Origin of the sequence: Nocardia sp. NPDC049707, assembly GCF_040674855.1 — a bacterium.
Classification (GTDB): domain Bacteria; phylum Actinomycetota; class Actinomycetes; order Mycobacteriales; family Mycobacteriaceae; genus Nocardia.
The window spans coordinates 1-56,055 of the sequence record NZ_JBFANN010000032.1 but is presented as its reverse complement, the minus strand read 5'-3'; the positions used below and the strand labels follow the sequence as shown (position 1 = coordinate 56,055).

Annotated in this window: 59 protein-coding genes (1 of these 59 only partly in view); 24 read left to right on the top strand and 35 right to left on the bottom strand. The window is 65.8% G+C overall.

Features of this window, described 5'->3' with window-relative positions:
- The 9 genes from AB0J29_RS25545 to AB0J29_RS25505 all read right to left on the bottom strand — a co-directional run.
- Positions 1-765: the 5' portion of a lysophospholipid acyltransferase family protein gene (locus AB0J29_RS25545; protein ID WP_364791135.1), read on the bottom strand. The gene continues 267 nt to the left of window position 1, outside the view; 765 of the gene's 1,032 nt are visible here — the first part of the coding sequence; the start codon lies at positions 763-765; its stop codon lies off the left edge, out of view.
- Positions 758-1,792 carry an NAD-dependent epimerase/dehydratase family protein gene (locus AB0J29_RS25540; RefSeq protein WP_364791249.1) on the bottom strand — a complete coding sequence of 345 codons (1,035 nt, stop codon included), beginning with the start codon at positions 1,790-1,792 and terminating at the stop codon, positions 758-760. Before AB0J29_RS25540 ends, AB0J29_RS25545 begins: the two co-directional genes overlap by 8 nt.
- A 286-nt stretch (positions 1,793-2,078) precedes the next feature.
- A complete protein-coding gene (locus AB0J29_RS25535) occupies positions 2,079-2,180 on the bottom strand; it encodes an AURKAIP1/COX24 domain-containing protein (protein ID WP_003402602.1) in 102 nt (33 codons plus the stop codon).
- Between the two features lie 168 nt (positions 2,181-2,348).
- Positions 2,349-2,537: a helix-turn-helix domain-containing protein gene (locus tag AB0J29_RS25530; RefSeq protein ID WP_040696222.1), complete on the bottom strand. Its 189-nt coding sequence runs from the start codon at positions 2,535-2,537 to the stop codon at positions 2,349-2,351.
- A gap of 309 nt (positions 2,538-2,846) precedes the next feature.
- Positions 2,847-3,683: a pyrroline-5-carboxylate reductase gene (gene proC / locus AB0J29_RS25525; protein WP_364791132.1), complete on the bottom strand. Its 837-nt coding sequence runs from the start codon at positions 3,681-3,683 to the stop codon at positions 2,847-2,849.
- A 54-nt stretch (positions 3,684-3,737) separates the two neighbouring features.
- Positions 3,738-4,622 (bottom strand): thioesterase family protein, encoded by an 885-nt coding sequence (locus tag AB0J29_RS25520; protein ID WP_364791129.1) that lies wholly within the window; start codon positions 4,620-4,622, stop codon positions 3,738-3,740.
- A gap of 110 nt (positions 4,623-4,732) precedes the next feature.
- Positions 4,733-5,596, bottom strand: a complete 864-nt coding sequence (locus AB0J29_RS25515; RefSeq protein WP_364791246.1) for a sugar phosphate isomerase/epimerase — start codon at positions 5,594-5,596, stop codon at positions 4,733-4,735.
- A gap of 142 nt (positions 5,597-5,738) precedes the next feature.
- Complete coding sequence (locus AB0J29_RS25510; RefSeq protein WP_364791126.1) at positions 5,739-7,436, bottom strand: hypothetical protein; 1,698 nt, start codon at positions 7,434-7,436, stop codon at positions 5,739-5,741.
- Positions 7,433-8,464 (bottom strand): Ppx/GppA phosphatase family protein, encoded by a 1,032-nt coding sequence (locus tag AB0J29_RS25505; RefSeq protein WP_364791123.1) that lies wholly within the window; start codon positions 8,462-8,464, stop codon positions 7,433-7,435. Before AB0J29_RS25505 ends, AB0J29_RS25510 begins: the two co-directional genes overlap by 4 nt.
- 160 nt (positions 8,465-8,624) lie before the next feature.
- Between AB0J29_RS25505 and AB0J29_RS25500 the strand changes: the two genes are divergently transcribed.
- Positions 8,625-9,488: a hypothetical protein gene (locus AB0J29_RS25500; protein WP_364791120.1), complete on the top strand. Its 864-nt coding sequence runs from the start codon at positions 8,625-8,627 to the stop codon at positions 9,486-9,488.
- Positions 9,489-9,555: 67 nt separating this feature from the next.
- Complete coding sequence (locus AB0J29_RS25495) at positions 9,556-9,888, top strand: hypothetical protein (protein ID WP_364791117.1); 333 nt, start codon at positions 9,556-9,558, stop codon at positions 9,886-9,888.
- Positions 9,889-10,056: 168 nt separating this feature from the next.
- Here the strand turns inward: AB0J29_RS25495 and AB0J29_RS25490 are convergent, their stop codons facing one another.
- From AB0J29_RS25490 to AB0J29_RS25460, 7 genes are all read right to left on the bottom strand, one after another.
- On the bottom strand, positions 10,057-10,746 hold the full coding sequence (locus AB0J29_RS25490; RefSeq protein WP_364791114.1) for a response regulator transcription factor: 690 nt from the start codon (positions 10,744-10,746) through the stop codon (positions 10,057-10,059).
- Positions 10,743-11,978: an ATP-binding protein gene (locus tag AB0J29_RS25485; RefSeq protein WP_364791111.1), complete on the bottom strand. Its 1,236-nt coding sequence runs from the start codon at positions 11,976-11,978 to the stop codon at positions 10,743-10,745. The genes AB0J29_RS25490 and AB0J29_RS25485 overlap by 4 nt, the downstream gene beginning before the upstream one ends.
- 243 nt (positions 11,979-12,221) lie before the next feature.
- A complete protein-coding gene (locus AB0J29_RS25480; RefSeq protein ID WP_364791108.1) occupies positions 12,222-12,959 on the bottom strand; it encodes a phosphoglyceromutase in 738 nt (245 codons plus the stop codon).
- Between the two features lie 51 nt (positions 12,960-13,010).
- Complete coding sequence (locus tag AB0J29_RS25475) at positions 13,011-13,916, bottom strand: ROK family protein (RefSeq protein WP_364791105.1); 906 nt, start codon at positions 13,914-13,916, stop codon at positions 13,011-13,013.
- 77 nt (positions 13,917-13,993) lie between these two features.
- Positions 13,994-14,497 (bottom strand): YbjN domain-containing protein, encoded by a 504-nt coding sequence (locus AB0J29_RS25470; RefSeq protein ID WP_364791102.1) that lies wholly within the window; start codon positions 14,495-14,497, stop codon positions 13,994-13,996.
- Complete coding sequence (mshA, locus tag AB0J29_RS25465; RefSeq protein WP_364791099.1) at positions 14,494-15,930, bottom strand: D-inositol-3-phosphate glycosyltransferase; 1,437 nt, start codon at positions 15,928-15,930, stop codon at positions 14,494-14,496. Before mshA ends, AB0J29_RS25470 begins: the two co-directional genes overlap by 4 nt.
- A 175-nt stretch (positions 15,931-16,105) precedes the next feature.
- A complete protein-coding gene (locus AB0J29_RS25460; RefSeq protein WP_364791096.1) occupies positions 16,106-16,927 on the bottom strand; it encodes an alpha/beta hydrolase in 822 nt (273 codons plus the stop codon).
- A 246-nt stretch (positions 16,928-17,173) separates the two neighbouring features.
- On the opposite strand from AB0J29_RS25460, the gene AB0J29_RS25455 reads away from it, so the two are divergent.
- Both AB0J29_RS25455 and mscL read left to right on the top strand, forming a co-directional pair.
- Positions 17,174-17,908, top strand: coding sequence for an SDR family NAD(P)-dependent oxidoreductase (locus AB0J29_RS25455; RefSeq protein ID WP_364791092.1), 735 nt, complete (start codon positions 17,174-17,176; stop codon positions 17,906-17,908).
- Between the two features lie 177 nt (positions 17,909-18,085).
- Positions 18,086-18,535: a large conductance mechanosensitive channel protein MscL gene (gene mscL, locus AB0J29_RS25450; RefSeq protein ID WP_364791089.1), complete on the top strand. Its 450-nt coding sequence runs from the start codon at positions 18,086-18,088 to the stop codon at positions 18,533-18,535.
- Between the two features lie 60 nt (positions 18,536-18,595).
- Here mscL and AB0J29_RS25445 read toward each other — a convergent pair whose 3' ends face one another.
- The 5 genes from AB0J29_RS25445 to AB0J29_RS25425 form a co-directional block, all read right to left on the bottom strand.
- Positions 18,596-21,037, bottom strand: a complete 2,442-nt coding sequence (locus tag AB0J29_RS25445; RefSeq protein WP_364791243.1) for an excinuclease ABC subunit UvrA — start codon at positions 21,035-21,037, stop codon at positions 18,596-18,598.
- Positions 21,038-21,216: 179 nt separating this feature from the next.
- On the bottom strand, positions 21,217-21,627 hold the full coding sequence (locus tag AB0J29_RS25440; protein WP_364791086.1) for a VOC family protein: 411 nt from the start codon (positions 21,625-21,627) through the stop codon (positions 21,217-21,219).
- A gap of 5 nt (positions 21,628-21,632) precedes the next feature.
- The gene (locus tag AB0J29_RS25435; RefSeq protein WP_364791083.1) at positions 21,633-22,082 is read right to left on the bottom strand and encodes a helix-turn-helix transcriptional regulator; all 450 of its coding nucleotides are present in this window, start codon (positions 22,080-22,082) and stop codon (positions 21,633-21,635) included.
- 38 nt (positions 22,083-22,120) lie between these two features.
- The gene (locus tag AB0J29_RS25430; protein ID WP_364791080.1) at positions 22,121-23,365 is read right to left on the bottom strand and encodes an Ig-like domain-containing protein; all 1,245 of its coding nucleotides are present in this window, start codon (positions 23,363-23,365) and stop codon (positions 22,121-22,123) included.
- Between the two features lie 67 nt (positions 23,366-23,432).
- Positions 23,433-24,524 carry a UDP-N-acetylmuramate dehydrogenase gene (locus tag AB0J29_RS25425; protein WP_364791240.1) on the bottom strand — a complete coding sequence of 364 codons (1,092 nt, stop codon included), beginning with the start codon at positions 24,522-24,524 and terminating at the stop codon, positions 23,433-23,435.
- 40 nt (positions 24,525-24,564) lie between these two features.
- Between AB0J29_RS25425 and AB0J29_RS25420 the strand changes: the two genes are divergently transcribed.
- Positions 24,565-25,050, top strand: coding sequence for a DUF2505 domain-containing protein (locus AB0J29_RS25420; RefSeq protein ID WP_364791077.1), 486 nt, complete (start codon positions 24,565-24,567; stop codon positions 25,048-25,050).
- A gap of 14 nt (positions 25,051-25,064) precedes the next feature.
- On the opposite strand, the gene AB0J29_RS25415 is transcribed toward AB0J29_RS25420, so the two are convergent.
- Positions 25,065-25,589 (bottom strand): VanZ family protein, encoded by a 525-nt coding sequence (locus AB0J29_RS25415; protein WP_364791074.1) that lies wholly within the window; start codon positions 25,587-25,589, stop codon positions 25,065-25,067.
- A 92-nt stretch (positions 25,590-25,681) separates the two neighbouring features.
- Between AB0J29_RS25415 and AB0J29_RS25410 the strand changes: the two genes are divergently transcribed.
- On the top strand, positions 25,682-26,203 hold the full coding sequence (locus AB0J29_RS25410; protein ID WP_364791071.1) for a DUF2505 domain-containing protein: 522 nt from the start codon (positions 25,682-25,684) through the stop codon (positions 26,201-26,203).
- Positions 26,173-26,976: a class I SAM-dependent methyltransferase gene (locus tag AB0J29_RS25405; RefSeq protein ID WP_364791068.1), complete on the top strand. Its 804-nt coding sequence runs from the start codon at positions 26,173-26,175 to the stop codon at positions 26,974-26,976. The genes AB0J29_RS25410 and AB0J29_RS25405 overlap by 31 nt, the downstream gene beginning before the upstream one ends.
- 47 nt (positions 26,977-27,023) lie before the next feature.
- On the opposite strand, the gene AB0J29_RS25400 is transcribed toward AB0J29_RS25405, so the two are convergent.
- The gene (locus AB0J29_RS25400) at positions 27,024-27,632 is read right to left on the bottom strand and encodes a hypothetical protein (RefSeq protein WP_364791065.1); all 609 of its coding nucleotides are present in this window, start codon (positions 27,630-27,632) and stop codon (positions 27,024-27,026) included.
- 99 nt (positions 27,633-27,731) lie between these two features.
- On the opposite strand from AB0J29_RS25400, the gene AB0J29_RS25395 reads away from it, so the two are divergent.
- Complete coding sequence (locus AB0J29_RS25395) at positions 27,732-28,460, top strand: DUF2993 domain-containing protein (RefSeq protein WP_364791062.1); 729 nt, start codon at positions 27,732-27,734, stop codon at positions 28,458-28,460.
- Positions 28,461-28,496: 36 nt separating this feature from the next.
- On the opposite strand, the gene deoC is transcribed toward AB0J29_RS25395, so the two are convergent.
- A complete protein-coding gene (deoC, locus tag AB0J29_RS25390) occupies positions 28,497-29,123 on the bottom strand; it encodes a deoxyribose-phosphate aldolase (protein ID WP_364791237.1) in 627 nt (208 codons plus the stop codon).
- Positions 29,124-29,317: 194 nt separating this feature from the next.
- On the opposite strand from deoC, the gene AB0J29_RS25385 reads away from it, so the two are divergent.
- Complete coding sequence (locus AB0J29_RS25385; protein ID WP_364791059.1) at positions 29,318-29,878, top strand: N-acetyltransferase; 561 nt, start codon at positions 29,318-29,320, stop codon at positions 29,876-29,878.
- A 75-nt stretch (positions 29,879-29,953) separates the two neighbouring features.
- Here AB0J29_RS25385 and AB0J29_RS25380 read toward each other — a convergent pair whose 3' ends face one another.
- Positions 29,954-30,229 carry a hypothetical protein gene (locus tag AB0J29_RS25380; RefSeq protein WP_364791056.1) on the bottom strand — a complete coding sequence of 92 codons (276 nt, stop codon included), beginning with the start codon at positions 30,227-30,229 and terminating at the stop codon, positions 29,954-29,956.
- A gap of 191 nt (positions 30,230-30,420) precedes the next feature.
- On the opposite strand from AB0J29_RS25380, the gene purU reads away from it, so the two are divergent.
- Both purU and AB0J29_RS25370 read left to right on the top strand, forming a co-directional pair.
- The gene (gene purU, locus AB0J29_RS25375; protein ID WP_364791053.1) at positions 30,421-31,311 is read left to right on the top strand and encodes a formyltetrahydrofolate deformylase; all 891 of its coding nucleotides are present in this window, start codon (positions 30,421-30,423) and stop codon (positions 31,309-31,311) included.
- 193 nt (positions 31,312-31,504) lie between these two features.
- On the top strand, positions 31,505-33,142 hold the full coding sequence (locus AB0J29_RS25370; protein ID WP_364791050.1) for a GMC oxidoreductase: 1,638 nt from the start codon (positions 31,505-31,507) through the stop codon (positions 33,140-33,142).
- Positions 33,143-33,153: 11 nt separating this feature from the next.
- Here the strand turns inward: AB0J29_RS25370 and AB0J29_RS25365 are convergent, their stop codons facing one another.
- The 4 genes from AB0J29_RS25365 to AB0J29_RS25350 form a co-directional block, all read right to left on the bottom strand.
- On the bottom strand, positions 33,154-33,450 hold the full coding sequence (locus AB0J29_RS25365; RefSeq protein WP_364791047.1) for a DUF2516 family protein: 297 nt from the start codon (positions 33,448-33,450) through the stop codon (positions 33,154-33,156).
- A 72-nt stretch (positions 33,451-33,522) separates the two neighbouring features.
- Entirely contained in the window at positions 33,523-34,176 is a 654-nt protein-coding gene (locus AB0J29_RS25360; RefSeq protein ID WP_364791044.1) for a heparin-binding hemagglutinin, read from the bottom strand.
- Entirely contained in the window at positions 34,173-34,673 is a 501-nt protein-coding gene (locus tag AB0J29_RS25355; protein WP_364499980.1) for a helix-turn-helix transcriptional regulator, read from the bottom strand. Before AB0J29_RS25355 ends, AB0J29_RS25360 begins: the two co-directional genes overlap by 4 nt.
- A 177-nt stretch (positions 34,674-34,850) precedes the next feature.
- Entirely contained in the window at positions 34,851-36,152 is a 1,302-nt protein-coding gene (locus AB0J29_RS25350; protein ID WP_364791041.1) for a DUF445 family protein, read from the bottom strand.
- A gap of 498 nt (positions 36,153-36,650) precedes the next feature.
- Here AB0J29_RS25350 and AB0J29_RS25345 point away from each other — a divergent pair, with 498 nt between their 5' ends.
- From AB0J29_RS25345 to AB0J29_RS25300, 10 genes are all read left to right on the top strand, one after another.
- Positions 36,651-37,331, top strand: a complete 681-nt coding sequence (locus AB0J29_RS25345) for a TetR/AcrR family transcriptional regulator (protein ID WP_364791234.1) — start codon at positions 36,651-36,653, stop codon at positions 37,329-37,331.
- 256 nt (positions 37,332-37,587) lie between these two features.
- Positions 37,588-39,027, top strand: a complete 1,440-nt coding sequence (locus AB0J29_RS25340) for an AarF/ABC1/UbiB kinase family protein (protein WP_364791038.1) — start codon at positions 37,588-37,590, stop codon at positions 39,025-39,027.
- 31 nt (positions 39,028-39,058) lie between these two features.
- Positions 39,059-40,309, top strand: coding sequence for a saccharopine dehydrogenase NADP-binding domain-containing protein (locus AB0J29_RS25335; protein WP_364791035.1), 1,251 nt, complete (start codon positions 39,059-39,061; stop codon positions 40,307-40,309).
- 18 nt (positions 40,310-40,327) lie between these two features.
- Entirely contained in the window at positions 40,328-40,960 is a 633-nt protein-coding gene (locus AB0J29_RS25330; RefSeq protein WP_364791032.1) for a methyltransferase domain-containing protein, read from the top strand.
- Between the two features lie 134 nt (positions 40,961-41,094).
- Complete coding sequence (locus AB0J29_RS25325; RefSeq protein WP_364791029.1) at positions 41,095-41,514, top strand: hypothetical protein; 420 nt, start codon at positions 41,095-41,097, stop codon at positions 41,512-41,514.
- Between the two features lie 3 nt (positions 41,515-41,517).
- Positions 41,518-42,183: a hypothetical protein gene (locus AB0J29_RS25320; protein ID WP_364791026.1), complete on the top strand. Its 666-nt coding sequence runs from the start codon at positions 41,518-41,520 to the stop codon at positions 42,181-42,183.
- Positions 42,180-42,875, top strand: coding sequence for an ESX secretion-associated protein EspG (locus tag AB0J29_RS25315; RefSeq protein ID WP_364791023.1), 696 nt, complete (start codon positions 42,180-42,182; stop codon positions 42,873-42,875). The genes AB0J29_RS25320 and AB0J29_RS25315 overlap by 4 nt, the downstream gene beginning before the upstream one ends.
- A 245-nt stretch (positions 42,876-43,120) precedes the next feature.
- Positions 43,121-43,966: a polyphosphate kinase 2 family protein gene (locus tag AB0J29_RS25310; RefSeq protein ID WP_364791020.1), complete on the top strand. Its 846-nt coding sequence runs from the start codon at positions 43,121-43,123 to the stop codon at positions 43,964-43,966.
- Positions 43,967-44,092: 126 nt separating this feature from the next.
- The gene (locus AB0J29_RS25305) at positions 44,093-44,881 is read left to right on the top strand and encodes a thioredoxin domain-containing protein (protein WP_364791017.1); all 789 of its coding nucleotides are present in this window, start codon (positions 44,093-44,095) and stop codon (positions 44,879-44,881) included.
- Positions 44,878-45,444 (top strand): vitamin K epoxide reductase family protein, encoded by a 567-nt coding sequence (locus AB0J29_RS25300; RefSeq protein WP_364791014.1) that lies wholly within the window; start codon positions 44,878-44,880, stop codon positions 45,442-45,444. Before AB0J29_RS25305 ends, AB0J29_RS25300 begins: the two co-directional genes overlap by 4 nt.
- Here AB0J29_RS25300 and AB0J29_RS25295 read toward each other — a convergent pair.
- On the bottom strand, positions 45,441-46,556 hold the full coding sequence (locus AB0J29_RS25295) for a trypsin-like peptidase domain-containing protein (protein ID WP_364791011.1): 1,116 nt from the start codon (positions 46,554-46,556) through the stop codon (positions 45,441-45,443). The two genes, AB0J29_RS25300 and AB0J29_RS25295, sit on opposite strands and share 4 nt — an antisense overlap.
- Before the next feature lie 138 nt (positions 46,557-46,694).
- Between AB0J29_RS25295 and AB0J29_RS25290 the strand changes: the two genes are divergently transcribed.
- Both AB0J29_RS25290 and AB0J29_RS25285 read left to right on the top strand, forming a co-directional pair.
- Positions 46,695-47,747, top strand: coding sequence for an NAD(P)-dependent alcohol dehydrogenase (locus tag AB0J29_RS25290; RefSeq protein ID WP_364791008.1), 1,053 nt, complete (start codon positions 46,695-46,697; stop codon positions 47,745-47,747).
- A 51-nt stretch (positions 47,748-47,798) separates the two neighbouring features.
- A complete protein-coding gene (locus tag AB0J29_RS25285) occupies positions 47,799-49,001 on the top strand; it encodes an AI-2E family transporter (RefSeq protein WP_364791005.1) in 1,203 nt (400 codons plus the stop codon).
- On the opposite strand, the gene AB0J29_RS25280 is transcribed toward AB0J29_RS25285, so the two are convergent.
- Positions 49,002-50,303: a condensation domain-containing protein gene (locus AB0J29_RS25280; RefSeq protein ID WP_364791002.1), complete on the bottom strand. Its 1,302-nt coding sequence runs from the start codon at positions 50,301-50,303 to the stop codon at positions 49,002-49,004.
- A 124-nt stretch (positions 50,304-50,427) separates the two neighbouring features.
- Here AB0J29_RS25280 and AB0J29_RS25275 point away from each other — a divergent pair, with 124 nt between their 5' ends.
- Positions 50,428-51,000: a TetR/AcrR family transcriptional regulator gene (locus tag AB0J29_RS25275; protein ID WP_364790999.1), complete on the top strand. Its 573-nt coding sequence runs from the start codon at positions 50,428-50,430 to the stop codon at positions 50,998-51,000.
- Positions 51,001-51,092: 92 nt separating this feature from the next.
- On the opposite strand, the gene AB0J29_RS25270 is transcribed toward AB0J29_RS25275, so the two are convergent.
- From AB0J29_RS25270 to AB0J29_RS25255, 4 genes are all read right to left on the bottom strand, one after another.
- Positions 51,093-51,659: a TetR/AcrR family transcriptional regulator gene (locus tag AB0J29_RS25270; RefSeq protein WP_364790996.1), complete on the bottom strand. Its 567-nt coding sequence runs from the start codon at positions 51,657-51,659 to the stop codon at positions 51,093-51,095.
- A complete protein-coding gene (locus AB0J29_RS25265; RefSeq protein ID WP_364790993.1) occupies positions 51,659-52,078 on the bottom strand; it encodes a VOC family protein in 420 nt (139 codons plus the stop codon). The genes AB0J29_RS25270 and AB0J29_RS25265 overlap by 1 nt, the downstream gene beginning before the upstream one ends.
- 108 nt (positions 52,079-52,186) lie before the next feature.
- Positions 52,187-54,493: a 5-methyltetrahydropteroyltriglutamate--homocysteine S-methyltransferase gene (gene metE, locus AB0J29_RS25260; RefSeq protein ID WP_364790989.1), complete on the bottom strand. Its 2,307-nt coding sequence runs from the start codon at positions 54,491-54,493 to the stop codon at positions 52,187-52,189.
- Between the two features lie 447 nt (positions 54,494-54,940).
- Positions 54,941-55,813 (bottom strand): 3-hydroxybutyryl-CoA dehydrogenase, encoded by an 873-nt coding sequence (locus AB0J29_RS25255; protein ID WP_364790986.1) that lies wholly within the window; start codon positions 55,811-55,813, stop codon positions 54,941-54,943.
- Positions 55,814-56,055 lie beyond the last annotated feature (242 nt).

The window sequence follows — 56,055 nt, the reverse complement described above, 5'->3', positions numbered from 1 at the left end:
CAGCTTCGGATAGATCTCCTCCGAGCCGACGATCGAGCACGGGATGATCGGCGTGCCCGTGCGCACCGCAGCCGCGACGAATCCGCCGCGACCGAAGCGCTGCAGTTTGTAGCGATCGGTGAATTGCTTACCGACGCCCTTGAAGCCCTCCGGGAATACACCGGTCAATTCGCCTGCGCGCAAAAGCCTTTCGGCATCCGGATGGCAGGCCAGGGTGTGTCCGGCCTTGCGGGCGAGACCGCCGAGCACCGGCATCTCGAAGACGAGATCGGCGGCCAGCAGACGCAGCGCGCGTTCCTTCGGATGCCGGTCGTGGATCGCCAACTGCAACATCAGCCCGTCGAGCGGAATGGTGCCAGCATGGTTGGCGACGATCAGCGCACCGCCGGACTCAGGAATATTCTCGATTCCATTGACCTGCACGCGAAACCAATAATCCGAGAGCGGCCGCAGCGCGGGCAGGATCAACGATTCGAGCAGATGTTCATCGAAGCCGAATTCGTCGACCTGATAGTCGCCGGTGAGCCGACGGCGCGCGAAATCCGCGGTGGTGCGGATCTGCTTACCGATGGTGCCGCGCAGCACATCCGACACCGACCGCGGTGTCGGCGGCTCGGCGGCCGTGAGACGTTCGGTCAGCGATGTCACCACCTGGCTCGGCGTGACCTCGCCGGTAACCCGCTCCGGCCAGCGCCGCGGCGTGGTGCGCTGGCGCGTTTCGATATTCAGATCGTGGAGTTGGATGACTTTCGCCACATCATTCATATGTGTGCTCCCGTACCGGCCCCAGCAGGCCGAGCAGTTTATGTTCTGCGGCATCGATCCACGCTGGATCAATGACGGGCCGCGACGCTGCGCCCCCGATGAAGTCATCGAATGCCTGCACCGTCGTCCAGCGCGGGACGAACCCGAGTTCGGTGCGCATCCTGGTGGTATCGAGGCCACAGCCGAAATGGAAATAGTCGATCTGCTCACTAGTGAAATCACGCATGATCGGGCCCATGAGCGCCCGGCCCGCGGTGCGGAAGACCAGCCACGGGATCGGCAGCTCGATCCGGCCCGCACGCCGGATGGCCTGTGACAACACTATCGCGCCGTCCCCGGCGATGTTGTAGGTGCCACCGGGTGCTTGCCGGGCCGCGTGCGCCATCGCGGCAATGGCGTCCTCCTCGTGCAGCAACTGCAGTCTGGCATCGCGCCCCAGTACCGTTGGCGCGACCGGTGAACGCAGATACTGCACACCGCGCCCGGCCAATCGCGGGCCGACAATGGGCGCCAAACGCAAAATCGACGCGGCGATATCGGGACGCCGCCGCGCCAGCCCGCGGACAAATCCTTCGATTTCGATCATGTCGCGGGCAAACCAACCGCTCGGTGGGGTACGCGCGCTCATTTCTTCGGTGAATTTCGCGGGATCCTTCGCGCTACATCCGTAGACCGCGGAGGTCGAGCGCACCACAACGCGCCGCACCGAAGGCGATTTCTGACAGACCGCGAACAGTTGCATGGCGCCGAGGACATTGAGGTCCTTCATCACTGCCCGGCCGCCACCGGCCGGTGGATGCGTGACCATCGCGGCGTGTACCACCGTATCGACCTCATTGCCGCCGATCACCTTGCGAATCAAGGGATTTCGAATATCGGCGCGAACGAATTCGGCGCGACCCATGCGCCGTTGCAGCTCACGACTCGGGGTCATGGTGTCGACGGCCAGGATGCGTTCGATGTTCTGATCCTGGGCCAAACGCGCGATCACGTTGCCACCGAAAAATCGGCTGGCACCGGTCACCATCACCACCTTGGGTGTATGTCCGTACCGTATCTCAGAACCCACCGCACCGGATCCCAACTGTGACAGCCCCCCAAATTCCATTTGCTGCGGTACCAGAGTAACCGGTCGACTCCGACGCGCAGCCAGTATTAACCAGCTTCTAACGATGACTTCAGTCACCCGAAACACGAGCGGCTTTCAAAATTCGCTGTTTCAAAAAGAAAAGCCCGCCACCAATCGGTGACGGGCCCTCCAGCTAACGCACTGATCGTTTCGAGCGACCTGCGAGCTGTTGCTACGGCGGGACTTACTTGCCGAGTTTGCGCCGCTGAACACGCGTGCGGCGAAGCAGCTTGCGGTGCTTCTTCTTCGACATGCGCTTGCGGCGCTTCTTGATCACAGAACCCATAGGGTTGTCCTCGCGTTCTCTCTACTCGGCGCGCACGCCAATCACGTACGCCTATTTCAGCGTCCGCGCCGCTAGCTGGCACCGGACACCACAAAGCGGTGCCGCCGGCAGGCGCACACGAACCGAGGGTTCATCCTACCGGGACACCGATAAGCTGATGAAATCGCCTCACCCAGCGTCGAAGTAGGACGTCTCCAAGTAGTCGTGCACCGCCTTGGCATGCACCCGGAACGAGCGACCGACCCGTACTGCGGGCAGCTCACCCGAGTGCACCAGCCGATACACCGTCATCTTGGACACCCGCATGAGATTCGCAACCTCGGCGACGGTGAGGAACTGGGTACCTCCGCCGAGCACCGATTGCGACGGAGCCGCCGAACCGCCTTGGGTCCGGGAACCAGCCCGGCCACCCGATGGTCCGGAACTTCCTGGCGACGTTCCTGAGCTATTCGCAGACATCTTGTTAGACATCATCGCACCACTGACCTCCGGCACGTCCGCGCCGCCGGCTTCCCCACCGGCGGAACAGACACGCACGTGCTCCTTGAAGCTTAGCGGGACCAGTGAGATTACTGCGACGGGTGTGAGAAATCAGGTTTACATGCAGGGAACCGACCGGTCATCCCATCGACGCACAGCGTTCGGTCACCGCACACCCGGGACGCCTCAGGTAGCGCTGGCGCCCACACCGTCGTTGGCACCCTGCTCGGCAGATCGTTGCTGTGCCGCGTGCAGAGCCTCGAGGAAGGCCGAGCGCACCCCACCGCGCTCCAATTCGCGCACCGCGGCGGCGGTCGTGCCCGCCGGCGAGGTCACGGCGGCACGCAGCTCGACGGCGGTCTGTCCGGAGCTCTCGAGCAGGGCGGCCGAGCCGATCATGGTCTGCACCACGAGTTGAGTGGCGACGTCGCGGGTCAGGCCGAGCCCGACACCGGCATCGATCATGGCCTCGACCACCAGGAAGAAGTACGCGGGTCCGGAACCCGAGACCGCGGTCACCGCATCCATCTGCGCCTCGGTCACCGTCGCCACCTTGCCCACCGCGGCGAGCAGCTCGGTCACCTGGGCCAGCTGTTCCGACCGCGCGTAACGGCCCGGCGCGAGCACACTCATGCCCTGGCCGACCAGCATCGGGGTATTCGGCATCACCCGCACCACCGGGAAGCCGGCTGGCAGCCTGTTCTCCAGGCGCGCCGTCGGAACACCCGCCGCCAGCGACACCAGGATCTGATCACGATCGACGTCGAGTTCGGCCTTGCCGAGCTGGGTCATGACGGCATCCACATCACCCGGCTTGACGGCGATGACCAGGATATCCGCACCGATGATCGCGTCCGCGATCGAATCGGTGACCCGCACGCCCAAACGGTCGCCGATGAGTTCGGCCCGATCGGCATGGGTCTCGACGACGACCAGATCCTTCACCGCCCGCCCGGAATCGAGCAATCCGGCAATCAACGCCTCCCCGATGCGACCGCCACCGATCACCGCAACTCTCGTCATGGGCCTAAGGCTAGTCGCGCGGCAGTATCGGCTCGGCGCAGGGCAAGACCAGCCCTATCGCCGTTGCGGCACCAGCGCGAGCTGACGGCTCTGTGCGACCACCGCACCGGTCGAGTCGAGAACGAGCTGGTCCTCGTCGAACATGCGCTCACCGACCTCATGGCTGGTCGCGATGATCCGCAGCCAGCCGGGGGCCGGCCGGCGGCGCAGATAGGTCGTCATCTGCACCGTCGGGGCCCAACCGAAGTGGCCGAGATTCACCGGGACCGGCGGGCTCATATCGGCGGACATGATCGCGAAGTACATGGCGACATCCGGATCCCGCTGATCGCCCTCGAATGGCCGCATCCAAAGACGCAGGCGCGGTTCACCTTTCGCGCCGTCGAGGAATCGGGCCCAGTCCCGGTCGATGAACAGTTCGGCGCCCTGCGCCACATGGACAACCTTGCCCATCGGCGAATCCCGGTATCCGACCGCATCGGCGGGCGGTTCGACCGCCATATCACCGTGCTGCGGCGCGTAGATCGGATCGGCATCGTCGAGATGACCGAAGGTGAACGCGGTGCGCGCCAGCGTGCGCCCACTCTGGATCAGGTTCACATCGACCAGGCAGATCTGGCGGCCCACCTTGCGGATGTGCACCTCGTACTCGACCTCGCCCGGTTCGGGTGCGCCGAGGAAGTCCGAACTCGCCGCGATGGGGGCCATGGCAACCAGAGCCGGATCGGAGGCGCGCAGCCAGCGGGTGGCCGCGGCGGCGCTGGCCGCAACCATAGTGCCGCCGTGCACCTTCGGCCCGATGGTCCAGATTTTGTCGATGATGCCCAGGTAGCGGCCGGTATCCGGATTGGCCGAGAGCAGTTCGGTCAGTGTGCACACCCGGCTGAAGGGTGCGGCCGTCGGGATGGCTTGCTCGAGGTCGGCGGTCAGCTCCGGCATCGTCACTCCTGTCGTCGGTCGGCCGCGTCGACGGGACACAGCATTCGTACAGCGTAGAACGAAGGATTAGCGAGTCGGAACTCCCCTCCGCCGACAGATCGGTGCGGCGGTCACACCCGGTTGGCGTGCGTCGGTGCCGGAGCGGGTGCGTTGAAGTGTGTTCTGGCGAAGTCCACCGTGCGGTTCAGCATGCCCGCGCGGTCCTGGGTGGTCCGCGCGTTCTGGGTATTGATCTCGGCGATCACATGGCCGGCGAAACCGGAGCGCAGCAGTGCCGCGCACAGCTCGATACAGGGCTGAGTGCCCTCGCCCGGCACCAGATGCTCGTCGTGCGCCGCGCCGCGGCCGTCGGCGAGATGTAGGTGCGCGAGGCCGGTGCCCATCCGCGCGGCCAGGGCCAGCGGATCGGCACCGGCGGTCGCGGTATGCGAGAGATCGAGAGTGTAATGCCGGAATCCGGTATCGGTCGGATCGTAGGACGGACTGAATGCGGTCACGCCGGGACCGGGGCCGCCGCGACGCTCCAGCCGCTTCACCGCCCCGGTCTTGCGACCGAAGAGGGAGTCCGCGCGCATGGGGAACATATTCTCCACCGCGACGATGACGTGACCGTGCTCCTCCAACTCGGCAACCTGATCGGCGAAGCCCTGCGCATACCTGCGCTGCCAGCGGAACGGCGGATGCACCACCACGGTGCCCGCACCGAGCGCCTCGGCGGTGCGCACACTGCGCTCGAGTTTGGCCACCGGATCCGAACCCCACACCCGCTGCGAGATCAGCAGGCACGGTGCGTGGATCGCCAGGACCGGCACACCGTATTTGCGGGAATATGCCTGCACCGCGGCGATGCTCTGGCTGGCCGGTTCGGCCCAGACCATCAATTCGATACCGTCGTAACCGATTTCGGCCGCGTATCGAAAGGCCGCCTCGGTGTTCTGCGGATATACCGAGGCCGTCGAGAGGCCGACGCGGATCTGCTGGCCGTGGGATCCACCGGCCGCTTCGACGGGCGAACCGGATTCGGTGCGCACCTCGGGATCGAGAGCGCGTCCCCCGGTCGCGCTCGCCGATCTGGTGTCGTCCGCCTGCCCGATGTTCCCCACAGCCGCTCCCTGCTCAGTTTGTACTGAGTAGAAAGGCTAGCGGTCCGAGCGTGACGAAGATGCCGACGACGACGGCTATCACCGTGCTGGTGATGTCATCGGTGCGCCGCAGTATTCGCACCAGCGCCACCAGCCCCAGGATCACGACCATCGCCAGGCACAGCGCCACCCAGGGCAGCATTTCCCACATGCGCTCGAAACCCTTGAAAAGCAACATTCCGGCGACCGCGGCGCCGGTGCTCTGACCGCCCAGAATCATCCATTGCCGGCGATTTGGGTCGTACTCCGACCTGCGTGCGATCCGCGAGCGAGCGCGTCTCGGAGACAGGCGGGAAGCGAACGAATGGTCCGAATCGACATCGTCGTCGTCGAAATCCTCGTCGTCATCGAGGGCATCATCGGTCGGGAACGGTTCGTACACATCGGTTAGACCGTCGTACCCCTCATCCGGCTCGGCGGGACCGGTGTCGCGCTTGGATCGGCCGCGTCGTCCTCGCCCGTTGCGTTCGGCGGCGCGTCCGTTCGCCCGCTCCGCCTCGGCGCGTTCGACTTCGTCGCGCAGCAGATCGCCGGCCACGGTCTGGCCCGAGACGAGCTGTTGATCCTGACTGGCCAGCGACCACGCGGCGGTGGGGATGCCCTCGGATTCGGGCGCGTTGTTCTTGGGCGGTACATGTCTTCGCACCGACCAGGCGGGCAGAGCCCCGTCGGCCGGGCGGTCCCGTCGTGCGGGTCTGCGCTGATCCGGCGGCTCGGGATAGGCGTCGCGGTCGAGCCCCGATCGCGACAGACCATCCGGCGGCGGGGACATCGGCAGCGGGGCGGATTCCGGGGCGAAGCCATTGGTGGACGGCGACCATCCCACAGTCGCGGGTCCTTCGGCCGCCTCCGCCGCCTCGGCCGCCTCCGCCGCCCGTCGCCGGGCAGCCCGACCTCCGAGTCTCGCGCCGTTCTGCTGCGGGTCGGGCGGGGCGTCCGCGCCGCGGCGGCCGATGCCGTGACCGAGTTCAGGCATCGGCTGTACGTCAGTGGTCTCATCGTCTGGTTCGGCATGCCGACGGCGGCGGCCGGGGCGGCCGGAGTCGAGCGCAGGGGCGGCATCGGCCAGTGGATCACGCGCGAACGGATCGGACGCCGGGGCGTACAGATCCGATATCGGCGCGGACAGCGGATCCGCGGGTGCGGCACGTCGCGACACATCCGGACCCGGCATTTCCCGCCCCGGCATGGCCCGGCTCGACCATCCCGGCGCGGGCAGCGGATCGGCGGGCGCCTCCGGCGCGACGTAGCCCGAGAGCGGGTCGTAGCGGGTGATCGGGCCCGACATCGGCGAGTAGTTGGGTAATTCGGGTGCGGCGTACGGTGCCGGATCCGCCGCGGCGTACGAAGTCGGTTCCGGGGCGGGCGTTTCGAAACCGGACGCGTACCCGCCGGACTGGAAACCGGAGGGTTGGTAATCCGACCCGTCGTATCCGGCGGATTCGTACGAGGGTGGTTCGTAGGCCGGTTCCTCGTCCTCGGGTGCGGCGTGCGCCGAATGGCCACCGCCGCCGCCGGCCGGAATGGCGGGCAGATCACCGGTCAGCTCGGCCACCGAGATGCCGCGGCCACTGCGCCGCCGCCGTCCGCCGCCACCGGGCGATGCCGCGCCCTGCTGACCGTTGCGTGCCAGCAGCTCGGCAACCGATAGTTGCTTGGAATCCTCACTCATGACGACACCGTTTCGATCGGGCCCGATAGACCGCCGCCGGGCACCGGCTTACCGCTCGTTTCCACAACGGCACCCGGCACTGCCGTCGCGCTCGGTCCGCCGTTCATATCGGTATCCAGTTTGCGCAAGATGAGTCCCTCGCGCAGTGCCCACGGACAAATCTCGAGGGTATCCAGCGATAGTGCCCGCATACTCGCCTCCGCGACCAGTGCACCAGCCACCAATTGCTGTGACCGATCGGAACTTACGCCTTCCAATTCTGCACGGTCCGCCGCCGTCATTCTCGAGATGAAGGCAATCAGTTGGCGCAGACCTGAGCTGGTGAGTGTACGGCGCACCCGCAGCCCGGCCGAAGAAGGAGCCGCTCCGGTCAACCGGGCCAGCGACCGAAAGGTTTTCGATGTCCCCACCGCGAGATCTGGTTTCCCGGCATCGAGCAGCTGTTTCGCCGGTGCGACGAGTTCCGCGTCGAGCCAATCGCGCAGCACCGCGACGCGGCGCTTACCCGGCGGATCCTCGCGCAGCCACTCCCTGGTCAACCGTCCCGCACCGAGTTGCAACGAGAGCGCGACATCGGGCTCCTCGTCGCCGCCGTTGGTCATTTCCAGCGAGCCGCCGCCGATATCGAGATTGAGGATCCGACCCGGGCTCCAGCCGTACCACCGACGCACCGCGAGGAAGGTCAGCCGGGCCTCGTCGACACCGGAGAGCACCTGCAGTTCGACGCCCGCTTCGGCGCGAACCCTGGCGAGTACCTCATCGGAATTCGCGGCGTCACGCAGCGCGGAAGTTGCGAACGGCATCAGTTCGACGCACCTGGAAGTCTCGGCGATGCTGGCGAATTCCGCGACCGTCGCGATCAACCGCTCGGCCCCCTGAACGGTGATGCGACCGTCGGAATCCATATTCTCCGACAGCCGGAGGGTGGCCTTTGTGGAGCTCATCGGCATCGGGTGACCACCACGATGGGCGTCCACCACAAGCAGGTGGACAGTATTGCTTCCAACATCGAGTACCCCAAGCCGCACATGAATACGGTACTGGGTGAACCGGCCCTTTAGCCCAGGCGACTGAACTGTTAGCGTCCTGAAGTGTGACGGTAGGCGCAAAAGCGAGGGAGCGAAGCGAGCAAACCATGTTACAGCGCGCATCGCGCACGACGGAGCCGAGCGTCAGCGAGGCGGAGTCGTGAGTGGCTCCAAGAGGCTCCGACCAGCGGGGAAGATCGATCCGGCGCCGGAGGTCGATCTCGACTTTCCCCGTGAATGGATCGAATTCGTGGATCCAGCAAACGACGAGCATGTGATCGTCGCGGATTTGACCTGGCTGCTGTCGCGCTGGACGTGTGTCTTCGGAACTCCGGCCTGCCAGGGAATTCTGAGCGATCGCCCCGATGACGGCTGTTGCTCGCACGGCGCGTTCCTCTCCGACACCGACGATCGCAAGCGCCTGACCAAAGCTGTGAAAATGCTCACACCGAGCGACTGGCAGCTGATGGACGAGGCCACCGACGCCGACGGCAAGATCACCAAGAAGGGCTATCTGGAACTCGACGAGCTGGAGGACGAGCCCGCCCTGCGCACCCGCCGCTTCGACGGTGCGTGCATTTTCCTGAACCGCCCCGGCTTCGCCGGCGGCGTCGGCTGCGCGCTGCACACCATGGCGCTGCGCAAGGGCATCGAGCCGCTCGAGGTGAAGCCCGATGTGTGCTGGCAGCTGCCGATCCGGCGCACCCAGGACTGGGTGGATCGTCCCGACGGCGTACAGATCCTGAAGACCACCATTACCGAATACGACCGGCGCGGCTGGGGTCCCGGTGGCGAGGATCTCGATTGGTACTGCTCCGGCTCACCCGACGCCCATGTCGGCGCCCGTCCGGTGTGGCAGTCCTACGCCCCCGAACTGAAGGAACTGCTCGGCGCACCCGCCTACGAAGAGCTGGCCAGACACTGCAAGCGGCGCGAGGGACTCGGCCTGATCGCGATCCATCCGGCGACCGTCCATGCCGACCGGATGAAACCCGACCAACCCATCGCCGACCAGTCGGCGTGAGGTTTGCAATGCGGGTGATTCACCTCCCCGCTATGCGGGCTTCACTCGAATGGGGTTGGATGCGGTCATGGTGAAGAAAGCCCTGACCCTGACCGCTATCGCGCTCGGCGCCACTGCCGCGCTGACCGGCGCCGCGCACGCCGAACCCAACGGTGACCCGGCCAAGTACGCCGATTTCACCGCCGACTTCCTGCCCGCCAACGCCCCCGAGGCGATCAATGCCCAGGCCAATGGCAAGAACCTGATCATGAGCCCGTACGGCGTCTCTCGCACCATCGCCTGCCGCGGCACCAGCGCGGCCGATGTCTACGACTGCATGCAGGAAGACGATCTCGGCTGGATCACCCTGCGCAAGAACGACGTCCCCGGTCTCGGCCCCACCTGGGTCTACCTGCCCTGATACTCCCCCGCGTCCCCGAGCCTCTTGCCGATCGGTAAGTGCAGGCAAGTTGCGTCGCGGACTTGCGGTTCAGCCCACCGTCCGTTTCGGGCGTGCCCGACAAGTAACCCATGTTCTTACGAAATCAGTTGCTACGTTTCGTAAGAACATGGGTTCTTCGGCTTCGGATCAAGCCTCGAGCTTGTAGCCGAGGCCGCGGACGGTGACCAGGTGCTCCGGCTTGGCCGGATCGCCCTCGATCTTCGAGCGCAACCGCTTGACGTGCACATCGAGAGTCTTGGTATCGCCGACGTAATCGGCGCCCCAGACACGGTCGATCAGCTGGCCGCGGGTCAGCACGCGACCGGAATTGCGCAGCAGATATTCGAGCAGATCGAATTCCTTCAACGGCAGGGTGACCTGCTTGCCGTTGACGTGCACGGTGTGGCGGTCGACATCCATCCGGACCGGTCCGGCCTCGAGCACACCACTCTCATTGCCGCCGTCGAGTTCATCGCCCGCGCCGCGGCGCAGCACGGCCCGGATGCGGGCGATCAGCTCGCGCGCCGAGTACGGCTTGGTGACGTAGTCGTCGGCGCCGAGTTCCAGGCCGACCACCTTGTCGATCTCGCTGTCCCGCGCGGTGACCATGATCACCGGGACACCGCTGCGGGTGCGCAGTTGTTTGCACACATCGGTGCCGCTCATGCCGGGCAGCATGAGGTCGAGCAGCACGATATCGGCGCCGGAGCGGTCGAATTCGGCGAGCGCCGATGGTCCGTCACCGACGACGGTGACATCGAAGCCCTCCTTGCGCAGCAGGAACGCGAGCGGATCGGCCAGCGACTCCTCATCTTCGACGATCAGAACAGTCGTCATCTGCGTGCCTCCACACCATTCGGTCTGCCCGGCCCCGTGGGGCGCGGGTGTATTTCTCTCATGCTCACCTCGGTCCCGTCGACCTCTTCTTCGCCGTCGGATTCATGGTGGGCAGGTATTCGCAGGGTGAACGTCGATCCAGTGCCGAGCTTGCTCCACAGGGTGATCTCACCGTTGTGGTTGGCCGCCACGTGCTTGACGATAGCCAGGCCGAGCCCGGTGCCACCAGTGGCGCGTGAGCGCGCCTTATCGGATCGGAAGAAACGTTCGAACACCCGCTCCTGATCTTCCTTGGCGATGCCGATGCCGCGATCGGTCACGGCCATCGCGACGTGATCGCCGCGCAGTGAGCGGCTCACCGAAACGTGGGAGCCGGTCGGTGAGTACGCGATGGCGTTCTCCACCAGGTTGGACAGCGCGGTGACGAGCAGGGTTTCGTCGCCGAGTACCTCGAGTCCGCTCGGGTGATCGGTGCTGACGGTGATGCCCGCGGCCTCGGCGGTGGTGCGGGAGCGATCGACCGCCTGCATGACCACGGTGTCGACGTCGACCACCTCGAGCTCGGGTAGCTTTTCCGCGCCCTGAAGTCGCGAGAGCGCGATCAACTCGGTCACCATCTTGCCCAGGCGCCGGGATTCACCGAGTACACGCTGACCGAAGTGCCGGACCGCCGCGGGGTCGTCGGCCGATTCCAGCATGGCCTCGGCCAGCAGGCTCATCGCGCCGACGGGGGTCTTGAGTTCGTGGCTGACATTGGCGACGAAGTCCCGGCGGGTGGCCTCCATGCGGGCCTGCTCGGAATCGTCGTCGGCGAAGAGCACAGTGAAACTGGTCTCTTCGCGCGATAGCTGCCTGGCCACGCCGCGCACCGCGATCCGGCTGCGGCCGGGCATCGGGTTCTTCGCGGTGAGGTCGAATTCAGCGGATTCACCGGTGGCGAGCACCTTCTCCACCGCGGCCCAGGCGCGTTCGTCGAGTAGCCGGTTGCGGACCAGGCCGAGTTCTTCGGCGCGCGGATTGACCAGCACCACATCGCGGTACTCGTCGACGACCGCGATTCCGCTCTCGGAGGCGAGCACGATCAGGTCGAGCACCTGCGACATGGTCAGACCGGAATCTTCCTGTCTGCGGGCGGCCTGCCTGGCGTTCATGAACGGGATCAGTAGCCCGCCGACTGCCAGGCCGACGACAGCCGCGAGGACTGCCAGCAGAACGGCCTGGGAAACACTCACACTTGAATCGTACGGTCGCCGACCGACAACCCAACTCGGGGTACGCGAAGTTTCACGCAGGTCATGGGCACTTCCAGGACCGTTAGCCGCTTGTTTACGCGTTGTTCTCCCCCGCCTCCCCGAGCCTTTTCCCGAGCAGATCGCGTCCGGCTTCGGTCGGTTCGCATTCGACGGGGGGTGGGGCAAGGAACAGCAACGCGCCGCGACCGACGCCGGTCGCGGCGCGTTGAGGTGGGTAAGTGCCTATTTGCCGCCCTGGCTGGCGACGGCCGCGGCACCCGCGGCGGCGGCCTCGGGGTCCAGGTATTCGCGCGGGCGAACCGGGCGCAAGTTCTCGTCCAGCTCGTAGCGCAGCGGAATGCCGGTGGGGATGTTCAGGCCCGCGATCTCGTCATCGGAAATCCCGTCCAGGTGCTTGACCAGCGCGCGCAACGAATTGCCGTGCGCCGCGACGAGAACGGTCTTGCCCGCGACCAGATCCTTGGAGATGGTCGACTCCCAGTACGGGACCATCCGGTTCACCACGTCGAGCAGGCATTCGGTCTTGGGGACGTCGATGCCGTCGTAGCGCGGATCGTCCTGCTGGCTGTACTCGTTGGCCGGGTCGATGGGCGGCGGCGGGGTGTCGTAGCTGCGCCGCCACAGCATGAACTGGTCGTCGCCGTACTGGTCGCGGACCTGCGCCTTGTTCTTGCCCTGCAGATCGCCGTAGTGGCGCTCGTTGAGGCGCCAGTCGCGCACGACCGGGATCCAATGCCGGTCGGCGGCGTCCAGCGCGATGTTCGCGGTACTGATCGCGCGACGCAGCAGCGAGGTGTAGACGATATCGGGCAGGATGCCGTGTTCGGCCAGCAGCGCCCCGGCGCGCTTCCCCTCGGCGATGCCCTTATCGGTCAGGTGCACATCCACCCAGCCGGTGAAAAGGTTCAGGGCATTCCATTCGCTCTCGCCGTGGCGCAGCAACACGAGGGTGTACGTCATGCAGGCCATTCTGGCATGTGCGCGAACCGGGCTCGCATCCGTTCCCACTGCTCAGGAGATGGCATCGGCCGTATCGTGGCCCGCGGCGAGCACACCCGCGCCAACGAGGGTGGCGCCATTGGTGATTTGCGAAGGCACCACCCGCAGCTCGCGCAGGAAGTCCAAGCCCGCGTGCCGGCCCAGCGCCGCGCGCAGCGGTTCCCAGAGCGGTTCACCCGATTGCGCGAAGCCGCCGCCGATCACCACCCGATCGATATCCAGCGTCGCGGCCGCGGAGGCGATGGCGGTACCCAGTGCGGTTCCGGCCCGATGTAGCGCGGCCAGCGCGATCTCATTGCCGGCGTGCGCGGCCTTCGCCAGTCCGGCGCCGGTCTCGCCGCGCCAACCCTGTTCACGTGCCCAGCGCACCGACGACATGCCGCTGGCGATCGCCTCGACGCAGCCGACGCCGCCGCATTCACACGGCACATCCCAACCCGGCACCACGATATGGCCGACATGTCCGGCATTGCCGGTGCGCCCGAGCACCACCCGGCCGTCGGCGATGATGCCGCCGCCGATGCCCGAGGAGACGGTCATGGCCAGGCCGTTCGGAATGCCGCGCAGCGCGCCGATGTGATGTTCGGCCAGGGCCAGACAGGCCCCGTCGATGGCGAATCGCACTGCGGCGGAGGGGAACAGCCGCTGGACCTCGGCGACGATCGGGAAGCCCGACTTCCATTCCGGAATATTCAGCGGACTGGTGACCCCGGTCCGCACATCGACCGGGCCGGCCGAACCGATCCCGATCGCCGAAACCGGAGTGTCACCGGCCACTTTCAGCAGTAGGTCGCGGCACGCCGGCCACACCGCTGCCCGAGGCACATCGACCCGCCGCACATCGCGTACCTCCCGGCCCACAGAGACCACACCGGCGGCGAATTTCGTCGCGCCGATATCCAGAGCAAGAACCATCATCGCCGGGCAGCCTCCTGTGCCTCGCAACCCATTCCCGCAATGCGATTGTCGCCGATACCGGATCCGCCCGCGCGCGATCAGGGCTGGTCGGCGGCCTCGACCAGATGTTCGAAGGCGCGCAGGTTCTGCAGCGATTCACCGCGCGCTACGCGCCACTTCCATTCCCGGCGAATGGATTCGGCGAAGCCGAGTTCCAACAGGACATTGAAGTCGGCGTCGACGGCCTCGAGGATCTGGCCGAAGATCCGGTCCAGTTCATCGGGGGTGACGGCGTGGGTGGCCATGCGGCCGACGAGGTAGATATCGCCGACGCGGTCCAGGGTGTAGGCCACACCGTAGAGGCGGCGGTTGCGGCGCAGCAGGAATTTGTAGACGCCCTCGAAGTTCTCGTCGGGCTTGCGGCAGACGAACGATTCGATGCGTAGTCCGTGCTTTCCGACGGTGAGCATCACGGTGGTCTTCAGTTTGCGCTCACCGGGCAGGATGACGACGAATGTCTCCTGGCTGGGATGGGTGTACTCGATGTCGCGGTCGCGCAGCGTTTCGTCGATCAGCTGTGCGGTCGCGGCTGCCGTGCTCATCGGTGCGCTCCCGTCCGGCGCCGCCACAGCGCCCGCGATCTGGCCTGACTGCTCTCGCCGAGGAGAACAGCGCTGCGTTCACCCGCGAGGCTGGTGCGTTCCCCGGGCAGCTCGGCCAGCGCGGCCTCGAAGACCTCGCGCCGGCCCGCACCGAGACCGGCGCGCAGCGCACGGAAATCGGTCAGCGCGGCCGAATAACTGGCGAGCAGTCCGTCTGCGGTGTGCTCCCAGGAGAAGCGCGCGGCGTGCTCGACCGCGCGCAGCCCCATCCGGTGCAGCCGCTCGCCATCGTCGAGCAGGTGGCCGAGGGCATCGGCCCAGTCCGGCGTCCGGTGTCCGGGGACGAGTAGGCCGGTCTCGCCGTGCCGCACGGCGGTACCGAGTCCACCGACATCGGCCGCGAGTACCGGGGTGCCGCTGGCCTGCGCCTCGATGGCGACCAGACCGAAGGATTCGTTGTAGCTGGGCACCGCGACCAGGTCGGCAGCCTGATACACCTGCACCAGGCGGTCCGGTGGTTGCGGCGGCAGGAAGGTGACGTGCTCGGCGATGCCGAGCACGGCGGCGAGTTCGATCAGCGCGTCGGGGCGCTCCAGTCCGGTGCCGGACGGGCCGCCGACGATGAGCACCCGCAGCTTGCGCGCCGGGTCGCGGTGCAGCAGTTCGGCGGCCGCGCGGACCAATACATCCGGGGCCTTGAGCGGCTGGATGCGGCCGATGAACGCGACGATCCGCTCATCGTTCGCCAAGCCCAATTCGGCTCGGGCCGCGGCCTTTTCACCGGGACGGTAGCGCGTCAGATCCGCGCCGGGCGGCACCACATCGATGCGCTCGGGATCGGCGCCGTACAGCTCGACGAGCTGACGCGCCTCCTCTGCGGTGTTCGCGACCATCCGATCGGCCTCGGCGATCACCTGCTTCTCGCCGATCTCGCGGGTCGCGGGTTCGGGGCAGTCGCCTTCGGCCAGCGCCGCGTTCTTCACCGCCGCCAACGTGTGCGCGGTGTGCACCAGCGGCACCCGCCAGCGATCGCGCGCGAGCCAGCCGACCTGACCGGAGAGCCAGTAATGCGAATGGACGAGATCGTAGTGACCGGGCAGGTGTCCGGCCTCCTGGCGCAACACCTCGGCCGTGAACGGGCACAGCTGGGTCGGCAGGTCGCGCTTGTCCAGCCCCTCGAACGGGCCGGCCACCACATTGCGCACCAGGACCCCCGGGGCCGCCTCCTGGACCGGCGGCACGTTCGAGGAGGTGGCCCGGGTGAAAATCTCGACCTCGGTGCCGCGTCGGGCCAGCTGAATGGCGGTTTGCAGCACGTAGACGTTCATGCCGCCCGCGTCGCCGGTACCCGGCTGAGCAAGTGGTGAGGTGTGCACCGATAACACGGCAATCCGATTCGGCCGTAGGTCCGGGCGTTGACTCACACCATCCATAGTGCACGTTGGATTGCCCAACTCAGACACCGCAACCGGGCCAAGTGACAGCCGTCACAGCAGCCTCATGAGGGCTCTGATGGACGGTGCACGAAATCCACCGGCACTGATCTCGGTGCCGGGACACGATCAGTCTGTTCGAGCCGTACGCATGCCGCCAGCGAATTTCGGACGGCTAAGTCAAACCGTCGATGAACGCACTCACCTCGGCGACGAAGCGGGCGCGATCCTCGATGAACAGCCCGTGCTGCGCGTCCTCCCAGAACGAGGCGCGACCATCGGGCACCGCGTCGAGGATGTAGCGACCGTTCTCGATCGGCACGACCGGATCCTTGGTTCCGTGCAGGACGAATACCGGAATATCCAGGGCGCGTAGCGTTTCGGTGTTGTCGGCGGTCCGGTAGAACAGCGCCTTGCGCACCCGGGGCAGCGTGCCGAGGCTCGCGCCGAAGATGCGCTGCGCGTCGACGCCCTTATCCGGATCGGGTCCGGTATTGGCATTGCCGAAGGCACCGAACGCACGCAACGCGCGCGCCGCGCTCTCCTCGAAGACGCCGGGAACGGCCTGCTGCATGGCCGGGCCGGTCGCCGCACCGGGTGCGCGGCCGATATTGGCCATCGAACCCGAGTAGATGACGCCCGCGACCGCGCGGGTGCCGCAGGCAGTCAGATAGTCGCTGATCACAATGCCGCCGTAGGACCAGCCGAGCAGCACCGCACCGGATTCGATGCCCTCGGCGGCGAGCACCGCGGCGATATCGGCGGCCCAGTTCTTCGGATCGTCGTAGCCAGTCTCCGGGGCCCCGGAATAGCCGTGACCGCGCAGGTCGACGGCGAGCACCCGAAAGCGCTCGGCCAACTCGTCCGCGGCCGCGCCCCAGCACTGCAGATTGGCCGACCAACCATGTACCAGCACCAGCGGCCTGCCGCCGGCCGGACCGCCGACCCGATAGACAATGCTCGTTCCGTCCGCACTGACCGCTTCTCGAATAGCCATATCCCGAAGGCTAGGCTAGACCGCCTCCCCGAGCCTCTTGCCGGTCGTCGGGTGCCACGCGAGTTCACATCCGGACCGGCGGTTTTGTGTCAGGTTGGTTTTGGGCGTACCCGGCGAGTTACCCATGTCCTCACGAAATCAGGACTTGCGTTTTCATCCTGCCGCGCAGCGTTCGGCAAATCCGGGGGATCGCAGACCAGCGAAGCTGGCTGGGGTGGGTGAATTCTGCGCATTTACGATCGCAGTATGAGCATTCGCACCGCCATCGTCACCGGAGCCAGCTCGGGAATCGGTGAAGCCACCGCCCGGGAACTCGCCCAACAGGGCTATCACGTGTATGTCGGCGCGCGCAGGCTCGATCGGTTGCGGCGCATCGCCGACGAAATCGGCGGCACCGCACTCGAACTCGATGTGACCTCGGAAGATTCCGTGCGCGCCTTTGCCGATGCGATCGACAACGCCGATGTGCTCGTCAACAATGCCGGCGGCGCGAAAGGTCTGGCCCCGGTGATCGAGGCGGATCTGGACGACTGGCGCTGGATGTGGGAGACCAATGTGCTCGGCACACTGCGGGTGACCAAGGCGTTGCTGCCGAAGCTGATCGCCTCGGGCGACGGGCTCATTGTCACCATTACCTCGGTCGCCGCTTTCGAGACCTACGACAACGGCTCCGGCTACACTTCGGCCAAACATGCGCAGGCCGTACTGCATCGCACCTTGCGCGGCGAATTGCTCGGCCAGCCGGTGCGGTTCACCGAAATCGCGCCCGGCGCCGTGGAAACCGAATTCTCGCTGGTTCGATTCGCCGGGGACGCCGAGCGTGCGGCCAAGGTGTACGAGGGCATTGATCCGCTGGTCGCGCAGGATATCGCGGAGATCATCGGTTTCGTGGCGTCGCGACCGTCCCATGTGAATCTGGACCAGATCATCATCAAGCCCCGTGACCAGGCCGGTCCGGGCCGCTTCGCTCGCCGCGGCTGACCGGATCGGCGATACTCCATCTGAATTCGAGCGTTTCTCGGAATTCGATCGCACGGCGTTTGCCGACAACGGCGCGATCAGCCGCCGATCCGATTGCTGCAAATTCGCTCCGACAGGGCGCGGACGTTAGCATCGGGTCTTTGAAACGCTATAAACCAGATTGGAGTTGCTCGGCTCATGCTCAAGGGTTTCAAAGATTTCCTGATGCGCGGGAACGTCATCGATCTTGCCGTCGCGGTGGTCATGGGTACCGCGTTCACCGCGGTGGTGACGGCGGTGACAAAGGGGATCATCAACCCGCTGCTCGCGGTATTGGGTAAGACCAATGAGCTGGGCCTCGGCTTTCAGCTGGTCGCCGATAAGCCGGCCACCTTCATCGCGATCGGGCCGATCATCACCGCGCTCATCGACTTCGTGCTGGTCGCCGGGGTGCTGTACTTCGTGCTGATGGTGCCGATGAAGACGCTGACCAACCGCTTCGGCACCGCCAAGGTGGCCGAGCCGACCCAGATCGAATTGCTCATCGAAATCCGCGATCTGCTCGCCGAGCAGCGGCGGGATTCGGCCGTCGACACCGAATCGCTCGATAAGGACGGTCTACTCGTCGAGGCGAGCGCCACGCGGTAATCACCACGCGCCGAATATGTTTCGCCCCCGCACGGATCGTCCGAGCGGGGGCGGTTTTCATCAGGCGCCGACGTATGCCGCGAGGTGCTCGCCGGTGAGAGTGGCGCGCTCGGCGACCAGGTCCGCGGGCGTGCCCTCGAAGACGATCTTGCCGCCGTCGTGGCCCGCGCCGGGGCCGAGGTCGATGATCCAGTCGGCATGCGCCATGACGGCCTGGTGATGCTCGATGACGATGACCGACTTGCCGGAGTCGACCAGCCGGTCGAGCAGGCCGAGCAGCTGTTCGACATCGGCGAGGTGCAGGCCCGTCGTCGGCTCGTCGAGGACGTATACGCCGCCCTTCTCGGCCATATGCGTGGCCAGCTTGAGCCGCTGCCGCTCGCCACCGGACAGCGTGGTGAGCGGCTGGCCGAGGGTGAGATAGCCGAGCCCGACATCGGCGAGCCGGTCCAGGATCTTCTCCGCGGCCGGTATGCGCGCCACGCCCGCGCTGAAGAACTCCTGTGCCTCGCTCACCGACATCGCGAGCACCTCGCTGATATCGCGGCCGCCGAGGTGGTACTCGAGCACCGCGGCCTGGAACCGCTTGCCCGCACACTCCTCACAGGTGGTCGCGACACCGGCCATGACCGCCAGGTCCGTGTAGATGACACCCGCGCCATTGCAGCTGGGGCACGCGCCCTCGGAGTTGGCGCTGAAGAGCGCCGGTTTGACGCCGTTTTCCTTCGCGAATGCCTTGCGGATCGGGTCGAGCAGTCCGGTGTAGGTGGCGGGGTTGCTCCGGCGGGAGCCGCGGATCGGGCTCTGATCGACGGACACCACGTCCGTGGAGTTTGCGCGGCGACCCTTGAATTGAGCCGCGCCCGCGGGTATCGACCCGTGTACGAGCGAGCTCTTACCCGAGCCCGCAACGCCTGTGATGACCGCGAGTACCCCGAGCGGAATGTCGACATCGACGTCGCGCAGGTTGTTCGTTGACGCACCGCGAATCTCCAACGCGCCGTTGGGCTTTCGCACCGTCTCCTTCAGCGCGGCCCGGTCGTCGAAGTGGCGACCGGTAATGGTGCCGCTGCCGCGCAGCCCATCGACGGTGCCCTCGAAGCAGACGGTGCCGCCGGCCGCACCGGCACCGGGGCCCAGGTCGACGATGTGGTCGGCGATGACGATCGTCTCCGGCTTGTGCTCGACGACGAGCACCGTATTGCCCTTGTCCCGCAACCGCAGCAGCAGTTCGTTCATCCGCTGGATGTCATGCGGGTGCAGGCCCGCGGTCGGCTCGTCGAACACATAGGTGACGTCGGTGAGCGAGGAGCCGAGGTGCCGGATCATCTTGACGCGCTGCGCCTCACCGCCCGACAGCGTGCCCGCGGGCCGTTCGAGCGAAAGGTAGCCGAGCCCGATCTCCACGAACGAGTCGAGGGTGTGCCGCAGCGAGGTCAGCAGCGGCGCCACCGACGGTTCCCGCAGCCCGCTGACCCATTCGGCCAGATCGCTGATCTGCATGGCGCAGGCGTCGGCGATGCTGATGCCCCCGATCTTCGACGAACGCGCCAATTCGCTGAGCCGAGTGCCACCGCATTCGGGGCAGGTCTGGAAGGTGACCGCTCGCTCCACGAAGGCGCGGATATGCGGCTGCAGCGCGTCGACGTCCTTGGACAGCATCGACTTGCGAATCCTCGGGATCAGGCCCTCATAGGTGAGGTTGATGCCGTCGACCTTGATCTTGATCGGCTCCTTGTAGAGCAGATCGTTGAGTTCGCGCTTGTTGAACTTCTTGATCGGCTTATCCGGATCGAAGAAGCCGCAGCCGGTGAAGATGCGGCCGAACCAGCCGTCCATGCTGTAGCCGGGGATGGTCAGCGCGCCCTCGTTCAGCGATTTGGTGTCGTCGTACAGCTGGGTCAGGTCGATGTCATTGACCGAACCCCGGCCCTCACAGCGCGGACACATGCCGCCGGTGATGCTGAAGCTGCGGCGCTCCTTCACCGTCTTCCCGGCGCGCTCGATCGCGACCGCACCCGCGCCGCTGATCGACGCGACATTGAAGGAGAACGCCTGCGGCGAGCCGATATGCGGCTGCCCGAGTCGGCTGAACAGGATGCGCAACATGGCGTTCGCGTCGGTGGCGGTGCCGACTGTGGAGCGCGGGTCGGCACCCATTCGCTGCTGATCGACGATGATCGCGGTGGTCAGCCCGTCGAGCACATCGACCTCGGGCCGCGCCAGGGTGGGCATGAAGCCCTGCACGAAGGTGCTGTAGGTCTCATTGATCAGCCGCTGCGACTCCGCGGCGATGGTGTCGAATACCAGCGAACTCTTGCCCGAGCCGGAAACACCGGTGAACACCGTCAACCGGCGCTTGGGGATCTCGATGCTGATGTCCTCGAGGTTGTTCACGCGCGCGCCGACCACGCGGATCAGATCGTGGCCGTCGGCAGCGTGCAGGGCTTGCGTATCCGTCTTCTTGACCGGTCCACCCCTCACCCGGCCGCCACCCCTCATGGAATCGCTTCGCGATGCTGTGCTCATCGTGTCTCCATCTGTTGCGCGGGCCGCACTCGAGCTCATCGGCTTCGAGCAGTGCGTTCTTACTTCTCGGGCAATGGTCGTGGCAATTGTTCGCCATAGGTTCGACGCCGGCGGCCGCCGGCGTCGAACGCGGTGGTGCGCTGGCCGAAGGCTCAGCTCAATTGCTGGATACGGACCATATTTCCGGCGGGATCGCGGAAGGCGCAGTCGCGAACCCCGTACGGCTGATCCGTCGGCTCCTGGACGACCTCGGCATTGGTGGCCTGCACCCGGTCGAAGGTGGCGTCGACATCCTTGGTTGCCAGCAGAATGCTGGCGTAGGTGCCCTTGGCCATCATCTCGGCGATGGTGCGGCGCTCGTCATCGGTGATGCCGGGGTCGGCGGCCGGCGGGTGCAACACGATGGATGTGCCGGGCTGGTCGACCGGGCCGACGGTGAGCCAGCGCATCCCATTGAATCCGACGTCTTTGCGGAGTTCGAAGCCGAGGGCGTCGCGGTAGAAGGCCAGGGCGGCCTCCGGGTCATCTTGGGGAAGGAAGCTTGCTTGAATGGTGATGTCCATGGCATTCACGCTAGTTGCGCCTTGGTGACCTGCGCTTCTCGATTCCTGATCGGTCGTGTCACCCGCTTCACGACGAGCGTCGGCAGATCCACGGGTGCATGCTCCGCCTGCTCCCGGTAGGTGCTGGGTGGTATGCCGACCAGCTCGGTGAACCGAGTGCTGAAGGTGCCGAGCGACTGGCAGCCGACCGCGAAACAAACCTCGGTAACGCTGAGATCGCCACGCCGCAACAGCGACATCGCGCGCTCGATGCGCCGCGTCATCAGGTAGGAGTACGGCGACTCTCCGTAGGCGGCCTTGAACTGACGGCTGAGATGCCCCGCCGACATGTGCGCGTCGCGGGCCAGCGCCTCGACGTCCAGCGGCTGCGCGTGCTCCCGGTCGATCCGGTCCCGGACCTGGCGCAGGCGCGCGAGGTCACGCAGGTTGTCCTCGGAGGCGGGTCTGCGGCTCACGCGTCCGATCGTCGCATGTCGCGCCGGGTTTGCCTAGCTCAGCGCCCACCGGCCGGCAACGGTGGCACGGGTGTGGCGGACACCGGATTCTTGGGCTCGCCCGGCAATGCCGACAGCCCGGTCCAGGTGTTCCAATCGATGGTCCAGTCGTAGAGATCACCATCGGCGGCCGACAGCGCGATCGATGTGCCGGTCACCTCGACCGGATCGCCGTAGAGCGCGGTCGGGAAGTATGCCTGCGCGTCGGTCGGCGACAGATTGATGCAGCCGTTGGTGACATTCGAAGAGCCTTGCGCCGAAAGGGATTCCGGGTTGGCGTGGATGAATTCGCCGTTATTGGAAATGCGTACGGCCCAGCGTTCGCGAACGTTGGTGTAGAACGGCGGATTCGACATCATGAAGTCTTCGTGCTTCTCGGTGACGACGTGCACGCCGGATCGGGTGACATTGCGCGCCTCATTGCCCTCGCCGTAGCTGACCGGGAAATCGAAGACGACCTGTCCGTCGCGCACGACCTGGATGCGATGGCTCGGCGCGTTGGCCTCGACGATCTGGCTGCGGCCGATGCGGAAATCCGAAGTGAGATCGGAATATCCGTAATTTCCGCCGCCGAGATCCAGACCGTAGAGCTTGGCCGCGACGTGCACGGTGGTGCCGGGTACCCAGTAGTCCTTCGGCCGCCAATGCACGCGCGAGCCGCCGTTTTCATCCGGGAACCAGGCCCAGGCGCCCTCGGTCGGCGGATTGGTGGTGACGGTGAGCGCCCGCTCCACCGCAGCCTTGTTCTGCACAGATCCCTTGAACTGCAAGATGATCGGCGCGGCGATGCCGACCTCCTGGTTATCGGCGATATTGAGCGTCGCGGGGAAGGTGTTCTTCGGGGCCAGGGTGGTGAAGCTGTCGTCGATCGGGACCGGCTTCTGGTCGGTGCCGACCGCGGTGCCGGACCAGGTGTATTTGGCGTTGTAGCCGAGCGGTTCGGTGGTCTGGTAGCTGCGCCGGTCCGCGGCGAGTTCGCCGGTGACCTGCTTGCCGTTGGCATTGGTCAGCGCGATCTGATCGATGGTGCCGTCGGTGACGGTGACCGAGATCGGTGCGGTCGGATTGACGTTCTCGGCGTCGGCGCCCGGGGTCAGCGTGACCTTCGCGACGGGGGTGTTGTCTCTGGCGGAGTCACTCTTACCGCTGTTGTCGGTCGAGCATCCGGCCACCAGCGCGACCACCACGAGCAGCACGGCGGAGATGGCGGCGGCTGGTCTGTGGCGGACTGGACGATGGCTCACTTCGTCGAATTTACGCGGCGAAATCCGCTCGCCTCGCCAGCGAAGAATGTGGTGTCGGTTTCATTGTTCAGAGAGCCACCCCGATGGGAACTGGCTCCGGTTCCAGCCGGATCCCGAATCGATCGGCGACACCGTCGCGGACTGTGCGAGCCAGTGCGACCAGATCGGCGGCGGTCGCGCCGCCGCGGTTGGTCAAGGCCAGCGTATGTTTCGTGGACAGTCGAGCCGGGGCATCCTGGCCCGGAAAACCCTTGGCGAACCCCGCCCGCTCGATGAGCCAGCCCGCGGAGAATTTGACGCCGTCGGGCGCCGGATAGGTGGGGATCGTGACGTCGCCCACATGGGCGATGATCGCAGCCTGCACATCCGCGACGCGGTGATCCGGAACCACCGGATTGGTAAAGAACGAGCCCGCGCTCCAGGTGTCGTTATCGGCCGGATCGAGCACCATGCCCTTGCCCGCGCGCAGCTTCAGCACCGCCGCCCGGACCTGATCGGCGGGACGGGAGTCACCGTTGTCCGCACCGAGTGCGTTCGCGAGTTCGCCGTAGCGCAGCGGGGCGCTCGAACCGTCCGGGTCGAGCGCGAAGTCCACCGCGAGCACCACGGCGGTATCGCGATGCTTGAGTGCGCTGGTGCGGTAGCCGAAGCCGAGTTCGGCCGGTTCGACCCAGCGGATCTCGCCGCTCGCGCGATCGAGCAGGCGCACCCGGCGCAGCAGGCTCTCGACCTCGACGCCGTACGCGCCGACATTCTGTACCGGTGTCGCACCGGCCGATCCTGGAATGCCCGACAGGCATTCCAGCCCGCCGAGACCGGCCTCGATCGTGGCCGCGACCACCGTGTCCCAGTTCGCCCCCGCCTCGGCGACCACGCCGTCCGCACCGATCTGCACCGCCTCATTGCACACCCGGACCACCACACCGTCGAAGCCGTCGTCAGCGATGAGCAGGTTGGATCCGCCCGCCAACAGCAGTAGCGGAATGCCCGCGGTGTCCAGCGCGCGAACCGTCGCGACCAGCGCTTCGGTCGTCGCACACTCCGCGACCGTGGCCGGACCGCCGACCCGTAGCGTGGTCAACTCGGCCAGCCGCACCGATTCGCGCAGCCGCGCACCGCTATCGACCAGCAGCTCGCGCAGCTGGTCCGCCGACACCACCCGTGAAGTTCGCACGCCCCAGACGGTAGCCTGTTCGACCATGGCTACACCCCTGGCGTACACGGCTCGCCACTCGTATCCGGTTGCCGCCGTACGCGCGGCCTTCGCCGATGTGCAGTACTGGAAGGATCGCATCGCCGAGGTGGGTGGCGATAATGCCCGGCTGGATTCGATCACCGTCGACGGCGACCAGGTCGAGGTCGAGATGGTGCAGGTCATCGCAGCCGAGCTGCTGCCCGCCGCGATCACCGCGGTGCGGCCGGGCGATCTGATCATCCCGCGCACCGAGACCTGGACCGGTGATTCGGCCACCTTCACCGCGCGGGTCGAGGGTGCGCCGGCCGAGGTCCGCGGGACCATTGCGCTCACCGCCGACGGCTCGGGTTCGGTGGTGCAGGCCAAGGGCACCATCGAGGTGAAGATTCCGCTGTTCGGCGGGAAGATCGAGACCGCGATCGCCGAGCGGTTGACCGAATTGCTGGCCAACGAGGAAGAGTTCACGAACAACTGGCTCGCCGAGCACTGAGGCTCCCGCGGTGATCACGCCGAGCGCGTGACGTCTGCTGCCGCACCTCCGGATGACCACCAGCGCTTCGACGCGAGCCCGGCGAGCCCGGTCCCGACCGCGTTGACCAGAACATCGTCGATGGACGAGTGACGGCCGATGGCCAGTGCGAACTGTGCTACCTCCACCGCACCCGAGAGCACCGCGCCGGCCAGGAGCAGCCGCCACGGATCGGCGAACCACCCCCAGCGCATCGGCAGCAGAAAGCCGAGTGCGGCGAATACCAATAGATTTCCGCCGAGTTGCTCGACGACTCGATCGCCGGGCAGCTGATCGATCAGATCGCGCAGCGGCACCACCTGCACCGAACGACCGGTGCCCGCCGGGGTGAGGATCATCCACACCCACGGCACGGTGCCGACGACCATGCCGACCTCGCACAGGGCATTGCGCCATACACCCCGCCGCCGCGCCAGCCACCATGCGACGCAACCGGCGAGCGGAAGTGCCGCGATCGTCGCCGTGATCACCCCGCCCCATGCCTCCCACGTGCCGTTCATACCGTGATTCTGTCCGGACGATATGCGGGTTCCGCGTGGGGTGCGTATGGAGGTTGTGGCGAATCCGCAACGTTTCGGTAACGTAACCCCCCATGGCCCGCCGACTGGACTATTCAGCCCGCTTCCCGCTGCACACCACCAAGGAGCTGTACGCGGCGTTGTCGACCCGGGAGTACTGGGAAGACCGGTGCATGGAAATGTCGAAACACGCGCCGGGCAATGAGGTCACCAACCTGGATGTCGGCGACTCCGGTATCAACATCGTGCTCAACCACACCCTGCCGCGCGACATGCTGCCGGAGATCGCGCAGGCGGTCATGCGCAAGGACATGATCATCACCCGCAAGGAGAGCTGGGGACCGTTCGACGAGAACGAGTCCGTCGGCAAGTTCTCGGCCTCCATTCCGGCCGGGCCGGGCAGCCTCGGCGGCACTATTCGGCTGTTCCCTACCGATACCGGCTGCACCATGCGGTTCTCCTCGGAGGCCAAGGTGTTCATCCCGATGGTCGGGCCCCGACTCGAACAGCTGATGCTGGTGAATCTGGTCGACCTGTTCCGCGCCGAGGCCGAGCAGACCGTGAAGTGGCTGGAAGAGCAACACCCGACCCGCTGAGACCGGTCGGCACCATCACCAGGGGCACCACCGGTGTCAACCGATTACGACGCAGCGACCGCTGGCTGATCCACCACGAGCTGGTCGCCGGCCGACTGCGCGATGCGGCCGATCCGCTGGTCGTCGACCTCGGCTATGGAGCGAGTCCGTGGACCACATTGGAGTTGGCGACCCGACTGCGCACGGTCCGGGCGGATGTGCGGGTGGTCGGGCTGGAGATCGATCCGGAACGGGTGGTGCCGGGCCGCGACGGCGTCACTTTCGCCCGCGGCGGTTTCGAATTGGCCGGACTGCGCCCGGTGTTGGTGCGCGCGTTCAATGTGCTGCGTCAATATCCGGAGTCGGCCGTTGCCGATGCGTGGGCCACCATTCTGTCCGGGATGGATTCGGACGGTTTACTCGTCGACGGCACCTGTGACGAGCTGGGCAGGCGCTGCGCATGGGTGCTTTTGGACCGGTCCGGACCGCGCTCACTCACGCTGGCCTGGGATCCGTTCACGGTCGAGCGGCCTTCGGATATCGCCGAGCGCCTGCCGAAGGTGTTGATCCACCGCAATACTCCCGGTGAGCCGATCCACGCGCTGTTGACGGCCGCCGATCGCGCGTGGGCCCGCGCCGCTCCCCTCGCCCCCTTCGGTCCCCGCGTGCGCTGGCGCACGGCGGCAGAGCATATGCGCCAGGAGGGTTTTCCGGTGCGCATATATCGCCGCCGCATGCGCGACTGCGTGCTTTCGGTGCCTTGGGCCACCGTGGCGCCCAACGGAACCGGCTGAGTCGCGGCATCATCGCCTGCGAATCATTCACGACTTCACCGCGCTGATCACACGGCGCCGAGGGCGCGGTACACCCGAACCGCCGCACGCGGGGGTAGTCGCACACTCGCGGAACGGATTTCATTGATGGCACAGCGATGGATGGCGACCGCGTCACCGACCACCTCATCCAATGCCGACTGCCCGATATCGCTCTCGGCCAGATCGAGCACTGTGCGCAGGGGTGTAGTCACCAGGAAGGCGCCCGCGGATTCGAGATCGGCTGGAACCATCGGGCGGCGCAGCACCACCAGTCGCGGGGTAACCGGCGGGCGTCCCGCACCGACCGACATATGCAGGAATCGCGGCCGCAGTCGACCGAATCCGTGCAACTCCGCGGCACTGTGATGCGATACCGCGGCGGCCCCATCGAACCAGGCCGCCCACATGGCGTATTCGTCGAGCGGACCGGTGGGCCAATCGGCCAATCGCAAGAGCCCGACCCCGGCTCGCGTCACCGAACCGTCACCGAGTCCTGCACGAACACGCGCCTCACAGCCAGCGCGCAGCACCTGTCTGGTGGTGAAGAACCCGGCGTGTCGCCCGGCCAATCGCCGCAGCACACGCCACCCGTGCTCGGCGGAATCGAGTGCGCGGCGCGCCGCATCGCCAGCCATGTCGACCAGGCTACGCTCGAACATTGTGTCGCATGTCACAATCGAACCCTTCATAGCGCCCACAGAACGAGCACAGAAATGTGCGGAAGAATCGAGCGCATGAGTACGAGGAGCTCATCCACACTGAAGGTCAACCGGCGTGCCCTGGTGATCGCCCTCGTCGTGGTCACGATTCTGCTCGCTACCGTGCTGGTCGGCGGGGAACTGTATGCACGGCATCAGGTTTCGCGATGCATCAGCACGCAATTCGAGAAGGATATGGGATCGAAGATCGATGTCGGCTTCGGAGCAAAGCCGATGCTGATCACCTGGATCGATGGGAAAGTCGATCAGGTCAAGGTGGACAGCGCCGATTCCAAGTTCGGTCCGGCCGTCGGCATGGTGGTGCATGCCAGATTCAACGACGTGTCGGTCAGCAATAACGGCAGTGGCGGCACCATCGGCAGCTCGTCGGCCGATGTCACCTGGGGCAACGACGGCATCCGGCAGACGCTCGGCGGTCTGGTCAGCGGCGTGACATCCTCCTCGTCGAGCGGGTTGCTGACCCTGGATGTGCTCGGTGGGCTCGCCCAGCTGCAGGTCAAGCCGGAGGTGAAGGACGGCACCGTGCAGATCGAGACGATGTCGGCGGCGCTGCTCGGCATAGGGATACCGAAGGATCTGGTGTCGGGCATCGTCGATGTTTTCACGCAGAGTCTGCAGAGCTACCCGCTCGGCATGAAGGCCACCGAGGTCAAGGTCACCGATAACGGCGTCGCGGTGAAGCTGGCGGGTGGGCGGACCGAACTGCCCGCCGCGCAGAACAACAACAACAACATCAGCTGCTGATTCGGCGGAGGGTGAACTGTCCGCTGGTCTTTCGGATCAGACCGGGAATCCCGCAAGCACCGCACGGGATTTCGAGAGCCCGAGACGGGTCGCACCCGCGGCGATCAGTTCGGCGGCGGTCTCGGCGGTCCGGATACCGCCGCTGGCCTTCACGCCGAGACGTCCGCCGACGGTCTCGGCCATCAGCTGGACCGCGTGCACGGTGGCACCACCGGATGGATGAAATCCCGTGGAGGTCTTCACGAAATCGGCACCGGCGCGTTGGGCGACGCGGCAGACCTCGACGATCGCGGCATCCGATAGCGCCGCCGATTCGATGATCACCTTGAGTACCGCGTGATCCCCTATCGCCTCACGCACCGTCACGATATCGGACAGCACCGCGCTGTAATCGCCTGCGCGCGCGGCTCCGACGTCGATCACCATGTCGACCTCGGCCGCACCCTGCTCGACCGCGAGGCGGGCCTCGGCGCCCTTGACGAGCGAATGGTGTTTCCCAGAAGGGAATCCGGCGACCGTCGCGATCACCACTCCGGACGCCCGAATCGGCAACATGGACGGCGATACGCAGATCGCGTACACGCCCAGTTCGCGCGCCTCCGCGACCAAAGCGTCCACCTCCGCGGCCGTGGCCTCCGGCGCCAGCAGTGTGTGATCGATCATGGCGGCCACTTCGGCCCTGGTCAGCGACGCGGAATTTGCCACAAGGTGAGAGTGTGGCATACCGGCGGCGAATTCCATTGCGCGCCTCGGACGCATCGCGCACACTCGATACTGTCGGTGGAGCTACGGACAGCGCTGTGCGACTGCCCGACCGATTGCGGATGGCCCATTCGTTCAGGAGGGGAGACGACACCGTGCTGATCCGTCGCGAACGCGCCGACGATGCCGCCGCGATCGCGGCCGTCCTTCGCAGCGCCTTCGGACCGCAGTACGCGAACGCCGATAGCGACCGGGAGACAGCCGAACTCATCGGCGACAGCGCCGCCGAACCACCCGAGGTCGACCTCGTCACCCGGTTGCGCAGCGACTCCGGGTGGATCCCCACCCTCTCGATGGTCGCGGTGGAATACGACACCGTCATCGGCCACGTCTGCCTCACCCGCGCGGGCGTCGGCCCGTTCCCGGTGCTCGCCCTCGGCCCGATCGGCGTCCTGGCCGAACATCAGGGCAACGGCATCGGCGCGGCTATGATGCACGCCGCACTCGGTGCGGCCGACGCCCTCGACGAACCCCTCATCGGCCTGCTCGGCAGCTTCGACTACTACCCGCAATTCGGTTTCATCCCCGCTGCCCGCCTCGGCATCACACCGGATGAACCGGCCTGGGTTTCGCACTTCCAGGTGCGCCCATTGTCGGCGTACGACGCACAGATCACCGGCGAATTCCGTTACGCGGAGCCATTTTACGATCTGTAGCGGCATTCCGAGATCAGCAGGTATCGCGGCGGTCACGCCGAAAGCGGCACTCCAGGAATGCATTCTCGGCGGCGGTCAGGCGTGGTGGATCATGTCGTAGACGTAGGAACGTTGGTGTTTGCGGGAGACCCATGCGCCTTCGGGGGGTAGGTCGCCCTGGCCGGGGTCGTCGAAGGGGCGGCTGAGTACTTCGCCGGAATCGGTGCAGATCGACCAACCGAAGTCCGGCAAGCGCCGACACCAGAGGTCGTGGTCGACCCGTTTGTACGACGGGTAGCCGTATGCCCAACCATCGCGGACGAATTCATACGTCAGCCCGTCGAGCTGTCGGACAAACCGCACACGCGTCACATTCCCCATTGTCGGCTTTCCCGCAACATTCGCTCAACACCATCGCGACATCCGCTGCTGGTCGACGGCCGGATGCACAGGCCGCCGTCGAGCAGGGCTGGGTGCAGCTACCGAGTCCCGGTCGTTCGCTGTGCGAGCCAGGGCGCGGTGGTGGTGCGAATCGCACACGGTCGGCCTGGGAGGATGAACATATGAGTTCCGCTTCACCTGCCACGGACGACCGACGCTTCGTGCTCACCCTCGGGTGCCCGGACCGTCCCGGCATCATTGCCAGGATCACCTCCTTCATCGCCGAATTCGGGGGGTCCATCGTGGAGGCGGGCTACCACTCCGACCCGGATATCGGCTGGTTCTTCACCCGCCAGGCGATCAAGGCGTCGACGGTGCCGTTCGGTATCGCGGAACTACGCGACCGGTTCGCGGGCATGGCAGCGGACTTCGGCCCGGAGACGGAATGGCAGCTGCTGGACTCCGGTGAGCGGCGTCGGGCCGTACTACTGGTCAGCAAGGACGGCCACTGCCTGCACGATCTGCTCGGCCGTGCCGCGAGCGGTGAACTGCCCGCCACCATCGAAGCGGTGATCGGAAATCACCCAGATCTCGCCGGTATGACCGAGGCGCACGGCGTCAAATTCCACCATGTGCCCTTCCCTAAGGATCCGGCCGAGCGCGGCCCGGCCTTCGACGAGGTCCGCGCGCTGGTCGACGCGCACGACCCGCACGCCGTCGTCCTGGCCCGCTTCATGCAGGTGCTGCCCGCCGAGCTCTGCGAACACTGGGCGGGCAAGGCGATCAATATCCACCACAGTTTCCTGCCATCGTTCGTGGGCGCCCGCCCGTACCACCAGGCCTTCGCGCGCGGCGTCAAGCTGATCGGCGCGACCTGCCACTACGTCACGGCCGAACTCGACGCGGGTCCGATCATCGAGCAGGACGTCATCCGCATCGACCACGCTGACGAAGTCCGCGATATGGTCCGCCAGGGCCGCGATATCGAACGCGTCGTCCTGGCCCGCGGCCTGCGCTGGCACCTGGAAGGCCGAGTCCTGGTCCACGGTCGCCGCACCGTCGTCTTCTCTTGACTCCAGCCCCGACGCGCCGACCACAGGAGGCAGAACCGTGGCACACCATGCAGCATCAGCCACCGAATCCACCTGCGCGGCAACCATTTCGTCACCTCCCACTCCATCCTTTTCCATATGATAGATAGCCGCTATGGAAACAGCGCCGCTGTCGGCGCGGATGGAGCGACCTTCAGATCAGGTGAGAGGCACCATGGACAGGCGCGGTTTCATCAAGGGCGCTGGTCTGGCCGCGACGATGCTGGGTTTCGCGGGTAGCACGTTTGCGGCGGCCGCCGCCGCGGCGGCGCGGCCCGAAGATTACGGCCCGAGCCCGCGATCGCCGGTGTACCGCACGCTGGTGCCGGAGATCTTCGCGCCGCTGCCGGATCCGCCCGATCACGTGCCTGCGATCGTTATCGGCTCCGGATTCGGGGCGGCGATCACCGCGCTGCGCTTGGCGCAGTCCGGGACCCAGGTCGCGGTGCTCGAACGCGGGTCGCGCTGGCCGAATGATCCGGGGCGCAATATCTTCGCCACCGACACTATTCCGGATGGCCGCGGCTTCTGGTATCGCACCACCTTTACCGGCGTGAACAGGATCCCGGTGCAGATCGATCCGTTCGGCGGGGTGCTCGACGTTTCCAGTTACCAGGGGGGCATCGAGGTGTGGCGCGGTGCGTGTGTGGGCGGTGGCTCGGTGGTGTTCACCGGAGTGATGACCGAGCCGGAACAGCGGTTCTTCGACCACGTGTTCGGCGGCGTCGTCGACTATCGCGAGATGCATGACGTCTACTACCCCAGGGTCCGACAGATGTTGCGGCTGAGCCCGATACCGAACGACATCTACAACTCTTTCGCGTTCACCCACGCGCGGGTCTGGGACGAGCAGGTCCGCGCGGCGGGCTATTCGCCGCAGCGCATCGACAGCTCATGGAATTGGGACGTCATCCGCGCCGAGCTGACCGGACGATCGCTGCCGTCGGCGACGGCCGGCTGTTCGAACCTCGGCAATTCCAACGGCGCGAAATTCGATCTGAACCAGAACTACCTGCGTTATGCCGAGGACACCGGCTGTACCCACATCTATCCCGGCCATCGCGTGGACGCCATCGCCAAAGACGCGGATCGCTATACCGTCGCCGTCACCAAACTCGCACCGACCGGCGAGGTACTCGGCATCCGGACGCTGACCTGCGACAAGCTATTCCTCGCCGCGGGCTCCGTCGGCACCTCCGAGCTGCTGGTGCGCGCGCGGGCGACCGGCGCGCTGCCGAACCTGAACGAGCACATCGGCGAAGGCTGGGGCAGCAACGGCGACGTCGCCTTGGCACGGCCTGCCACCGCACTCGCCATCGGTACGCAGGGCACGCCGTCCGCGAGCCGGATTCTGGACGAGGCGGGCACACCCGTATCGCTGGAGAACTGGTACATCCCCGGCACCACACCCTTCGACATCGGCATTGTCGCGTCACTGGGCATCGTGCTCGACGACACCCGCGGCCGGTTCGTCTACAACCCGACCGACGGCAGCGTGGACCTGCAGTGGCCACCTGACGGCGCTGCCGGCTACCTCGCCCGAGCCCAGGAAGTCAACAACAAGCTGAGCTGCGATTGCCCGTCCCCCAACCGAGCGATCTTGGAGCCGGACGCCTCATTCACCCCACATCCGTTGGGCGGCGCGGTGATCGGACGTGCGACGGACGCGTACGGTCGGGTGCGCGGTTATCGCGGCCTGTACGTGATGGATGGGGCGGCGGTACCCGGCAGCTCCGGAACGGTGAACCCGTCGTTGACGATCAGTGCGCTGGCCGAGCGCAATATCGAAGCGATCATCCGTTCCGGGGAGTAGCCGGCGTACCACTACCAGCGCGGCCCGCGCTGAATCTCATCCACCTTCGGCCGCACATCGGCCAGATACACGCCGGTCGCGATAATCGACGCCAGCGCGAGCAAACTCGTGACGCTCAGCGAGAGCAACAGGAACAGCAGGGCCGCGCAGAGGATTGCGATCCAGATCGGTTTGGTCAGCTTGTCCACCGCGGTGAAGGCGTCCGGGCGCTGGCGGATGGCGTGGATGAGCGCGAAAATCGTCGCGCCGAGCGCCAAGAGCCGCAGCCCGTCCAAGATCCAGCCGGCCAATCCGTGCGCTATGTCCACCAACCCATCATAGAAGCAACGACCCCGCACCCGTCGGGTGTGCAGGGTCGTCAGCGTGCAGAAGGGATGACGTCAGGCCTGCTTGGGGGCCGTCTTCTTGGCCGCGGCCTTCTTGGCGGGCGCCTTCTTGGCCGGAGCCTTCTCGGGCGCGGCGTCGTCGGTAGCGGGCTCGGTCTCGGGCTCGGTGGTCACCTCGATGACCTCGGCCTCGACGACCGGCTCGACCTCTGCCGCTTCCTCTTCCTCGGCTGGGCGGCCGATCAGCTCATTGACCTTGGCGAACGCATCCTCGGCGCGGTTGGCCGCATCCTTGTACAACGTCTCGACTCGCTCGATCTGATCCTCGACGAGGTGGTTGGCGCGCATCCGCTCCACGGTCTCCTCGCCGCGTACGGCCAGATCCGAATACAGGTCCCGGACCTGGGTGTAGTACTTCTCGGCGAGCCCCCGCAGCTCCTCCGAAGTGAACTTCTCCCGCAGTTCGGCGAGGTCCTCCGGCAGCTCCGACGGCAGTCCGGACAACCGCTCGCGCAGCGACTCGAACTGGGCCCGGACATCGGCGGGCACATGGGCGAAGCGCTCGCGGGCCTCTTCCACGCGACCGCTGACATCGGCTGAGACGGCGCGCTCACGCAACTGGGTGACGGCGTCGACAACCGCGGCGTACACGGCGTCACCGGCGCCGACGGTCGCGAACAGTGGCTTGCTGGTTACGTTTTCGGTCATTCTTCGTTCTCCTGGCGTGGCGAAGTGTGTGATGTGCTCGGAACGACGCTGTCCCACTCATTCCCCCCTGGTTCGCTTCCTGCGTTTTCCCGGCGAAACGATTCATAGATGTCCAGCAGCACCTGCTTCTGCCGTTCGCTGATCGACGTATCGGCAAGCAGGGCATCCCGGACCGGACTGTGCGGCCGCTGCTCGAGATAGCCAGCCCGTACGTACAACACCTCCGAAGAAACCCGCAGTGCCTTGGCGATCTGCGCGAGTACTTCGGCGGACGGATTACGCAATCCGCGCTCGATCTGGCTGAGGTATGGATTGCTCACTCCCGCCAGCGTGGCGAGCTGGCGCAACGAGACTTGCGCAGCTTCTCGCTGTGCTCTGATGAAACCTCCGATGTCGTGCGCCGCGTTGGCCACACGAGCCGCCTTTTCGCCGACACCGCTGGATCTCTCCTGCGAATCGTCGGTGTACTCGGCGGAACCTTCGGACTGGTCTGCCATGACTCACCTTCTGGCGATTGTACGTTTCCAATTCTAAAGCAGGGTGCTAGCTATTGCAAGCATGCTGTTAGCACCTCCGCGCCAAACATTCAGCGCGCTCTGCCCGATTCGCGGCGTTCACGGCCCTCCATGGTTACGCAGGCTGCCGCCTCCGGGCCTGAGCTCACGCCGCGGCGGTCAGCCGCCGAACATCACATGCGAAATCGTGTAGATCACCAGCCCCGCAAGCGATCCGACGACCGTGCCGTTGATGCGAATGAATTGCAGATCACGCCCAACCTGCAATTCGATCTTCTTGCTGGCCTCCTCGGCATCCCACCTGGCAACCGTATCGGTGACCAGAGTGGTGATCTCCCCGGCATAGTTTTCCACCAGATACCGTGCCCCACGGTCGATCCAACCGTCGACTTTGGCACGCATCTCGGCATCGTCACGCAGCCGCTCCCCCAGCTGCTCGACATTCTCGGCCACCTTGCGCCGCAGCGTGGAGTTCGGATCGTCGGCCGATTCCAGGATCAACCGCTTGGCCGCGCGCCAGGTCGCCTCGGCCATGCCGGTGATCTCCTCGCGACCCATGATCTGCGCCTTGATCCGCTCGGCCTTTTTGATCATGGCGTCGTCGTGCTGGAGGTCGTCGGCGAATTCCTCGAGGAACCGATTCGCCGCGAGCCGCACCTCGTGTTCCGGATTCGACCGCACCTTCCAGGTGAACTCGACCAGCTCCCGATAGATCCTTTCCGAAAGCAGAATATTGACAAATTTCGGAGCCCACTGCGGTGCATCCCGCAAAACGATCCGGTCGATCGTCTCCTGCGAACCGAGCGCCCACTGGTGCGCCCGCTCGGCCAACAAGTCGAGCAGCGGCAACTGCCGATTGTCGGCGAGCAGTTCGGCAAGCACCCGGCCGATCGGCGGACCCCACAGCGGTTCGGCGATCCGCTTGACGATGGTGTTGTCGATGATCTGCTCGACATCCTCATCCCGCAGCACTCCGACCACCGCACGCAGAATGGTCGAACTTTCCTGCGCCACCCGGCCGGCGTGTCCGGGCTCGGCCATCCAGCGCCCGATCCGCCAGGAGACCTGCGCCGAATTCACCTTCGCCGAGACCACGTCCGGGGCCAGGAAATTCGAGCCGACGAAGGAGCCGAGGCTGGCGCCGAGCTGATCCTTCTTCTTCCTGATGATCGCGGTGTGCGGGATCGGCAGGCCGAGCGGATGGCGGAACAGCGCGGTCACGGCGAACCAGTCGGCGAGTGCGCCGACCATGCCCGCCTCGGACGCCGCCCGCAGGTAGCCGACCCAATCACCGCCCGCCCCGCGCGATTCCAGCCAACGGCAGAACAGGTAGATCGCCGTCGCGAACGCCAACAACCCGGTGGCCACTGCCTTCATCTTGAACAGATCGCGGCGCTTACCCGCCTCGTCGACGAATGCCGCGAAACCGGCCGGTGGTGCGGACGTACGCGCATCCAACACCGCGGTATCGGATCGGCGGCGACGTTCGCGGGGCCCTTTGTGGTGACGCTCTGCTACCGCCTCCGGGCCCGTCGCTCGCGCCGCAGTATCGGATCGGCGGCGTTCGCGGGGCCCTTCATGGTTACGCTCCGCTACCGCCTCCGGGCCCGTCGCTCGCGCCGCAGTATCGGATCGGCGGCGTTCGCGGGGCCCTTCGTGGTTACGCTCCGCTACCGCCTCCGGGCCCGTCGCTCGCGCCGCTGTGTTGCCGGGAGCTTTCTCCATAACACCCATTCTGCTGTGTGTTACCGCGCGACCTCCCGGTCGATCACAAGCGACATGCAACCGACGCCGAATCGCCGGATCATGTGCAGCCTGTCGCAACCAACACCCAAACGCGCATCTAGGTCGTTGCCTGGACCTAAGCTGGTGGTCCACGAACCCCTACGAACGAGGGAGCTCACGCTGTCCACCGATGACCTTGTCGATGTCGGCGAACGTGCCGAACGACCGGCGGCGGTGCGCACCGGCCGGACGGACGGTCGCAAGCGCCGATGGCGGCAGCACAAGATCGACCGCCGCGAAGAGCTGGTCGATGGCACCCTCGCGGCTATTCGCACGCGGGGCAGCAATGCGGGCATGGACGAGATCGCCGCGGAGATCGGCGTCTCCAAAACCGTGCTCTACCGCTACTTCTCGGATAAGAACGACTTGGTCCACGCGACCATGCAGCGGTTCATCGAGACCACCCTGATGCCGCGGGTGTACGAGGCGATCAGCCTGGATGCGGACGAGTACCAGCTGGTGCGTTCGGCCCTGGCCGCCTACGTCGGCACGGTCGACGAGGACCCCGAGGTCTATCGGTTCATCATGGGCAACGGCTCGACCGATCAGTCCTCGCTGGCCGAATTCGAGAAGCTCTTCGCCGACGTCGTCACCACGGTCATCGTCGATCGCGGCGCCCAGCACGGCTTCGAAACCCAGGGCGCGCTGCTGTGGTCGTATGTGCTCGTCGGCGGCATCCAGTTGGCAACGCACTGGTGGACCACCGATAAGGCAATGTCCCGCGAGGAAGTCATCGACTATCTGACCATGATGGCTTGGAGTGCCATCGAGGGCATGGCGCGCGCGGGCGGCTCCCGAGCGATCTTCAACGCCCAGCCGCACGTCCTGCCGCAGCCGCCGCAGACCGGCGCCTGAGCGCTAGCTCGCGATCGCCAACTGATCAATCGCCCGACTTCGCGCGCTAACAGGCCGCTAGCTAGGGCGCTAGCTGAAATGCTGACGGCAGTCTCGACATTGCCGCGAGGTTGGCTACTCTGAACCCGAGCGACGCATCGGTGTCCCACGTCACCACCCCGGCACTGTGCCCTGATGGTGGTCTGCGCGGGTCGCTACGTGGTCACGCAACTGCGCGCCCGTCGCTCCGACCGCCGGCACCAATGGAGGTACCTCGATGGCGAAGCAAGTGCCGACGTCTCGGCTTGCTCGTGGCACCAAGCTGGGTGCGGTGGCAGCCAGTTCCGTCATCCGAACCCAGCGCACACGCCTATCGATGCGCGGCCGGTCGGCGGCCGTACGCGCGAAAATGGCCGAGGAGTCCATGCTCCGCACCACCGAGCAGGTGGTCACGGTCCTCGGGACCATGAAGGGCGTGGCCATGAAGCTCGGCCAGATGATGTCGGTGCTCGACCTCGATCTGGTGCCTGCGAGCCATCGCGAACGCTTCCAGAAACGACTCGCCGTGCTGCGCAACGCGGCGCCGACGGTGTCGTTCGAGTCGATGCGGCAGGTGATCGAGGAGGACTTCGGGCAGCCGCTGACCGCGGTATTCGCCGAATTCCAGCCGGAGCCCATTGCCGCGGCCTCGATCGGGCAGGTGTATCTGGGGCGGCTGCGCGACGGACGTCAGGTCGCGGTGAAGGTGCAGTACCCGGGCATCGATGCCGCGGTGCGCGCGGATCTCAAGAATCTGGCCATGTTCCGGCGGGTACTGCAATCGGCGATGCCGTGGGTGACGCCCGCCGTACTCGACGAGTTGCGGCTGAATATGGAGAGCGAGCTCGACTATCACGCCGAGGCCGCGACCCAGCTCCAGATCGCCGAGCTCTACGCCGGACATCCGTTCATCTTGGTGCCGCGCTCACTGCCCGAACTCAGTACGACGCGGGTGCTGGTCAGTGAATATGTGCCGGGCAAGGGATTCGAGGAGATCCGTCAGCTGCCCGCGGCCGAGCGCAACCAGATCGGCGAGATCATCTATCGCTTCTATGTCGGTTCGCTGTTCAGCTTCAACGAATTCTGTGGCGACCCGCATCCGGGAAATGTGATGCTGGCCGATGACGGTCGGATCGGGTTCCTCGATTTCGGCCTGTTCAATCGGATGGATCCCGAACATGTGCGGTTCGAGACGATCTGTCTGCGCGCGGCGGCCGAGGATCGGGCAGAAGACTTGCGGCAGTTGATGATCGAGCGCGGCGTGATCGATTCGCCGGACGAAATCGGCGCCGAGGAATGCCTGGAATATGTGCTCGCGGCCTCGGAATGGTGTCTGGTCGACGAGGAACTGACCATTACCCCGGAGCTGGCCAGCGGCGCGTTTCTGCTCGCGGTGGATCCGCGGGCCAGTGAATTCGCCGGAATGAAGCAACAGAATCTGCCGCCGGAGCACCTGTTCTCCCGGCGTGCCGACTTCCTCACCTTCGGCATGCTCGGCCAGCTCGGATGCACCGCGAACTGGCACAAGATCTCCCGCGAATGGCTCTACGACGAGGCGCCGGTCACCGATTTGGGTAAGGCGCATCGGGAGTGGTTGATCGAGCGCACACCGACGCCGACCAAGAAGCCACGGGCGCGGGCGAAAAAGCCGGCCACGCGCGGTTCCGGCACCGAATAAATCCACCACAGCGGCTATCGAACGGAAGACCATGGCAGACAACCGAGAATTCGACCTAGTGCTGTTCGGCGCGACGGGTTTCGTCGGCAAGCTCACCGCGCAGTATCTGCTCGGCGCGGCGCCCGCCGAGGCGCGCATCGCGCTGGCGGGACGTTCGCTCGACAAATTGACAATGGTCCGTGACGAACTCGGCCCGGCGGCCGCGAATTGGGGTCTGGTGGTTGCCGATTCGACCGACCAGGGCGCACTCGACGCACTGGCCGCGCGGACCACGGTCGTGGTGACCACCGTCGGCCCCTATCTGCGCTATGGCATGCCGCTGGTGGCCGCGTGCGCGAAGGCCGGGACCCACTACGCCGACCTCACCGGTGAGCCGCTGTTCATCCGGGACGCGATCGACCGGTATCACGAGCAGGCGGTGCAGACCGGCGCGAAGATCGTGAATTCCTGTGGCTACGACTCGATTCCGTCGGATCTGAGCGTGTACCAGCTGTACAAGAGCACGGTCGCGGACAATACCGGCGAGCTCGCGGACACCACCCTGATCGCGTCGATGAAGGGCGGGGTGAGCGGCGGCACCATCGACACGGGCCGGGCCATGATGGAGGCCATCGCGGCTGATCCGGCCAAGGGTTCGGTGCTGAGCCACCCGTACTCGCTCAGCCCGGATAAGTCGATGGAACCCGATGTGGGCCGGCAAACCGATCAGGCACTGCAGCGCGCCAGCAGCATCGACCCCACCCTGGACGGGTGGGTCGGCACCTTCGTCATGGCCGCACACAACACCAAGATCGTGCGCCGCACCAATGGCCTGCTCGGCTGGGTCTACGGCAAGAACTTCCGCTACCGCGAGGTGATGAGCGCGGGCAAGTCGGCCGCGGCGCCGCTGGTGGCCGCCGGTATGGCGGGCGGCATCGTGGCGGCGGGGGCGGCCGGTGCGGTGCTGTCGCGAGTCGCGGTGGGGCGCAAGCTGCTCGACCGGATCGTGCCCAAGCCCGGCACCGGACCGAGTGAACAGGCGCGCACCAGCGGCTGGTTCACCATGAAGACCTACGCGCGCACGTCGTCGGGCGCGAAATACGTGGCGACCTTCTCCGGCACCGGCGATCCCGGCTACCAGGCCACCGCCGTCATGCTCGGACAGGCCGGACTGTGCCTGGCCCTCGACGGCGCCGAACTGCCCGAATTGGCGGGCATCCTCACCCCCGCGGCCGCAATGGGCGACGCGCTCACCGACCGGTTGCGCGCCACGGGCATGACCATCGCGGTAGAGCGCACATAGCGGGCACGAGGCGGTCTGGTGAATCTCGCTCGACGAACGATGAATGCCCCGGCGCTTGCCGCGATCTATGAGAAGGCTTGGCGGCCTGCGTTGTTCTATCTGGCCAGTGGTCGCACCACCACTGCCGACCGCCGTGACGCGGTTACCACGCTGCGTCTCGACGGGTCCAAGAAGGTGCTCGATATCGCTTGTGGCCCAGGCAACTTCACCCGATATCTCAGCAATGCCCTCGACGGTGACGGCTATGCCATCGGGCTGGACTACTCCGAGCCGATGCTCGCCCGAGCCGTCGCCGACAACGCGGGTCCGCGCGTCGGCTATCTGCGCGGCGACGCGCGCACCCTGCCCTTTGCCGACGGCACCTTCGATGCCGTCTGCTGCTTCGGGGCGCTCTACCTGATCCCCGACCCGATCGCGGCGACCCGCGAAATGATCCGGGTCCTCGCCCCCGGCGGCCGCATCGCCATCACCACCAGCCATCGCACCGACGACCCGTGCGGCCAGGCGAGGCGAGTCGTGGGCGGCTGGAGCGGATTGCGCGTCTTCGGCGGCACGACCTTCCCGAAGCTGTTCGCCGAAGCGGGCCTGATCGATATAGATCAACAGGTCCATCGCCTCCTGCAATACGTCAGCGCCACCCGCCCGCTCTAGGGATCGCTCTGTCGTGCGCCACATCACCATGGCGCGACGCTCGAGACACGCACGAGCGGGTTACACCGGTCGGTACCGAACGGTAAAGTGCCCGCAAGTGCGGTGGGTGGACCGAACGTGAGGGGGCGACCCAGATGGCGGTACCGGATACCGGTCAGCGGATGGCCAGGCAGTTGTATGCCGCCGCCACCGGAACCAGCGGCGGCGACCCCTTCGAATTGGCCGAGGATGTCGCCGAAAACCTCGCCGCCGCATGCGACAAGTTGGTCGAGGACCTACAAAAGGCCACGGCCACTGGACATCTCGTCACCGAGGTATCCGGTTTTCCCAACCTACCGACCGGACATGGCCTGGCAAAAGGCTTCGGCGACAAGGGCACTCAATTCCTCGACACCGTCACGGCGTTCCAGGAAACCGCCCTGCTGTACAAGGCCGCCTATCTGGCCGCGGGTAAACGTTTCGAGGATGCCGAGGCCGCGAACCGCGCCGCGCTGCAACTGATCACCGAGTACCTGGAGTCGCCGCGCGGCGAACAGGTCGACGGAAACCACTGACCCATGGCCGATTCCGTCACCAGGGCAGCCGCCGACGCCATTCGGGTCCAGCAGCGTGCCGTCGCCGCATCCGCTGGATCGGCAAGCGGCGGAACCGATCCCCCGTACGCACCCGAACGCGAGCTGTTCGGCGCCTACTCGCACCAGGAGATCTGGGATCTGGTGCACGAGGTCATCGATCCTGCCGCCCTCGGCCGGGTCGCCGATGCCTGGCACGCCAATGCCACCGCGGTCGCCGAGGCATTCCAAGCCTTCTCCGATGCCACCAATCGCGAATTCGCACACTGGTCCGGACATTCGGCTGATGCCGCGTTGCGCGCCACCCGCGAATTCGTCCGCGCCGGCACCGAGGCGCACGATATCTGCTGCGCGGTACAGCGCCTGATGGAACTCAATTCCGATGCAGCACAGACCATCCGAGCGGCAATTTCGCCGCCGCAGCAGTATCGTGCTCTGGAAGATCCGGCCGCCGAGGCGATCCACGGCGGACAACGCAGGATGGACCACGACATGGCCGCTGCTACGGCGCAGGCCGACGTCCAGGACACGATGACCTATGTCTACAGCCCGATCATGCCCGCATCCGGCGATCGTGTCCCCCGATTCACCCCACCGCCCGACGGACCACAGATCGCGCGGCCGAATGCCGGCAGCGGGGGCGCACGGTGAAGTGGGTATTCACCCCGGACGAATTCACGCATGTCTGGGAGAACGAAACGAGTCTGGACCGACGCCCCTACCCGATCAATCTGGCGCCCGCCGCCACGGTTCGCACCGAATCCGAGTACACCGCACTGCGACTACCCCAGCGCTTCGCCCGCCAGGCCGATCCCGATCTGGCCGCCGCACTCATGCTGTGCGCCCGTCCCGACGCCACCACCATCACCATCTCCGGGGAGTCGGGCGCCCGGCGGATCCTGATTTTCGCCGCGGTGGTGCACAAACACGCGAGCATCCTGATCGCCGATATCGACAAGGTGACGGTTCGCATGTCCCACGCCCGCAACCTTGGCAGACATCTCGTCGAGATCATCGGCTTGGCCCAGCCCGGCAAGCTGGCGCCCATGCGAGAGCCGCAGGAGGCGGTACTGAACTCCGAGGAAGGCGATAGCGCGACCAATGGTCATCGTCGCGCCGCCCGATTCCGTCAGACCCTCCGAAAACCGGTGGACGGTCGCGGCTTCATCACCGTGACCGTGGAACCGGAAAACCCGATGTCCCCGCCCACCCGCCACCGCAGCTGGCTCGATTTCACCGGCGACGGACGCTATCTGCTCACCACCTCGCACGAACTGACCCTGACCCCGGTCACCGACGAGGAGTTCGCCGACCAGCTGCTCCGCCTGGCGCAGATCAACTGACTGCCGCAGTTGAACAATCGCCACGTCACAGCATCCGCAACCACCACGGAGCAACTCCGATAAGCGACGAGTTCACGGCCGTCTCACACCTGAGTCGTCGAAGCGCAAACGCCACCGGCACAGAACTCAACCGCCCTGCGCATCAGGCGCCGACCACCCGGCCCGCACCGACCACCACGGAGCGAGTCATACGAGCGACCCGTTCGCCGCGCCCGCACGGCCAAAACACCTCATAAGATATATCGATGGCGAAGAAATGGTCTCTGCCGCCCATCGAGTCCCTACGGGCCGATGGCCTGCGCATTGCTGATCTCGACGCCGGCGGTACGCCCGGATTCGAAGGTGACAAGAACGAAGGTCTGGACCTACTCACCGAACGCACCGCCGTGCTGTCGGATCTGCAGGAGAAGCTCTACGCCAACGGCCGTTCCGGCGATGCCCGCAACGTGCTGCTGGTGCTGCAGGGGATGGATACCGCCGGCAAGGGCGGCATCGTCCGGCACGTTATCGGCTCGGTGGATCCACAGGGCGTCGACCATGCCTCCTTCGGCGTCCCGACCGAGGAGGAGAAGCGACACCACTACCTGTGGCGCATCCGCAAGGCACTGCCGCGCGGTGGTCAACTAGGCGTCTTCGACCGCTCGCACTATGAGGATGTGCTCATCGTGCGGGTGCACAATCTGGTGCCGCCGGAGGTATGGGAACCACGCTACGACGAGATCAACGCCTTCGAGCGGGAACTGCTCGACCAGGGCACGACACTGGTGAAGGTCGCCATGTTCGTCTCGCTCGACGAGCAGAAGAAGCGACTGCGCGAACGTCTGGACCGACCCGATAAGTACTGGAAGTTCAACCCCGCCGATATCGATGAACGCGACTACTGGCCCGCCTATCAAGAGGCCTATCAGGTCATGCTGGACCGCACCTCGACCGATTACGCCCCATGGCATGTGCTCCCGGCCGACCGCAAGTGGTTCGCCCGCCTCGCGATCACCGAACTGCTCATCGACGCGCTCGACCGGCTGAAACTCGACTGGCCACCGGCCCGGTTCGATATCGAGGAGCAGCGGCGCCGCCTCGCCCACGCCTGACCAAGGTTCCTCTCAGGTTGGCCACGGATGATGTGGCCGTACCCGTCCACGCCCCGGGGCAGTTCCGGATCTACCATCGTGGCGGCAGGAAACCGGCAGGCAAGCGAAAGGCGTGGTGAACGCACGGTGAGCAAGAAACCGGGTGGTAAATCGAATCTGCTCGCGGCGGCGGAGCGCGCCGACCGCACCCGCAAGATCCTGATCCAGGCAGGCGTGGCCGTCGTGCTGGTCGGGCTCATCGCGGCGATCGGCATCGGCATCGCGGTGAAGAACGCCAAGAAGAACGATCTGGGCACCACCCCGTCCATCGCCGCGACCGCGAGTCAACTGGCCAACGGCGCCACCGCGACCATCGCCGACAACGGCGCGGTCCGCATCGGCAAGCCCGATGCGAAGGTGACCGTCCGCGTGATCGCCGACCTGCAGTGCCCGGCCTGCAAGGGCTTCGAGTCGGCCAACGCCCAAGCAATCAAGGATGCCGTCGACAACGGTACGGCCATCGTCGAGTACAACATCCTCGCATTCCTGGACAGGTTCTCCACCACGAAGTACTCCTCGCGCGCGGCCAATGCGGCCTACTGCGTCGCCGTGGCGGATCCGTCGAAGTACCTCGAGTGGCTGACCACCATGTTCGACCAGCAGCCCCCCGAGAACAGTGCGGGTCTGACCGATGACCGGCTGATCGAAATCGCCAAGAGCGTCGGCCTTCCGGATTCGGTCGGGCAGTGCATCAAGGACAACACCTACAGCAAGTACATCGAGGCCAAGACCAAGGACGTGCTGACCAGCGGAGTCCAATCGACCCCGACGATCTTCGTCAACGACAAGCAGCTGAGCGGCCAGGACCTCGCCTTGCCGTCCGGTCAGTTCAAGCCCGACGCGATGGCAGCGATCATCGCCGCCGCGGCCAAGTGAACAACACCTCTGCCAGAGCCGCCTGGGTGTTGCTGATCGGCGGGCTGGCCGGCTGGCTTGCCTCGGTCACGCTGACCGTTGAGCGGTTCAAGTTGTTCACCGATCCGAGCTATCGGCCCTCGTGCAGCATCAACCCGATCCTGTCCTGCGGCAATGTGATGACCACCGAGCAGGCCGCCAGATTCGGATTCCCCAATCCGATCATCGGCATCGTCGGCTTCTCGGTGGTGGTCACCCTGGCGGTGCTCGCGGTCGCCAACGTGCGCTTTCCGCGCTGGATCTGGGGCGGGCTGTGGGTGGGGACCGTACTCGGCACCGTCTTCATCTGCTGGCTGATCTTCCAGAGCCTGTACCGGATCGGCGCGCTGTGCCCGTACTGCATGGTGGTGTGGGCGATCATCACACCGCTGCTCGCGGTGACCACCGAGCAGGTATGGGGTGCTGCGCACGGGCCGATGCGGATCGTCGTCGAGTGGCGCTGGACCTTCGTCGCGGTGTTCTACGCCGTGGTGCTGCTGCTGATCTTCCTGAAGTTCCAGGATTACTGGCTGTCGCTGGTCTAGTTCGGGGTGCCGAGCGCCAGCACCACGGTGACCGTGCGCTGCGCTCCATCCGCACCGTGAACATCCAGCTGAACAGTGTCATCCGGCGTGTGCACATTGATCGCCGCCCGCAATGCCTTCGCGCTGGTGATGTCACGACCGTCGATCGAGGTGATCACATCGCCATCGACGAGTCCGGCGGCGTAGGCCGGTAATCCGTACAGCGCGACATCGATCCGGGCCCCGCTGGGTTGCGCATCGGAGATCAGCACACCGAGCGTCGCGGTCGGCCCGATGTGCACGGTTTCGGTGGGCGTACCGGAACGGATCTGGCCCACGACCCGCATCGCGGTGTCGATCGGCACCGCGTAGCCGTTCGGGCTGCGCCCGACCTCGCGTGCGTTCCCACCCGACGCGGCGGTGATCACGCCGACCACCGTGCCGCCCGGATCGGCGAGCGCACCGCCGGACTGTCCCGCGGTGACCGGCGCGGCGATCTCCACCATCCCGGTCAGCGGTTTGCGGGTCAGATCGGAGGAATTGAGCGCGATGATCGTGCTGTTCAGATCGGTGATACTGCCCTGGATCGAGGTCGGAATGCCGCCAGCGCCGCCGGCATTGCCGATGGCGAGCACCTGCTCGCGGACGCGCAGTTCGCCGGAGCTGCCGATGCGCGCGATCGTCAGATCGGTGGCGCCGGTGAGTTCCAGCAGCGCGATATCCGCGCCGGCGTCGTAGCCGAGCACCTTCGCGTCGTAGACCGTGCCATTACCGACATCGGTGACCGTGACGATCTCGGCACCCTTGACCACGTGATGGCTGGTCAGCACCTGTCCGTCGGCGGTGAGCACGATCCCGGTGCCGGCCGCGGCGACTCCGAACGGCCGCGCGGACGCGTTGATATTCACCAGTGCCGGTTCAACGGCGTGCGCGACCGCCACCGGATCCAGCGCCGGTAGCGGCTCGAGCAGCGCGGGCGCGGAGTTGTCCGCACCCGAGGACGACCAATCGGGCAGCTCACCCCGGAAGCCGAAGAATGCCGCCACGGCGAGCAGGAAGGCCACCAAGACCGCCAGCGCACGCCCGCCACCGGCTCGCTGCCTCTCGGGCGCGCGGTGCCGCTCGTCGTCCATGCCGCTCTCCCGCCTCCGGCTGGGCCTTCGACCAATTCCATTGTGGCCGCAGACCTGTGCGGTAGATCAGAAAATGGCGCACGCTTTCTCGGGCGGTGCGTTTGGCAAACCTCCGCATGCGACGGTATGCATGTAAGCATGAGCGTTGTTGCTGCTTATGCGATCCCCGCGCCCGATGGGCGCTTCGAGAAGCTCACCATCAAGCGGCGGGAGCTAGGGCCGCGCGATGTCCTGATAGATGTCAAATACGTGGGTATCTGCCACTCCGATATCCACACCGCTCGCGACGAATGGGGCGGCGCCATATACCCATGCGTCCCCGGCCACGAGATCGCGGGCATTGTCGCCGCGGTCGGCTCCGAGGTGACCAGGCATCGGGTCGGCGATCGCGTCGGCGTCGGCTGCATGGTCGATTCCTGCGGTGTCTGCGGTCCCTGTCTGGCCAATGAGGAGCAGTACTGCGACAACGGGGCCACCATGACCTACAACACCCCGGTGGACGCGTCCATCCAGCCGGGTGGTTACACGATGGGCGGCTATTCGACCCAGGTCGTGGTGACCGAGAACTTCGTGCTCTCCATTCCGGAGGGAATCGGACTCGATGTGGCGGCGCCGCTACTGTGCGCGGGCGTCACGCTGTTCTCCCCGCTGCGGCACTGGAATGCCGGGCCGGGTAAGCAGGTCGCGATCATCGGCATGGGTGGACTCGGACACGTCGGTGTGAAGATCGCCGCGGCGATGGGAGCCGAGGTCACCGTGCTGAGCCATTCGCTCGCCAAGCAGGACGACGGCAAACGCTTCGGCGCGCACCACTACTACGCGACCGGCGATAAGCAGACCTTCCGCGAACTGCGCAACCGCTTCGATCTGATCCTCAATACGGTCTCGGCCGATCTGCCGATCGATAACTACCTGCGCCTGCTGAAGCTGGACGGCACCCTGGTGATTCTCGGCCTGCCCGAGAACCCGTTGAGCGTCAAGCCTTTCACGCTCACCGGATACCGGCGGGCGCTGGCCGGCTCGATGATCGGCGGTATCGAGCAGACCCAGGAGATGCTGAACTTCTGCGCCGCACACGGGATCGGTGCGGAGATCGAGTTGATCTCGGCCGATGAGATCGATGGCGCGTACGACCGGGTCGTCGCGAGTGATGTGCGGTATCGGTTCGTCATCGACGCCTCGACGATCTAGTTGGTTCGTGTCGTTGCGCCGATTCGTCGCCGATTCACCTAGCTTGGCGGTGTGTCTGCGGATGAAGAGCAATCCCCGCCCACCGAAACGGCGGCGGTCATCGTCGATGTGACCGAGGGGCCGCCGCCGTGGCTGTTGCGGGCATTCCTGCTCGCGGCGGCGACGGTGGCCGGGTTGGTGTTCGGCTTCTGGATTCTGGAGAAATTGCAGGGTTTCCTGCTGGTGCTGCTGGTTTCGCTGTTCCTGGCCTTCGCCATCGAGCCGGCGGTGAATTGGCTTGCCGCGCGCGGGGTACGACGTGGGCTGGCGACCGGGATGGTCTTCCTGATTCTGACCGTGGTCACGGTAGCGTTCGTGTGGACACTCGGCGCTTTGCTGATCGACCAGGTCACCGCGTTGGTCAAGAACGCGCCCGACAATGTGGATCAGGCCATCGATTGGGTCAATCGCACCCTCAGGACGAATCTGTCCAGCGATGATCTGCGGAAGCACCTCGGTGAGTGGAGTTCCACCATCGACCGCTATCTGGTCGGGCTGGCAGGCAATGCCTGGGGTGTCGGTACCGCCGCGATCGGCGCCATCTTCCAGGTCCTCGGCGTGCTGTTGTTCACCTACTATTTCGCCGCCGACGGACCGCGTTTCCGCAATGCGGTCTCCTCGCTGCTGCCGCCGAGCCGCCAGCGACATGTGTTGCGCGCCTGGGATATCGCCGTCGAAAAGACCGGCGGCTATATCTATTCACGCGCACTGCTCGCACTGTGCTCGACGATCGCGCACTATATTGCGCTGCGCGTTCTCGATGTGCCGTCCGCATTCGCGCTCGCGCTGTGGGTCGGCGTTGTCTCGCAGTTCATTCCGACCGTCGGCACCTATCTCGCCGGTGCGCTGCCGGTGCTCGTCGCACTGGTGCACAGCCCATCCACCGCGCTGTGGATTCTGGGCTTCATCGTGGTGTACCAGCAGTTCGAAAACTATGTCCTGCAACCGAGAATCACCGCGACCACGCTGGATATGCATCCGGCCGTCGCCTTCGGCGCGGTCATCGCGGGTGCGGCGATACTCGGGCCCACCGGCGCGCTGCTGGCGATTCCGGTCACCGCGACGGTGCAGGCGTTCGCGAGCGCCTATATTCGTCGATACGAGGTCGAGGCGGACGGCGATGCCGAAAAGCCCGAGCGGCCGCCGAAGAAACAGCGAAAATGGACGCGTCAGTTGACCATTCACCGCACGGGCCGCGGTCAGCCGCCGGAGTGATCAGGCGGCGCGGATGCCTTGCAATGCGTCGATGAATGCCGAGCTGACCTTGCCCATCTGGGCGCGGCTGTACCGGGCGGTGTCGTATTCGACCTGGATGGTCAGTCGCTCACCGACGGTGAAGACGGTGAGCTTCGGCGGCATGCCGGGGCCCATGGCGTAGATCTCGTCGCGAATGTGGCGGATACCGTCCGGGGTCGAATATGCAGGCAGGCGACCGATATTGGAGATGGCCACGGTCGGCGCGGCCGCGAAGATCGCGGCGGTCGCCTCGTCCTGGATGCGCTGGGATGCGAGCAGGAATATGGGGGCTTCGCGCTGTTCCCGTGCGGCCGCCATACCCGCGGCCACCTCGTGTGCGATATCGATCAAATCCGCGTTGTCGGCCACCAGAGCGAATGTGCCTATGCCGGAAGCGCAATTCAGGATGGTATTCGCGGGCAGGGGTGGGTTCACCTCGGATCGCACATCCGCCGCGTGGCCGCAGAGTAGCGGGAGCTTCCCCGTCGCGGGTTCGAGCTGCGAGCGGAATGCGACGAGTGCGGCACCGCCGAGCAGGCTGTTGACCGAAAGCCCGTGCGCCCCGGCAGCAACGATCAGGTCCCGGGTTTCGTTGGTATCCAGTTCGATTCGTTGCAGCGCGAACCGGCCGAGCGGATCGTCGCCGATCCCGTCACCGTCGATCGGTAAGCTGCGCGGAGCCGACTCCGGACTCATCGTCGCGGCACCGGCCCGGATCTGGTCGAGCCAGCCGGCGACCTCGGCATCCGAGACAACCTCGGTAAGTCGGGCATCGATGCTCTCCGGCAGTTCCTGATCGGAATCCGACGGTGGCAGTGCGGTTCCCGTCGTATGTGCGGTGTAGCGCTGCCACAGCTGCGCGAGTAGCGCGAAAGCCGACCTACCATCAGCGATTCCGTGATGGATGACCAGGATGATCCGATCGCGGTCACCATCGCGGAGCAGGTGGGCATGGAACAGGCCGTCGCGCCAATCCAGTGGTCCATTGACCAGATTCAGGTACTCGGCTTCACCGCCATCGGCGATATCGAGGCGCGGCCGGTAGGCATCGTCGCGGCGCAGATACCGCGTGCCGTCGGCATCGGTCACCGGCTTGCTGCGCAGCAGTGGATGCTGGGCCGCCAGTTCATCGAGCACTCGGCGCAGGATCTCGATATCCAGCAGGCCGTGCACGGTGGATCCGATGAACACCGGTATACCGGCGGCCGGCACGGTGCCGAGGCGGGTTTCGGTGCCGAAATAGGTGAGCTCGAGGGGAGAAAGCGCGCGCTGTGCGGTCATTGGTCGTCTCGTACTTCCATGTGGTGGAGCGGGCTACGACCTCAACATACAACTGTTTCAAACACTTGTCACAAACAATTGTTTGAAGCGTGCGTCACAAACAGATGTATGGCACGCTGATGGCGTGGGAACCCGAGAAGTTCTGCTCGCCGCGGCCAAGCAGTGCCTGGCCGAACGCGGCTATGCGCGCACCACCGTGCGGGATATCGTGACCGCCTCCGGCACCAATCTGGCCGCCATCAACTACCACTTCGGCACCCGCGACAAGCTACTCAACCAGGCGATGATGGAATCGAGCGCCGATGCGGTACAGCAGATCCTCGATTCACTGCCCGCCCACGACGCCGCGGATCCGACCGCGCGGTTGCTGGACTTCTTCCAGCAGCTGATCACCTCGTTCAGCGAGCAGCACGCACTCTGGACCGCCAATGCGGAATGTCTGACCCAGGCGCTGCACTCCCCCGAACTGCGCGCCGAACTGGGCTCCGGCCAGCAACAGGCGCGCGCCGGGCTGGCCGACCTGTTCGGTCCCGGCGTGGCGGATCCGCAACTCGGCGCCGTCCTGCAAACCATGCTCGGCGGCCTGCTGAACCAACATCTGGTCGACCCGGAACACGCCCCTACCGCCACCGACATCACCGCAGGTCTGCGCACCCTCGCCACGCTGCTGTCACCCGCCGACCAGCGCCCCGGCTGACAACGAGCTATCCGCGCCCGAGCATGCTTCACCCCACTGCCGATGCCTCGCGAACTCGCTGTGCGAATAGACCCGGACCCGGACCCGGGCGGTCAGCGGGCGGTTGCACGGAGCACGGCATCGACCGACTGGTCGGCGAGGAGGTCGGTCAGCGGTAGATGGCCGAAGAGGGCGCGGTAGTAGATCGGGGCGGCGACCGCGTCCAAGACGAAGTCGAGATCGATATCCGGATCGATCTCGCCTCGGTGGATGGCCGACTCCAGAGCGATCGCGGTGGTTCGCCTACGCGGTTCGAATACCGTTGCCAGGAAATGCGCGCGGAGCTCCGGGTCGTTGGCGAGATCCGCCACCAAGGCCGGCAATACGTGGCTCAGCGAGGTATCGCGCAGTGCGGCAACCAGATTGCGCAGTGCGCTGGTCAGATCGGCGCGCAGGTCGCCGGTGTTCGGCGTCGGTTGCACACCGAGCAGGGCGGCGACCACCTCGACAACGAGGTGGCGTTTCGACGGCCAGCGGCGGTAGATCGCCGGCCGATGCAGACCGGCTCTGGCCGCCACCTCGCCGATGGACAGTTCGGCATAACCGTTCTCGTCCAACAGCTCTCGCGCCGCGGCGAGTACCGCGGTATCGATGCGGTCCTCGCGCATTCGTCCCGGCATCAGAAAACCGGACGCGGCATCAGGACAACTCGCCAGCCGTCCGGATCCGGAAAGGTCAAGCCGCCGTTGGCCGCCCAATACGGATTCTCGGCGGGAACCGGCTCCACACCGAATTCACCGAGGCGCTGCGCGACGTCGTACATCTGGGATTCGGTCGAAAAGTAGAGCACCAGTAGGTTTTCCGCGCTCGGCGCATCGCCCGGGCTGCCGTCCACATGGGTGGTGAACTCCAGGTGGTATCCGGTTCCCGGAAATCCGAGCATCACACCGTCGTAACCCGCGTGATTTTCGAATCGGTAGAGCTCGCGCAGCCCCAACCCCTCGACGTAGAACCGCACGACCTCTACCAACCGATCGGTGGGCCTGGCGATTCGAACTTGGGCCACCGGTAACGACTCGGGCCATATCTGCTCAGCCATATCTCAACGATACGGTACGTACTGTACCGATTAAGCATGACATCCGTCACCCGAGCCGAAAAGGCCGCCGCCATGTCCGAGACATGGCGGCGGCCTTCGTCTTCGGTATTACTCCGGCGGCGTGACCCGCCGACGAACGCGGCGCGCGGCCGCGACCATATTGCGCAGCGAGGGCTCCAGCTGCCAGTAGTGCCGAGTCTTCAGACCACCGTCCGGATTCGCCCACAGGCGTTCCGGACTGACGGCTTCAGCTGCGGCCGTGAGCAATTCGTCGAGCTCATCGATATCCGGAATCCGCGCCGAACGACTCTCGTAGACACCCGGACCGACGCCATGACTCAGGCCGTGACCCGATGCGGAGTCTTCCTTGAGCGCCTTGAGCACCCATTCGATCGAGCGGGTCGCGACGATCGCGGTGACATCGGCGTCGAGCTCCTCGATCGCGTCGACCACCTCGGTACGACCGGAATAGCCGATATGCGTGTGGATCTGGGTCTCCGGCTTGACGCCCGAGGTGGCCAGGCGGAAGGCCGCGACCGCCCACCGCAGATATTCGGCGCGTCCCTGTGGACGCATGGGTAGCAGCTCGCGAATGGCGGGCTCGTCGACCTGGATGATCGAAATCCCGGCCCGCTCGAGATCCACGACCTCATCGCGAATGGCCAGCGCGACCTGATCCGCGGTCTCGTACAGCGGCTGATCCTGCCGCACGAAAGAACGCGCGATCATGCTGACCGGACCGGTGACCATGCCCTTGACCGGCTTATCGGTCAACGACTGGGCAAAGCTGATCCACTCGACCGACATCGGCGCAGGCCGCGAAACGTCGCCGTAGATGATCGGCGGTCGCACACAACGGGATCCGTACACCTGCACCCAGCCGAAGTGGGTGGTCGCGAAGCCGTCGAGCAGCTCGGCGAAGTACTGGATCATGTCGTTGCGCTCGTGCTCACCGTGCACGAGCACATCGAGACCGATGTCCTCCTGCAGGCGGATCGTGGCCTCGATCTCGGCCTCGATCCGCTTGCGGTATTCGTCGTAGGACAGTTTGCCCTGGCCCAGGTCGTAGCGGGCCTGCCGAATCTTGTTCGTCTGAGGGAAGGAACCCAGCGTGGTCGCGGGCACCGGCGGCAGATTCAGCTTGCGCTGCTGGGCCTCGCGGCGCACCTCATATGGTTCGCGCGTGCGCATATCGGGGGTGATCGCGTAGACCCGTTGCCGCACCGCATGTTTCTGCTTGAAGTGCACCTCGGTGGGGCGCTTGCGCCACTTGTCCGAGGGTCCCTCGGTGAGGGCCTTGGCTAGTGAAACCACCTCGCCCACCTTCTGCTGCGCGAAGGCGAGGCGGTCGGCGACATGGCCCTCGATCTCGTATTCGGCGAGCACGTCATAGGGGACGTGCAGCAGTGTTGTGCCGGTGGACACCACCAGATCGGGGCACACCTTCGCCAATTCGTTGAGGTATTCCAACGTCACATAGCGGTCCGCGCGCCACACATTGAGACCGCTGATCACGCCCGCGTACAGGCGCTTACGCCGAATGCCCGGAATCTGCGCGAGCTCTTCGGGCTGGATCCGATAGCCGGCCAGATCCAATCCGATGGCCTCGACATTGGTTTCGGCCAGGATGCGCAGCGCCTCCCCGAAATCGCCGTACTGCCCGGTGACCAGCATGCGCGGACGCAGCGCCGAGGTCGAAAGTCGTTGGTAGGCACGCTCGAACGCGGCCAGCTCCGCAGGAGTGCGCTCGCTGGTGAAGCACGGTTCGTCCAACTGCACACAGGTAGACCCGCGCTTGGCGAGGATTTCGAACAGCTCCTCATACACCGGGAGCAGCTTGTCCAGCAGGCTCAGTATGTCGAAACCGCCTGCCTCACCGGGGATATGACCCGCCTTGGACAGCAGCAGCAGCGACACCGGGCCGACGACCACCGGGCGCAGCTCGATATCGCGGGCCCTGGCGCGATCCCATTCGTCGAGCAAAGCCTCAGGGTGCAGCGAGAATTCGGTCTTCTCGTCGAGTTCGGGCTGGCGGTAGTGATAGTTGGTACCGAAGAGCCGCACCAGCTCCAGCGGCGGCAGATCCGGACGGCCGCGCGCCATCAAGAAGTAGAAGTCCAGCGGGTGCAACTCGTCCTGGAACGGCTTGAATCGCGCTGGCACGGCACCGAACAGCAACGCATTGTCGAGGATGTGGTCGTAGAACGAGAAAGTGTTGCCCGGCACCTGGGTCAGACCAGTAGCGGCGAGACCGTTGTACTGCCGCTCCTGGATATCGCGCCCGACCGCGAGCAATTCGTCGCGGGAGATCCCGCCGTGCCAATAGCCCTCGAGGGCCCGCTTGAGTTCCCGGTGCGGCCCGATCCTCGGGTAGCCCAGAATGCTGGACCCGTATCCGTCCTGAACGTTGACCATGAGCGGGGTACTCCTTAATTTTGGCCGCGTGGCCGCGGCGTGTTCGCGGCCCCCTGGTGTCTCGCGACTGACCCTTTCGAGCGACCTGCAAGCAAGTTGCTAGCGGCGCCGTCGAGACTCGCGCCTACGGCGCATGCGCTTCGACGACTCGGCTGTGTTCGATGGCCGCGCCTGCGGCACGGACGCGGGCCGCGAACGAGTCGCTCGTAAGACTCGCTCTGTTGGCGTCGCCTGAGCGAGCAGTTCGGCATTGGATGTATGGCTGACCAGTAGTCGGGACTCACGCGTATCGCGCATGCGCTTCGACGACTCGGCTGAGTCGATCACCGCGCACGCGCGCGGACGCCGAAGGAGCCGCGAACTTCTCGCTCGTAAGACTCGCTCCGTCATGCTTATGTGAGTGCCGAACGGACCCCTGACGCCCACAGGTTGCACGCTCAACTCAGCTCAAGCGCGGTTGTACTGGTAGAAGCCCGCGCCGGTCTTCTTGCCGAGCAGCCCGGCCTCCACCATGCGCATCAGCAGCGGCGGCGCCGAGTACAGCGGCTCCTTGAACTCCTGGTACATGGAGTCAGCAATGGACTTCACGGTGTCGAGGCCGACCAGGTCGGTCAGTGCCAGCGGACCCATCGGGTGGGCGCAGCCGAGCACCATCGCCTTGTCGACGTCCTCCTTGGTGGCGAAGCCGGATTCGACCATCCGGATGGCCGAAAGCAGGTACGGCACCAGCAGCGCGTTCACCACGAAGCCGGAGCGGTCGGCCGAGCGCACGACCTGCTTGCCGAGCACATCGCCGGCGAAGGTCTCGGCCCGCGCGGACACCGCCTCGCTGGTCTTCAGCGTGGTGACCAGCTCGACCAGCGGCAGCACCGGCACCGGGTTGAAGAAATGCATGCCGACCACGCGCTCCGGGTTGGCGGTGGCGACGGCGATCTTCATGATCGGGATGGAGGAGGTGTTGGAGGCCAGTACGGCATCCGGATCGGTGACGACCTTGTCGAGTTCGGCGAAGATGGCGGTCTTCACCTTCTCGTCCTCGAGCACCGCCTCGACCACCAGCTGGCGGTCGGCGAAATCGCCGAGGTCGGAGGTGAACCGCAGCCGCCACGCGGCCTGTTCGCGTTCACGCTCGGTGATCTTGCCGCTGCTGACGCCACGGTCCAGCGAGCGCAGGATGCGAGCGCGGCCCGCCGCCGCTAGTTCCCGAGTCTGTTCGTAGACGAGCACGTCGATATGCGCCCTGGCACACACCTCCGCGATTCCCGCACCCATCTGGCCGGCGCCGATGATGCCGACGCGCTGAATCTTCTCGCTGCTCACGTCCCGCTCCTGCTGGTTTTGTCTGGCTGTCGGGTGGCTGGTGGCGAAGGTCGCTCGGACGTGAGCGGATCCTTCGATCGTCCAAGGTATAGGGAGGGCGGTGTTTGATGGCCGCGCTCCGCGCGGCGGGTTCGCGGCCACGCTTTCGCGGGGAAATGTGCGCGTTGCGATGTCCGTCACCCCGGGCGCCCAAAGCGCTGCCCGCTTTCTGCCATCACACATCGGTGCCCGCACGTCGCAGG

What these genes read in the sequence shown, in the direction of transcription:
- AB0J29_RS25540 (WP_364791249.1), bottom strand. Translation starts at nt 1,792, where the DNA reads ATGGTGACCGGTGCCAGCCGATTTTTCGGTGGCAACGTGATCGCGCGT.
- AB0J29_RS25470 (WP_364791102.1), bottom strand. Translation starts at nt 14,497, where the DNA reads ATGAGCACGGCAGCCGCGACCGCACAGCTGATCGACGAAACGCTGCGC.
- AB0J29_RS25510 (WP_364791126.1), bottom strand. Translation starts at nt 7,436, where the DNA reads ATGAGTGAGGATTCCAAGCAACTATCGGTTGCCGAGCTGCTGGCACGC.
- AB0J29_RS25455 (WP_364791092.1), top strand. Translation starts at nt 17,174, where the DNA reads ATGAGCATTCGCACCGCCATCGTCACCGGAGCCAGCTCGGGAATCGGT.
- deoC (WP_364791237.1), bottom strand. Translation starts at nt 29,123, where the DNA reads ATGATCGATCACACACTGCTGGCGCCGGAGGCCACGGCCGCGGAGGTG.
- AB0J29_RS25395 (WP_364791062.1), top strand. Translation starts at nt 27,732, where the DNA reads ATGAGTACGAGGAGCTCATCCACACTGAAGGTCAACCGGCGTGCCCTG.
- AB0J29_RS25480 (WP_364791108.1), bottom strand. Translation starts at nt 12,959, where the DNA reads ATGACGTACACCCTCGTGTTGCTGCGCCACGGCGAGAGCGAATGGAAT.
- AB0J29_RS25535 (WP_003402602.1), bottom strand. Translation starts at nt 2,180, where the DNA reads ATGGGTTCTGTGATCAAGAAGCGCCGCAAGCGCATGTCGAAGAAGAAG.
- AB0J29_RS25290 (WP_364791008.1), top strand. Translation starts at nt 46,695, where the DNA reads ATGAGCGTTGTTGCTGCTTATGCGATCCCCGCGCCCGATGGGCGCTTC.
- AB0J29_RS25490 (WP_364791114.1), bottom strand. Translation starts at nt 10,746, where the DNA reads ATGACGACTGTTCTGATCGTCGAAGATGAGGAGTCGCTGGCCGATCCG.
- AB0J29_RS25295 (WP_364791011.1), bottom strand. Translation starts at nt 46,556, where the DNA reads ATGGACGACGAGCGGCACCGCGCGCCCGAGAGGCAGCGAGCCGGTGGC.
- AB0J29_RS25415 (WP_364791074.1), bottom strand. Translation starts at nt 25,589, where the DNA reads ATGAACGGCACGTGGGAGGCATGGGGCGGGGTGATCACGGCGACGATC.
- AB0J29_RS25420 (WP_364791077.1), top strand. Translation starts at nt 24,565, where the DNA reads ATGGCTACACCCCTGGCGTACACGGCTCGCCACTCGTATCCGGTTGCC.
- AB0J29_RS25340 (WP_364791038.1), top strand. Translation starts at nt 37,588, where the DNA reads ATGGCGAAGCAAGTGCCGACGTCTCGGCTTGCTCGTGGCACCAAGCTG.
- AB0J29_RS25265 (WP_364790993.1), bottom strand. Translation starts at nt 52,078, where the DNA reads ATGGCTGAGCAGATATGGCCCGAGTCGTTACCGGTGGCCCAAGTTCGA.
- AB0J29_RS25370 (WP_364791050.1), top strand. Translation starts at nt 31,505, where the DNA reads ATGGACAGGCGCGGTTTCATCAAGGGCGCTGGTCTGGCCGCGACGATG.
- AB0J29_RS25440 (WP_364791086.1), bottom strand. Translation starts at nt 21,627, where the DNA reads ATGGACATCACCATTCAAGCAAGCTTCCTTCCCCAAGATGACCCGGAG.
- mscL (WP_364791089.1), top strand. Translation starts at nt 18,086, where the DNA reads ATGCTCAAGGGTTTCAAAGATTTCCTGATGCGCGGGAACGTCATCGAT.
- AB0J29_RS25445 (WP_364791243.1), bottom strand. Translation starts at nt 21,037, where the DNA reads ATGAGGGGTGGCGGCCGGGTGAGGGGTGGACCGGTCAAGAAGACGGAT.
- AB0J29_RS25280 (WP_364791002.1), bottom strand. Translation starts at nt 50,303, where the DNA reads ATGACCGCACAGCGCGCGCTTTCTCCCCTCGAGCTCACCTATTTCGGC.
- AB0J29_RS25355 (WP_364499980.1), bottom strand. Translation starts at nt 34,673, where the DNA reads ATGGCAGACCAGTCCGAAGGTTCCGCCGAGTACACCGACGATTCGCAG.
- AB0J29_RS25460 (WP_364791096.1), bottom strand. Translation starts at nt 16,927, where the DNA reads ATGGCTATTCGAGAAGCGGTCAGTGCGGACGGAACGAGCATTGTCTAT.
- AB0J29_RS25495 (WP_364791117.1), top strand. Translation starts at nt 9,556, where the DNA reads ATGGTGAAGAAAGCCCTGACCCTGACCGCTATCGCGCTCGGCGCCACT.
- AB0J29_RS25475 (WP_364791105.1), bottom strand. Translation starts at nt 13,916, where the DNA reads ATGATGGTTCTTGCTCTGGATATCGGCGCGACGAAATTCGCCGCCGGT.
- proC (WP_364791132.1), bottom strand. Translation starts at nt 3,683, where the DNA reads ATGACGAGAGTTGCGGTGATCGGTGGCGGTCGCATCGGGGAGGCGTTG.
- AB0J29_RS25335 (WP_364791035.1), top strand. Translation starts at nt 39,059, where the DNA reads ATGGCAGACAACCGAGAATTCGACCTAGTGCTGTTCGGCGCGACGGGT.
- purU (WP_364791053.1), top strand. Translation starts at nt 30,421, where the DNA reads ATGAGTTCCGCTTCACCTGCCACGGACGACCGACGCTTCGTGCTCACC.
- mshA (WP_364791099.1), bottom strand. Translation starts at nt 15,930, where the DNA reads ATGGATGGTGTGAGTCAACGCCCGGACCTACGGCCGAATCGGATTGCC.
- AB0J29_RS25320 (WP_364791026.1), top strand. Translation starts at nt 41,518, where the DNA reads ATGGCCGATTCCGTCACCAGGGCAGCCGCCGACGCCATTCGGGTCCAG.
- AB0J29_RS25400 (WP_364791065.1), bottom strand. Translation starts at nt 27,632, where the DNA reads ATGGCTGGCGATGCGGCGCGCCGCGCACTCGATTCCGCCGAGCACGGG.
- metE (WP_364790989.1), bottom strand. Translation starts at nt 54,493, where the DNA reads ATGGTCAACGTTCAGGACGGATACGGGTCCAGCATTCTGGGCTACCCG.
- AB0J29_RS25410 (WP_364791071.1), top strand. Translation starts at nt 25,682, where the DNA reads ATGGCCCGCCGACTGGACTATTCAGCCCGCTTCCCGCTGCACACCACC.
- AB0J29_RS25310 (WP_364791020.1), top strand. Translation starts at nt 43,121, where the DNA reads ATGGCGAAGAAATGGTCTCTGCCGCCCATCGAGTCCCTACGGGCCGAT.
- AB0J29_RS25520 (WP_364791129.1), bottom strand. Translation starts at nt 4,622, where the DNA reads ATGCCGGAGCTGACCGCCGACCTCGAGCAAGCCATCCCGACGGCCGCA.
- AB0J29_RS25360 (WP_364791044.1), bottom strand. Translation starts at nt 34,176, where the DNA reads ATGACCGAAAACGTAACCAGCAAGCCACTGTTCGCGACCGTCGGCGCC.
- AB0J29_RS25270 (WP_364790996.1), bottom strand. Translation starts at nt 51,659, where the DNA reads ATGCCGGGACGAATGCGCGAGGACCGCATCGATACCGCGGTACTCGCC.
- AB0J29_RS25325 (WP_364791029.1), top strand. Translation starts at nt 41,095, where the DNA reads ATGGCGGTACCGGATACCGGTCAGCGGATGGCCAGGCAGTTGTATGCC.